Origin of the sequence: Variovorax sp. H27-G14 (assembly GCF_046156345.1) — a bacterium.
Classification (GTDB): domain Bacteria; phylum Pseudomonadota; class Gammaproteobacteria; order Burkholderiales; family Burkholderiaceae_C; genus Variovorax.
Genome location: NZ_JAYLVN010000018.1, coordinates 57,672 through 112,661 on the forward strand (window position 1 = coordinate 57,672; position 54,990 = coordinate 112,661).

Genomic DNA, 54,990 nt, shown 5'->3' on the forward strand with positions numbered 1-54,990 from the left:
TTTTCGGCGAACTCGCGCTCAAGCCGCGCGGGCTGGTGCTGGTGACGGGCCCCACGGGCTCGGGCAAGTCGACCACGCTGGCGGCCATGGTGAACTACCTCAACGAAAACGAGTACGGCCACATCCTCACGGTGGAAGACCCGATCGAGTTCGTGCACGAGTCCAAGAAGTGCCTGATCAATCAGCGTGAAGTGGGGCCGATGACGCTGTCGTTCTCCAACGCGCTGCGCTCGGCACTGCGCGAAGACCCCGACGCCATTCTGGTGGGCGAACTGCGTGACCTCGAAACCATTCGCCTGGCCATGACCGCGGCCGAAACGGGCCACCTGGTGTTCGGCACGCTGCACACCTCGTCGGCCGCCAAGACCATCGACCGGATCATCGACGTGTTCCCGGGCGAAGAAAAGGAAATGATCCGCGCCATGCTGTCGGAGTCATTGCAGGCCGTGATCTCGCAGACGCTGTGCAAGACCAAGGACGGCCAGGGCCGCGTGGCGGCGCACGAGATCATGCTGGGCACGCCGGCCATCCGCAACCTGATCCGCGAGGCCAAGGTGGCGCAGATGTACTCCACCATCCAGACCGGCCAGGGCCAGGGCATGCAGACGCTCGACCAGAACCTCACGGAGCTGGTGCGGCGCAACACCATTTCTTCCGCGGAAGCCCGCGGCAAGGCGAAGATTCCCGAAAATTTCCCTGGCTGACCCCCCAAGCCCTCCGGAGCACCGACATCATGGAACGCGATCAAGCCAGCCAGTTCATCAACGACCTGCTCAAGCTCATGGTGAGCCGCAGCGGCAGCGACCTGTTCATCACGGCCGACTTTCCGCCCGCCATCAAGGTCGACGGCAAGGTCACCAAGGTGTCGCAGCAGGCGCTGGGCGCACAGCACACGCTGGCGCTCACCCGCTCGGTCATGAACGACCGCCAGACGGCCGATTTCGAGCGCACCAAGGAGTGCAACTTCGCCATTTCGCCCACCGGCATCGGCCGCTTCCGGGTGAACGCGTTCGTGCAGCAGGGCAAGGTCGGCATGGTGCTGCGGACCATTCCCGCCAAGCTGCCGACCATCGACGGCCTGGGCATGCCGCAGGTGCTGAAGGACGTGGCCATGACCAAGCGCGGCCTCACCATCATGGTGGGCGCCACGGGCTCGGGCAAGTCGACCACGCTGGCGGCCATGATCGACTGGCGCAACGAAAACTCCTTCGGTCACATCGTGACGGTGGAAGACCCGGTCGAGTTCGTGCACCCGCACAAGAACTGCGTGATCACGCAGCGTGAAGTGGGCATCGACACCGACAGCTGGGAGGCGGCGCTGAAGAACACGCTGCGCCAGGCGCCCGACGTGATTCTGATGGGCGAAATTCGCGACCGCGAAACCATGGAGCACGCCGTGGCCTTCGCCGAGACCGGCCACCTGTGCATGGCCACGCTGCACGCCAACAGCGCCAACCAGGCACTGGACCGGATCATCAACTTCTTCCCCGAAGAACGCCGCGCCCAGCTGCTGATGGACCTGTCGCTGAACCTGCGCTCGCTGGTGTCGCAGCGCCTGGTGCCCACCGAAGACGGCCAGGGCCGCGTGGCCGCGGTGGAAGTGCTGCTGAACACGCCGCTGATTTCCGACCTCATCTTCAAGGGCGAGGTGGGCGAGATCAAGGAGATCATGAAGAAGAGCCGCAACCTGGGCATGCAGACCTTCGACCAGGCGCTGTTCGACCTGTTCGAGAGCCACGCAATCACGCTGGACGAAGCCATCCGCAACGCGGACTCGGCCAACGACCTGCGGCTGCAGATCAAGCTGAACAGCCAGCGCGCGCGCAGCAGCGACCTGGCGGCGGGCACGGAGCACTTCGCGATCATCTGAGCGCGCGGGGCACCGCCCCTGCGCTTCAGTCGATCGTGCGCTGCCACGCGGCGAACACGCCCGCCACCAGCGCAATCACGGCCATTGCCGTGAACCCGTCCAGCGAGGCCATGAAGGTGGCCTGCTGTTCGAGCGTGCGGTAGAGCGTGGCCAGCGCCATGGCATGCGCCTCGCCGGCCGCATGGCCCACCGCCACAAAGCCACGGGTCAGCGCATCGAGCGCCTGCATGAAGCTGGCATTGGCCGGGTTGGCCGACTCGCTCAGGCGCACCTCGTGCAGCGCCAGGCGGTGCTGCTGCAGCGCAATCACCGACGAGGTGGCGAACGAAATTGCGAGCTGGCGCACCAGGTTCTTCAGGCGGTAGCCGTGCGCGAACTCCTCGGCCGCAAAGGGCTTGAAGGTGAGGTTGGCCACGGGCAGCACCACGAACAGCATCAGCAGCCCGCGCAGCAACAGCGCAGGCAGCAAGGCCTCGCGCCCGGCCTGCGGCGTGAGCCGCGACAGCCACCACGCGGCCAGCGCCGCCACACCAAAGCCGGTAACGATGAGCCACTTCTTGCGCGCCAGCCTCCCTGAATATTTGAGGTAGACGAACACCAGCAACCCGGTGGCCAGCGACACCCCGCCCGTGAAGTAGCCGGAGTCGCCCACGGTGAAGCCGAGCCCGCCCTCCATCAGCCGCGGCAGCAGGTAGCTGAAGCCCGTCGACAGGTAGTAATAAACGACGTACAGCGCCAGCCCCACGCGAAACGACGCATTGCGCAACGCATGCAGCCGCACCAGCGGCGCGGGATGCCGCCACTGCTGCCAGCCGAACCAGGCCAGCCCCGCCACGCCGGTGAGCGTGAGGCCGATGAGCGCGGGCGAGCCGGTGAACAGCTCGAAGTGCGAGCGCGTCAGCACCACCTGCAGCGCGGCCTGCGCCAGCGCGAACACCACGTAGGCAATGTAGTGCGGCTCGGTGCGCTCGTGCACCGGCACGTCGCCGATGTCGGGCAGCGTCCACAGCACCAGCAGGCCGATGAGCGCGGCCACCGGCGCGGTGCTGGCAAAGAGCCAGCGCCAGTCGAAATGCGTGACAAGAAACGCGCCCGCAATCGGCGCCAGCGCGCCACCGAAGACGATCAGCACCATGAACGCCTTCAGCGCCTTGGCGCGGCGCGCAGGTGCGATGCCGATCTGAATCAGGATGCGGCAGGCGCCCAGCATCGGACCAACGAAGTAGCCCTGCACGGCACGCGCCAGGGTCAGTTGCACCGCGCTGTCGCACAGCGCCGCGCCCACCCCACCCACTGCGAAGGCGAACATGCAGATGGCCAGGTAGCGCCGGTAGCCCAGCCGCTCGATCCACGCATGCTGATGAAGAATGCCGAGCACCGCGCCCAGCGCATAGGCGCTGGAGGCCCACACCGGTTCGTCGGGCGAGGCGTTGACGCCGCCGGCGATGTAGCTGGCGAAGAAGGCGAACAGCGCGTTGTCGAAATAGTCGATGGCCGTGACCAGCCCGATGGCCCAGGGCAGCAGCGCCACCGCGGCACTGCCGCGCGAAGGCCACGCCAGGGCGTTGGAGTTCATGGCGCCGGGCGCTCCTTGCGGCGTTGCGCCAGCGCGTCTTCCACCGGCTCGCCGGCCAGGCGGCGCTCGACGTAGTCGAGGTCGCGCCGCAACTGCGCCTGCAGCGCGCCCGCCTCCTTCAGTTCGCGCCGGACCTGGGCCACGCGCGCGTCGAGCGTGGCCAGCTGCTCGGTGAGGGTTTCGCGCAAGGTCTTGAGCGAGGCGTTCGACAGCCGCGGACGGCCCCCTTCCGCGGGCGCCTCCATCGGCTGCTGCAGCATCGTGGTGATGGCCGTGAGCGAGAAGCCCAGCGAGCGCATGCGCAGCACGCGCGCCAGCTTGTCCAGGTCGGCCTGCTCGTACAGGCGGTAACCGCCTTCGCTGCGCACCGGCACCACGATGCCCAGTTCTTCGTAGTACTTGAGCGTGCGCGGGGTGACGTCCAGGCGGGCCGCGGCATCGCGCACGGTGATGGCGCTGGAGGGAGATGCAGTGGCAGAGGTGGCTGTCATGACGGCCCATCGTATCCAAACCTGTACGTTCACGTACAGGTTGAGGCGATCGCACCTGCGGCGGAATGGCTTTAAGCTGTCGCCCCATGAGCAGCATCAACCCCCGCACCTACGAATCCGTCCCCGCGCAGACCGTGGCCTTTCTCGGCCTGGGCGTGATGGGCGGCCCCATGGCCGGTCACCTGGCCAAGGCCGGCCACACCGTCACGGTCTATAACCGCACGCCCGCCAAGGCGCAGGCCTGGGCCACCGAATTCGGCGCCCCCGGCCGCCATGCCCCCACGCCGCGCGAAGCGGCGGCCGGCGCCGACATCGTGTTCTGCTGCGTCGGCAACGACGACGACCTGCGCAGCGTGGTGCTGGGCGACGACGGCGCCTTCGCCGGCATGAAGCCGGGCGCGACCTTCGTCGACCACACCACCGCCTCGGCCGACGTGGCGCGCGAACTGTCGAAGGCGGCGCAGGCGCTGGGCCTGCACTTCATCGACGCGCCGGTCTCGGGCGGCCAGGCCGGCGCGCAGAACGGCGCCCTCACCGTCATGTGCGGCGGCGACGCGGCCGTGTTCGAGCGCATCAAGCCGGTGGCCATGGCGTTTGCGCGCGCGGTCACGCTGCTGGGCGAAAGCGGCGCCGGCCAGCTGGCCAAGATGGTCAACCAGATCGCCATTGCGGGCCTGGTGCAGGGCCTGTCGGAGGCCATTGCCTTCGGCCAGCGCGCCGGGCTCGACATGGAGGCCGTGCTGGGCGTCATCAGCAAGGGCGCGGCCCAGAGCTGGCAGATGGAAAACCGCGGCAAGACCATGATCGCGGGCAAGTTCGACTACGGCTTTGCGGTCGACTGGATGCGCAAGGACCTGGGCCTGGTGCTCGACGAGGCCAAGCGCAACGGCGCGCGCGTGCCGGTGACGGCGCTGGTCGACCAGTTCTATGCCGACGTGCAACAGGCCGGCGGCAAGCGCTGGGACACCTCCAGCCTGATCACCCGCCTCAAATGAAAAAAGCCCGCTCAGCGGGCTTTTTCAATTCAGCGTTTCTTTCGCTTCAGCGCTGGTTCAGCGGATCGGCGAAGTCGTTGCGCCGCTCGCGGGCAGCGGCTCCATCGGCGGCAGCGGCACACGCGAAGAGGATGAAGACGACGGTGTCGAAGGCGACGCAGACGTCACCGGTGCCGGGCCCTGGCCGCCGCGCTGCGCCGCGGCCTGGTTCGCCGCCTGGCTGGCCGCCAGGTCGGCTTCCGACACCACCTCGACCACGCGCACCACCTTCACCACGCCGGTCACGCCACGCGTGATCTCGCTCGCGCGGTCGGTCTCGCGCCGGGTGGCGATGCCCATCAGGTAGACCACGCCGCGCTCGGTCACCACCTTGAACGAGTTGGCGAAGATGTCCTTCGCGTCGAGCAGCGAGGCCTTCACCTTGCCGGTGACGTACAGGTCGGTCGAGCGGTCCTGGAAGGTGCTCGACGCGCCCACGGTCAGCTCGTTCACCACCGAGCGCACGTTCACGATGCGGCTCACTTCGTCTTCCACGCGGCGGCGGTCGGCATCGCTGCCCACGGCGCCGGTCAGCAGCACCTGGCGGTTGTAGCTGGTGACGCTCACGTACATGTTGTCGTTGGCGATGTCGCGCACGCGGGCGGCGGCGCGCAGCTCGATGCCCTGGTCGTCCAGCTGGGCGCCCGAGCTGCGGCGGTCGGTCGCCACCATGCCCACGCCCACCACCGCCGCGCCGCCCACGACGAGCGGCACGCAGGCGGAAAGGCCGCCTACCAGTGCGGCACCCAGGGTGAGTGCGAGGGCAAGGCGTTGGGTCGACGTCGTCGTCATGGTCTTGAAGGTCATGAGGAAACTTCCTGTTCTCCGAGTAACTGGGCATCCACGCCGTCGCACAGGCAATGCAGCGCGATCTGGTGGATTTCGTGAATGCGCGCCGCACGCTCGTGCGGCACGTTGATCTGCACATCGGTTTCGCGCAGCGCGCGGCCAATGGCACCGCCCGAGCCGCTGTGGCCCGCGCCGGGTGCCGAAGGCGGCCCCGACACCGCGTTGCCCAGCAGCGCCACCACGGTCATGTCGCGCTCGTGCGCGGCCGCCACCGCGCTCAGCACCGCCGCCGATTGCCCGCTGGCGCTGAGCGCCAGCAGTACGTCGCCGGCCTGGCCGAGCGCGCGCACCTGGCGGGCGAAGCGGTCGGCATCCATGGCGCCGGCGCCGTCGGCCGAGGGGTCGGTAGGGTCGCCGGGCAGCGCGATGGCGCCCAGCTCTGGCCGTTCGCGTTCGAAGCGGCCCACGAACTGCGCTGCAAACTGCGCCGCCAGCAGGCCCGACACGCCGGAACCGCAGGCCAGCACTTTGCCGCCGCTGGTCACACAGGCCAGAAGGGCCTGCATCGCTTGAGAGATGGGTTTGCTGAGGACCGGTCCGGTCTGGTATTTGAGGTCGGCACTGTCAATGAAGTGCTGCTGAATCCGTTGCTCGAGCATGGGGCGCGATGATAACTGGGGGTTGTGAAACAAGACGTGTAAGTGGTGGAGCCGAGGGCCGAGGCTTCGGTTCCCCCACGCGGGGAATCAGGTCGCGTCAGGGCGACTTTCAGGCGACTTCAGGCGGCATCGAATGCGCCCTGAAGCCAGGTGATTTTCTCCTCCACCAGCACCACGTCGAAACGGCACGGTGGCACCGTGCGCAGCCGGCTCAGGTAATGCTGCGCGGCAAACACGATGCGACGCTGCTTCAGCGTGGTGATGCTGCCGCCCGCGCCGCCGTGCGTGGCGGTGCTGCGCTGGCGGACCTCGACGAACACCAGGGTGCCTTCCGGCGAATGGCGCGGGTCGCGCATGATCAGGTCGATCTCGCCGCCGCCGCGCCCGGGCGTCCGATAATTGCGCGCGACCAGCATCAGGCCGGCGTCCTGCAGGTGGTCGAGCGCGGCGTCTTCCGCCGCATCGCCGCGATGCTTCGTGGTCTTTGTGGTTGGGTTGGTCTTCATGGCTCCCTGCCTGCAATCTTCTTGTTCGTTCTGTCGGAGAAACCTCTTGGCTTCACTCGCCCCTGCTTCTTTCGGCGCCGCCCTTGCGGCCGCGCACGACGCCGCGGGTGCACAGCATTATCCGCAGGGCACCCTCTACGTCGTCGCCACGCCGATCGGCAACCTGGCGGACATCACGCTGCGCGCCCTGCATGTGCTGCAGCTGGTGGACGCCATCGCCTGCGAGGACACGCGCCACACGCAGACCCTGCTGCGCGCCTACGGCATCGACCGCCCCGGCTCGCGGCTGCTGGCCGTGCACCAGCACAACGAGGCGGAGGCCGCGCAGGCCGTGGTGGCGCGGCTCGCGCAAGGCGAGCGCATCGCCTACGTGAGCGACGCCGGCACACCCGGCGTGAGCGACCCGGGCGCGCGCTTGGCCGCGGCCGTGCGCGCGGCCGGCCAGCGCGTGCTGCCGCTGCCGGGCGCAAGCGCCGTCACCACGCTGGTCGGCGCGGCTGGCCTGGTGGCCGATGGCGGCGACGGCAACGCCAGCAGCGCCTTCGTCTTCGCGGGCTTTTTGCCGAGCAAGGCCGGCGAGCGCGACACCGCCGTGCAGGCCCTGTTGCAGGAGCCGCGCGCTGTCGTGCTGCTGGAGGCACCGCACCGCATCGAAGCCCTGGCACGCGCGCTGGCCGCGCTGGGCGAGCGCCGCGTCACCGTGGGCCGCGAGCTCACCAAGCAGTTCGAGGAAATCGCCACCGTGGCGGCCAGCGCCCTGCCCGCATGGTTCAGCGCCGACCGCGACCGCACGCGCGGCGAATTCGCGCTCGCGCTGCACCCCGTGGCGGTGAGCGGCGACGACGGCGCCGAAGGCGAGCGCGTGCTGCGTCTGCTGCTCGCCGAGCTGCCGGTGAAAACCGCGGTGAAGCTGGCCGCGGAGATCAGCGGCGCGCCGCGCAACACGCTGTATGAAACCGCGCTGCGCATCCGCAACGGCGCGGGGGACGAAAAAGAAGAAGAAGAAGAAAGCTAGCCCGACAAGAATTCGGGCGGCACAGCGTCGGTCAACCACACGCCGTTTTCCGCACGATGAAAGGCGTGGCCCAGCGCATGCATGCGGCCCGCGTGCACCTGCAGCACATGCGCCTTGCCATGGCGCTGCCCGACCTGCACGGCGGTTGCCTCGTCGGCGGACAGGTGCACATGCTGGCGTGAGCCCGGCTTCAACCCCTGCGCGCGAATCGCATCGAGAAAGCGCGTGGCCGTTCCATGAAAGAGCACCGCCGGCGGCGCAACCGCCTCGAAGCTGCGGCTGACCTGCGGTGTCGAATGGCCTTGCATCGCGCGAATCCGCTGCCCGTCGGCCGAGAGCTCGTAGCGCTTCTTGCTGCCTGAATCGATGGCGTGCAAGACATCCGCCCGGGCCAGGTCGCGCCCCGCGGCCGCCGCGCCCGCCACCAGCGCATCGATGCTTGCCCACCCCTGCGTGTCGAGCCGCAACCCGACCGACTCCGGCGCGTGCCGCAGCACATAGGCGATGAACTTGCTCGTGTCTTCGGGGGTCATGTCGTCTTCCAGTGATCGGCGTGCGTCAGCAGCGCATTCCACAGGCGCTGCACATGCGTGGCCGGTGGCCGGTCGGCCGCATGGAACAGGTGGTAGTCGAGCGGCGGATAGCCCAGCAGCGGCACCGCCACCAGCCCCTTGGGCATGCGGCAGCAGGCATTGACAACAGTGAGCCCGAAGCCCAGTTGGGCAAAGCGCAGCATCAGCTCCCAGCCATTGGCTTCGAGCGACGGCTGCCACGGCACCGACTCGGCCTGCAGAAGCCGCCCGAGCAGTTCGCGGTGCGGCCGGCCCGCGGGCGGCACTATCAGTTGCGCGCCCTTCAGGTCCCGCAGACGCACCGACTTGCGCGACGCCAGCGCATGCGCGCGCGGCACCACCAGCACCTGTCCCACCACCGTAAGGCGCACCGCATGCAGGTCCGCCGGCACGGTGCCCAACGGCGCAATGCCCAGTTGCGCCTGGCCCGCGCGCACCGCCTGCATCGCCTCGTCGCGGTTGCGTGTGAGCAGCTGCAGGTGCGGCGATGCGCCCGGCCCCGAGAACTGCGACAGCGCCTTGCCCAGCAAATAGAGGTACGCTCCCTCGCCCGCCGCCAGCGTGACGGCGGGCTGGTCTTGCCCATCGGCCAGCCCTTTCACGAAGCGCTGGTTGAGCATGAGCAACTCGCGCGCATGCCGCGCCACCTGCTCGCCCGCGCGCGTGAGCTGGAGCGCGCTGCCCACGCGCACATACGGCTTGGTACCGAGCTGCTCCGACAGCTTGCGCACCTTGGCGTGCAAAGCCGGCTGGCTGATGTGCAGCAGGCGCGCGGACTCGCTGAAGTTCAGCGTGTCGGCGAACACGGCGAATGACTGCAGTGCGTCGAGGTTGGTGCGTGGAATGTGCGGAACGTGTGGGCTGTCCATCTATCCATTTTATGGATAGCACCTTCAATATCAGTAGTTCCTGATGATGGGCTTCGTTTCTACGATTCGTCTGCATTCACACACAGAGGAACAAGAAATGAAAAACAAGCAAACCATCTCCCGGCTGGGCATCGACATCGGCCGCGTGCTCATCGCAGCCGAAGGCGCCAACGGCGCGGACACCGCCTTCATCGACGGCTCGCTGCAGAACGCGCTCGACACCCCGCCTTACGAAGGCATGTTCGACGCCGTCGCGCCGCTGGTCGACCGGTTCGAAGGCCGCGTGTGGCTGGTGTCGAAATGCGGGCCCAGCGTGCAGGCCAAGAGCCGTGCGTGGCTTCGGCATCACCGCTTTTTCGAGCGCACCGGCATCGCACCCGACAACCTGCGCTTCTGCCTGCAGCGGCCACAGAAGGCCGACCACTGCCGGCAACTGCACATCACGCACTTCATCGACGACCGCACCGATGTGCTGCACCACCTCGAAGGCGTTGTTGCCAACCGCTACCTGTTCGGCCCGCAGCGCAAGCCGGTGACGGTGCAGGGGCTGGTGCTGCTGCCCGCGTGGAAAGATGCGGCGGCGCTCATTGACTGACGAGGCAGCGCGCCTAACCGTCCAGCTCCGCGTAGCGCCTGAAGATGCCGTCTTCGTTGAACGCGATGCGGCGCGGGCTCTGCAGGTAGTCGTGCACGCGCTGGCGGCGCTTGATGTTGTCGTGCAGCTTTTCGACCGCTGGCGTGGCGGCCAGTGCCCGCGCGGTGGCTTTAGGAAAGGCGTAGTGCAGCCCGTCGATCAGCTGGAACAGCGACAGGTCCGCATAGGTCAGCGTGTCGCCCACCAGATGCAGGCTGCCCGCGGGGTTGCGCTGCAGCACGCGCTCGAACCAGTTCAGGAACTTGGGAATGCGCTCGTCGCGGAAGGCCTTGGCGCGCTGCTCGGCGGCATCGCGCTGGTCTTCGTAGTAGGCGCCTGACGAGATGGGGTGGTGCGTGTCGTGCGCCTCGGCCACCGCGTCGGCAATGGTCAGTTGCAGTTGGTGCGTCCACAGCCCGTCGGACTCGCCCACGCCCGCCAGGCCGAGGCGCGGGCCGAGGTACAGCAAGATTGCGGCGGTTTGCCCGACCACGATGTCGCCGTCCACCAGAAACGGCGGTGCGAAGGCGGGGCGTGCGTTGTTGGGGTCGTCCAGCCGCTCGCCCAGCGCGGACTCGCCGCCGCCCTTCGCGCCGGGCAGGCGCGCCACATCGACATAGTCGGCGCCGGCCGCCTCGAGTGCGAGCCGCACGAATTCGCCGCGGCCCTGGATGGTGGGCCAGTAATGGAGTTGGTATGGCATGCGGCATGGTGTCAGGCCAGGCGCGGCACCGCAACCGGCCGGGCGCAAGAGCCGAACTCCGCCTACGTACGCCGTCAGCGCAGCACCATGCCCGCGAGCACCAACACCAGCAGCGCGATGTAGCCCCAGGTGTGCACGCGGTCCGGCATGCGGCCGATGAGCGGCGCCGCCACGCGCACGCCCACCAGCGAGCCCGCGACCAGCGCGGCGAACGCGGGCACGTCGACATAGCCGATGTGCCAGCCCTGCAGCGCCGAGGTCGAGCGCCACGCCAGCGCCATGTAGGTGGCCGTGCCGGCCCATGCGATGGGCAGCGACAGCGGGTTGGCCATGGCGGTGGCGCTCGTCATGTCGATGCCGCGGCGGCGCATCAACGGCACCGTCATCACGCTGCCGCCCACCCCTAGAAAGGCCGCGACCAGCCCGATGACAAAGCTGCCGACCGTGGCAACGGCGCGCGACAGCGGCCGCGCCACGGCCACCGTGTCACGCGTCATGAAGCCGGGGCGGAACAGGCAATCGAGGATCGTCAGGCCCAGGTAGGCAATGAAGGCCCAGCGCACCCACTCGCCGCTGGCGGCCACGGCCAGCGCGGCCCCCACCACCGCGCCAATGCCGATGAAGCCCAGCAGCGGCCGCACTATCGCCCAGTCGAGCGTGCCGGCGCGCTGATGGCGCCGCGTGGCCAGCGATGCGCTGACGATCATCACGCAGGTGGAGGTGGCCACCGCGATGTGCATGGCCGACTGGCCGATGGCGCTGTCCGCGCCGTGCGCCAGCACCAGGGCGCGGTACAGCAAAGGCACCACGACAAAGCCGCCACCGAAACCGAACAGCACGGTGGTGACGCCCGCCAGGCCACCGAAAAGCGCAAGCACAAGATAGATCGACACGAAGACACTCCAGCAGGCGTTGAAACAAAGAGAAGGCCTTGAAGATAGGCCGCCATAGCCTGGCTCGCTTGCGCATGTTCGACAATGATGTTTTCATTTCGGCCAACCCCGCCACGGGCTGCTTCGCGATGCGCAACATCTCCATCGACACCGTCGACGCCATCGACCGCCCGGTGCTGGCCATCGGCACCGACTACCCGCCGGGCCACCTGCTGCCCACGCACAGCCACCGCCGCGCGCAGTTTCTGTACGGCGCCACGGGCGTGATGGAGGTCGGCTGCGACGACGGCGCCTGGGTGGTGCCGCCGCAGCGCGGCGTATGGATTCCGGCCGGCAAGCCGCACCGGGTGCGCATGCTCGGCGTGAGCACGCGCAGCCTCTACATCGCGCCGCGCGCCGTGCCGCGCCAGGGCGACCAGTGCCAGGTGCTGAACGTGTCGCCGCTGCTGCGCCAGCTGTTGATGGAGGCGGTCGATCTGCCCGCCATCTACGACAAACAGGGCCGCGACGGCGTGCTCATGCGCCTGGTGCTGCACGAACTGGCGCGCGCAGAGGTGCTGCCGCTGCACGTGCCGCTGCCGCGCGACGCGGCGCTGGCCACCCTGTGCGTGAACTTTCTGCGCCAGCCCGACGTGCACGCGGCGCCGTCCGCGTGGGCTGCAAAGCTGAACGTGAGCGAGCGCACCTTCAACCGGCGCTTCAGCCTGGAGGCCGGCATGTCCTTCGGCAAGTGGCGCCAGCGGGCTTGCGTGCTGGTGGCGCTGTCGCGGCTGGCCGTGGGCGAGCCGGTGACCGCGGTGGCGCTGGACATGGGGTACGACAGCCCGGGTGCGTTTTCGACGATGTTCCGCAAAGCGCTGGGGCGGCCGCCTTCGCATTTCGGGATGGCGTAGCGCTGGGGTGCTGCGCCATCCCTTTTCTTCTTCTTTTTTGGCTAACTGCGAGCGAGGCGTACCGGCCCGTTCGCCGTCCAGCCGTAGCCGCTGAGCGGCTTCGGTTTGCGGTCGGCGCGAGGTTGCTGTGCCGTTGGTTGCAAGGCACCGCGCAGGGACTGGACCGTGGCGCCGGCGGCGTCGATTCGGCGCTGCAGCTCCTCGTTGACGAGGCGCATCAAGGCGCCGAGTTCGGAGCGCGTCGGGTGCATTTCTTCGGTATCGCTCACCCGCTGCGGGAGCACGAGCTTTTCGATGCATGCGTAGGCGCAGTGCACGTTGCGGATGCTCTCGATGTCGTCGTCTGCTTGCAGGGCGAGGGATTCGGGAGATTCAGACGACGAGGGAGCGGGCGCGGATGCGCTTGAGGAATCAGCCATGAGTGGCCTCCAAGTGATTGCGGTTTTCAAAAACCGCCGCACCCGAGACCAATCGGAGGCGGCAGCTCGACGGGTTGGTCTACCGGGCAACCACTTGCGTGAAACCGGCCGGGCTCGCGCCCGCCCGTCGAGCCGCCAAAACTGGAGGCACGAACGACAAAGCCGCAGACCCTGCGGGGAAACTGCGGCTTACGTCGCAGTGATTGCACGGGAGACCAATCCCGGTCACGCTTTCGATGTGACGGGCGCAGTATATCGAGGGGTGAATCGCGGCGAAGGTGACGCCCAGGTTGTAGACCTGCGTCTGGTAGCCCTTGCCGTCCGCGGCAGTTGTCAAGGATTGCTTGACAACTGCCGACGCTTCGAGCTCTTCGTCCCAGAGGATGAGGTCATGCAGCAGGGGAGCCAGCAGACGCTTCAACCAGTGAAGCAATCTGCCCCTTTTGGAAAACATGCTCCCGCATATCGAACCGCAAACAAAAAATCCGGAAGAGCTTTCACTCTTCCGGATTCATATATTTGGTCCCGCCGCCAGGAATCGAACCTGGATCTCAGCCTTCGGAGGGCCGAATTCTATCCGTTGAAATACAGCGAGGAATGGGGTTCCGGTGCAGACCGGAGCCGGTGATTATGGCCTATCAGGCGGCCAGTGTTTCGGCTTCGTGCTCGACCGGGCCGCCCGGCCGCGCGCGGTCGAACCCGAGCCCCGCCAGGTACACCCTGAAAGTGCGCCGCCCCGTGGCCACCAGTTCGAAGGCCTCCGGGTCGAGCAGCCAGTTCTGAATGAGCCCGCTGATCAGCGCGTGCAGCCCCTGCGCCGCCACGTAGCCGGGCACGGGCAGCTTGAGGTGGCCGCGCCGCGCGGCCAGCCGCAGGGCTTTTTCGAAATCGGCCACGCAGGCGTTGCGCGCGTCCAGGTGGCGCTGCTGCACCGAGGCCATGTCGTGCGTGTACTCGACCTTGTGGGTCGCCACGTCGAACACGCGGCGCACCTGCGGGTCGGTGGTCATGAGGGTCAGGGCGTGAACCATGCCCTCTTCGATCTCGGCCAGCGGGTCGTCGCTGCCAACGGCGGCCTTCGGGCCGGCCTCCAGCGGCAGGATGACGCGCTCCATCATCGCGTTGAAGAGATCGGCCTTGTCCTTGAAGTGCCAGTAGATGGCACCCCGCGTCGCACCGGCCTGCTGCGCAATCTGCTGCAGCGTGGTCTGCGAAACACCTTGCGCCTGAAACAGCAGCTCCGCGGCATCGAGCAACCGATTCCGCGTAGCCAGTGCCTCTTCCTTCGTACGACGTGCCACCAAGTCTCCTGATTTGTAAAGCGAACGCCCTTTCAGTATCGTGGGGCGATTGCGTGGCTGTCACTATACATCCATGAATGTATGTAAACTACCGGGCTTCCCCGATGGCCCACCTGTCTGTGCTGGTTTGCGGTTTGTGCCGTGAACGCGCCATCTCCCGTCTTCGCTTCAAAGGAATCGCATGCCTCTCCTGCATGTCTCGCGTCAATCGTCCTTTTCGCCGCGTCTCGCGACCGTGGCTGCCGCCGTCGTGCTCCTGGTCCTTGCGGGCTGCGGCAAGAGCGATGCGCCCGCTGCTGGCGGTGCCCCCGGTGGCGCCCGTCCCGCTCCTGAAGTGGGCGTGGTGGTGGCAGCGCCGACCGACGTCGGCCTGGTGACCGAGCTGCCCGGGCGCCTCGAAGCCTCCCGCGTCGCCCAGGTCCGCGCCCGCGCGGCCGGCATCTTGCTGAAGCGCGAATTCCGCGAAGGCAGCGACGTGAAGGCCGGCCAGTTGCTGTTCCGCATCGACCCCGCGCCGCTGGTGGCCGCTTCGCAGAACGCCCAGGCCACGCTGGCCCGCGCTGAAGCCAATGCCGTGCAGGCCAAGGCCCTGGCCGACCGCTACAAGCCGCTGGTCGAGGCCAACGCAGTTAGCAAGCAGGAATACTCGGTCGCGCTGGCTTCGCAGAAGACGGCCGAAGCCGACGTGGCCGCCGGCCGCGCCGCAGTGACAACCGCCAAGATCAACCTCGGCTATGCCGACGTGACCTCGCCAATTGCGGGCCGCATCGGCCGCGCGCTGGTGACCGAAGGCGCGCTGGTGGGCCAGGGCGACGCCACCGAGCTGGCCGTGGTGCAGCAGATCAACCCGGTGTACGTGAACTTCACGCAGTCGGCCACCGAGGTGCTCAAGCTGCGCCGCGCCGTGGCGGACGGCCAGTACAAGCGCGCCGGCGGCGGCGAGGCCGCCAGCATCCGCGTGGTGCTGGAAGACGGCTCCGACTACCCGCTGGAAGGCAAGCTGCTGTTCACCGACCTCACGGTGGACGCCACCACGGGCCAGATCACGCTGCGCGCCGAAGTGCCCAACCCCAAGGGCGAGCTGTTGCCCGGTCTTTATGTGCGCGTGAAGCTGGAGCAGGCCCAGGCCACCAACGCGATCACGCTGCCGCAGCAGGCCGTGACCCGCACGCAGCAGGGCGACACCGTCTCGGTGGTGAGCGCCGACGGCAAGATCAGCCAGCGCAACGTGAAGATCAGCGCCGCCAAGGACAACCAGTGGGTGGTGCTGGACGGCCTGAAGGCCGGCGAGCAGGTGATGGTCGACGGCTTCCAGAAGCTGCAGATGATGCCGCCGGGCACGCCCGTGAAGGCGGTGCCCTGGAAGAAGCCGGACCCTAGCGCCGCACCGGCACCCGCTGCTGCAGCCTCGGGTGCAGCACCTGCTACCGCCGCCTCGGCTCCGGCAGCCGGTGGCCAAGCCTCGGCTCCGGCCGACAAGAAGTAAGTCAGGAGCGCGCCCGCATGGCCAAATTCTTTATCGACCGCCCGATCTTTGCCTGGGTGATCGCACTGTTCGTCCTGGTGATGGGCAGTGTCGCAATCACGCAGCTGCCGATCTCGCAGTACCCGCCGGTGGCACCTCCGGCCATCGTGATCAACGCCGCCTACCCCGGCGCGTCGGCCCAGACGCTCGAGGACAGCGTGCTGTCCGTCATCGAACGCGAAATGAACGGCTCGCCAGGGCTGATCTACATGGAATCGGTGGCGCAAGCCGACGGCACCGGCACCATCACCATCAGCTTCGAGCAGGGCACCGACCCCGACCTCGCGCAGGTGGACGTGCAGAACCGGCTGTCGCGCGCAACCCCGCGCCTGCCGGCCACGGTAACGCAGCAGGGCGTGCGCGTGGACAAGTCGCGCAACAACTTCCTGCTGTTCACGATCCTCTCGTCCGACAACCCCGCCTACGACCCGGTGGCGCTGGGCGACTACGCCTCGCGCAACATCGTTCCTGAACTGCAGCGCATTCCCGGCGTGGGCCAGGCGCAGCTGTTCGGCACCGAGAACGCGATGCGCATCTGGATCGACCCGGCCAAGCTGCAGGGCTTCAACCTGGCGGTGTCCGACGTCAACAACGCCATCAAGGCGCAGAACGCGCAAGTGGCCTCCGGCACCATCGGCGACCTGCCGAACGTGCCCGGCCAGGCCATTGCCGCCACCGTGGTGGTGAACGGCCAACTGGCCAACGTCGACCAGTTCAAGGAAATCGTGCTGCGCGCCAACACCGACGGCTCGACCGTGCGGCTGAAGGACGTGGCCCGGGTTGAGCTTGGCGGCCAGGCCTATGCCACGTCGGCACGCCTGAACGGCCAGCCGGCCGTGGGCGTGGGCGTTCAGCAGACGCCTTCGGGCAATGCGCTGCAAACCGCCAAGGCGGTGCGCGCCAAGATGGACGAGCTCTCCAAGTACTTTCCGCAGGGCGTGAAGTGGGCCATTCCGTACGACAGCTCGCGCTTCGTGAGCATCTCGATCACCGAAGTGGTCAAGACGCTGCTGGAAGCCGTGGCGCTGGTGTTCGTGGTGATGTTCATCTTTCTGCAGAACTGGCGCTACACGATCATTCCGACCATCGTGGTGCCGGTGGCGCTGCTGGGCACCTTTGCCACGCTGCTGGCGCTGGGCTTCTCGATCAACGTGCTGACCATGTTCGGCATGGTGCTGGTGATCGGCATCGTGGTGGACGATGCCATCGTGGTGGTGGAAAACGTCGAGCGCATCATGAGCGAAGAGGGGCTGTCGCCGCTCGAAGCCACGCGCAAGGCCATGAAGCAGATCTCGGGCGCCATCATCGGCGTGACCGTGGTGCTGATCTCGGTGTTCGTGCCGCTGGCGTTCTTTGCAGGCTCCACCGGCAACATCTACCGCCAGTTCTCGGCGGTGATGGTGGCGTCGATCGCGTTCTCCGCGTTCATGGCGCTGTCGCTCACGCCGGCGCTATGCGCCACGCTGCTCAAGCCGGTGGAAGCCGGCCACCACCACGAGAAGCGCGGCTTCTTCGGCTGGTTCAACCGGGTGTTCACGCGCACGGCCAAGGGCTATGAAAGCGTGGTTTCGCGCCTGCTGCGCCGCGCGGCGCGCTACCTGATCATCTACGTGGCAATCATCGGCGCGGTGGTGGTGGCCTACATGCGCCTGCCCAGCTCGTTCCTGCCGCAGGAAGACCAGGGCAACATCATCGTGAACGTGCAACTGCCGCCAGGCGCCACGCAGGAGCGTGCGCTGTCGGTCATGCAGCAGGTCGAAGGCTTCATCCTGAAGCAGCCTGAAGTGCAGAGCATGGTGGGCGTGATGGGCTTCAGCTTCTCGGGCCAGGGCCAGAACGCAGGCCTTGCCTTCGTGACGCTGAAGGACTGGGACGAACGCAAGGACCCGGCGCACTCCGCCAGCGCGCTGGCCGGCCGTGCCTTTGGTGCGCTGTCGGGCATTCGCGATGCCTTCATCTACCCGCTGAGCCCGCCGCCCATTCCTGAACTGGGCAACGCCACCGGCTTCAGCTTCCGCCTGCAGGACCGCGCCGGCGCGGGCCACGAGGCGCTGGTGAACGCACGCAACCAGCTGCTGGGCATGGCCGGGCAGAGCAAGATCCTGGCGCAGGTTCGCCCTGACGGCCTGGAAGACGCGCCGCAGCTGCAGATCGACATCGACCGCGACAAGGCCAACGCATTGGGCGTGACCTTCGACTCGATCAACTCGACGCTGTCGACCGCGCTGGGCTCCAGCTACGTGAACGACTTTCCGAACCGCGGCCGCCTGCAGCGCGTGGTGGTGCAGGCCGATGCGCCGGCCCGCATGCAACCCGACGACCTGCTCAAGCTGAACGCCAGCAACGGCCAGGGCCTGCCGGTGCCGCTCGCGGCATTCGCCACCACCAAGTGGGTGAAGGGCGCAACGCAAACGGTGCGCTACAACGGCTACCCGGCGATCCGCATCAGCGGCGACGCGGCACCCGGCTTCAGCACGGGCGCGGCGATGGCCGAGATGGAAAAGCTCGCCACGCAGTTGCCCGCAGGCTTCGGCTTCGAATGGACCGGCCAGTCGCGGGAAGAAAAGCTCGCGGGCTCTCAGTCGATCATTCTTTACGGCTTCGCGATTCTGGCGGTGTTCCTCTGCCTGGCCGCGCTGTACGAGAGCTGGACGATTCCGCTCGCGGTGGTCATGGTGGTGCCGCTGGGCGTCATCGGGGTGCTGCTGGCGACCATGCTGCGGTCGTACTCGAACGACGTGTACTTCCAGGTGGGCCTGATCACCATCATCGGCCTGTCCGCGAAGAACGCGATTCTGATCATCGAGTTTGCGAAGGACCTGCAGGCGCAGGGCAAGGGCGTCGTGGAAGCGGCGCTCACCGCAGCCCACCTGCGATTCCGGCCCATCATCATGACCTCGCTGGCCTTCGGGCTGGGCGTGCTGCCGCTGTTCCTCGCCTCCGGCGCGGGTTCGGCCAGCCAGCGTGCCATCGGCACCGGCGTGATCGGCGGCATGATCACCGGCACCGTGCTCGCCGTGTTCTTCGTACCCATCTTCTTCGTGGTGGTGCGCACCCTGTTCAAGGGCAGCCCACGACAACGCGAGGCCGACCAGCGGCACGCCGCCTCCGCCGGCATCGTGGAGGAACCCAAGCATGACTAAGAAACTGATTCCCACGGCACTGGCAGCGGCCATGCTGCTGGCCGGCTGCTCGCTGATTCCAACGTACGAGCGCCCCGCCGCGCCGGTGCCCACCACCTACCCGGGCGACCCGTCGCAACCGGCCGGCCAGGCCGCGGCCAACCTGCCCTGGCAGAACTTCTTCACCGACGCTCGCCTGGCGGGCCTGATTCAGACCGCGCTGGTCAACAACCGCGACCTGCACGTGTCGGTGCTCAACATCGAGCAGGCGCGCGCGCAGTTCCAGATCGAGCGCTCGGCGCTGTTCCCGGCGCTGGGCGTCACGGGGTCGGGCTCGCGCTCGAGCCCCAATGCCTACCGGGCGATCGACCCGAGCCAGGGCAGCGTGTCGTCGCAGTACAGCGTCAACCTGGGCTTCACGGCCTGGGAGCTGGACTTTTTCGGCCGCATCCGCGCGCTGAAAGACCAGGCGCTGTCGCAGTACCTGGCCACCGACGAAACCCGCAAGGCGGTGCAGATCAGCCTGATTGCCTCGGTCGCCAACGGCTGGCTCACGCTGCTGGCCGACGACGAGCTGCTCGAGATCACGCGCCAGACGCTGGCCACGCGCGACGAGTCGGTGCGCCTGACCAAGCTGCGCTTCGACAACGGCGTGTCGTCGGAGCTGGACTTTCAGGCCGCCAACTCGCTGCTGGAAACCGCACGCGCCTCGTATGCGCAGCAACTGCGCACGCGCCAGCAGGACGAGAACGCACTGGCACTGCTGTTGGGAGCACCGGTGCCCGCAGAGGCCACTGCCGGTGGCACCAAGGGCCTGGACGGCATCAGCCCGATGCCCGACGTGCCCGCCGGCCTGCCGTCGGACCTGCTGGCCGAACGCCCGGACATTCGCTCGGCCGAGCAGCAGCTGATTGCGGCCAACGCCAACATTGGCGCGGCGCGCGCCAACTTCTTCCCGCGCGTGTCGCTCACCAGCAGCATCGGCACCGCGAGCACGGAGTTCTCGGGCCTGTTCGACCGCGGCTCCAAGGCCTGGTCGTTCGCACCGTCGATCACGCTGCCGATCTTCAATGCCGGCGCCAACATCGCCACGCTCGACTCGGCCAAGGCCGGGCGCGAGATTGCGGTGGCGCAGTACGAGAAGTCGATTCAGACGGCGTTCCGCGAAGTGGCCGACGCGCTCGCGGGCCGCGCCACGCTGGGTGAGCAGGTGCGCGCGCAGCGTGCGCAGGCCGACGCGGAAGGCGTGCGCTTCAAGCTGTCGGACCTGCGCTACCGCAACGGCATTGCCAGCGCGCTCGATCTGCTGGACGCGCAGCGCTCGCTGTTCACGGCCCAGCAATCGGCCGTGACCACGCGGCTGCTGCAGCTGCAGAACCAGGTCACGCTGTACAAGACGCTGGGTGGCGGCTGGGCCACGACCGACAAGGGCGACCAAGGCAACAACAAGGCCGACAACAAGGGTTGATGCGATTGCGCGTCCTCTAAGGGTAGGCCCCTTCCCCCTTCAGGCGGGGGGTCTCTCTATAATCGCCGGTTGGTTAGGACACGCCCCCCGACGAGCCCCCGATATTGAGGACGCCAATGAGCGCAGACCCGCATTACCAGGCCACAGAAGAAGCCCACACCGGGCCCATCAAGAACCCGAAGCAACTGCTGCTCGCGGTATTTTTCTCCTTCATCGCACCGATTCTGATCATCGTGGGGCTTGTGGCCTACGTGGTCTCGGGCACCAAGCCCGCCGGCATTGCCGAGGGCGACAACATGGCGCTCTACGGCGTGACGAAGGAAGCGCGCGACCGCGAAGTGGCCGAGCGCCTGAAGAAGGTGGGTGCCATCGAGATCCGCGACGTCAACCGTCCGCTGGCCACCGGTGACGCCGTGTTCAAGGCCCAGTGCGCCACCTGCCACGGCGCGCCGGGCATCCCCGGTGCCCCGCACTTCCAGGACGCAGCCGCCTGGGGCCCGCGCATCGGCCAGGGCTATGCCACCCTTCTCGAACATGCCCTGAAGGGCAAGGGCGCCATGCCTGCCCAGGGCGGCGGCGACTTCGAAGACCTCGAAGTGGGCCGTGCCGTGGTCTACATGGCCAACGCCGGCGGCGCCAAGTTCCCCGTGCCGGACCGCCCTGCGGCCGCAGCCCCTGCTGAAGGCGCTTCGGGTGCGGCACCCGCGGCCGACGGTGCGGCTTCAGCGGCTTCCGCTGCCGCACCAGCGGCTCCAGCAGCCAGCGCACCCGCCAACTGATCGTTCAACCGAGCGCTTCCCCGCGCACGTAGAAAAGCCGGCCCAGCGCCGGCTTTTTCAATGGGCGCTCGCCGCGCGAACTCAGGGCGTCGATGAAGTCGATGAAGTCGACGGCACCGCAGCCGCTTCACCATGCCGCTGCGCCGGGCTCAGCACATGCCCGAAGCGCCCCGGCAACTCGCTGGCCTGCACGGCCTCCGGCGTCCACAGGCCGCGCTCGATGGCCTCCGCCGCAATGCCCACGTCCTGCGTGTGCACCAGGCCCAGTCCGATGGGCGAGGCCAGGTAGAGCCGGCCTTCCTCGTCGAGCAGGCAGCCCGACACCTCGACCGCCCTGCCGGTGTGCGACGTCACGGTGAAGCCGTCGCCCTCCTCCGCCACGCGCCACACCTGCGGCGCGGCCTCCAGCTCCACGTACACGCGCTGCGGGCCGTTCTGAAAGAACCACTGCCCCTCGTCGTCGTGTTCGTAGTTGCGGTGAATGAAGTCGATCAGCTTGTCGTGCCGCAGCAGCGAGCCCTTGGCCGTGCGGAACGGCCCTTCGGCCTGCGTGCGGTCGTCGCGCATGTACCAGTTGCCGCGCGCGTCGAGGCCGAGCCAGCCGTAGCAGTGCGGCACGTTGGGCCACTTGGCCAATGCTTGTTTGACGATGTCGTCCATGGCGTCATTCTCTTCCCGGCGGCAAGCCCGCGGCGTCAGCCAATGTGCCGCCGTGCAGGCGCAGCCACTGGCCCACCTGCTGCGGCATGCCGCGCACATGCCCCGGCGGCGGGCCCATCGGAAAACCCACATGCCCGCCGTGCGCCGGCTTCCACAGCGTGACATGCGCGCCCACCTCGCCGGCCCCGGGCAGGCTGCGCGCGGGAATGAACGGGTCGTTGCGCGCGTTCACGATCAGCGCGGGCACGCGGATCGACGCCAGGTGCGGTTTGGCCGAGCCGCGCGACCAGTAGTCCTGCACATCGCGAAAGCCATGCAGCGGCGCGGTGAAGACGTTGTCGAAGTCATGCAAGTTGCGCGCGGCCATCAGCCGCTCGCGGTCGAACAGGCCCGGAAACTGCGCCAGCTTGGCCAGTGCCTTGGGCTTCATGGTGTTGAGGAACATGCGCGTGTACACGAGCTTGTTGAAGCCGCGCCCAATGGCCTCGCCGCCGGCCGCCAGGTCGAGCGGCGCGCAGACCGAGGCCACGGCGCGCACCACGCCCGCCGCCGTTTCTCCGGCTTCTGAGGCCCATCGCATGAGTGCATTGCCGCCCAGCGACACGCCTGCGGCCAGCACCGGGCCGCCGCCCTTTTGCGCATGCTGGTCGCGCATGCGCGTCAGGATCCAGCCGATCTCCTCGAAGTCGCCCGAGTGGTAGGCGCGCGGCGCCAGGTTCAGCTCGCCGCTGCAGCCGCGAAAGTGCGGCACCGCAAAGGCCATGCCCTGCGACGCGGCGAAGGTGGCGAAGGCCTCGGCGTAGTGGCTGCGCGACGAGCCCTCCAGGCCGTGGAACAGCACGAGCAAGGGAGCGGGCGTGGAAGCAGATGCATCGGCAGGCGCATCGACGAAGTCGACGTCGATGAAGTCCCCGTCCGGCGTGGGCCAGCGCTCGCGCCGGTACACCGGGGCCGCGCCGTCGAAGCGCCGCGCGTACAGCGCGGCCCAGATGGTCTGCAGGTTGCCGCCGGGCAGCCAGCGTGGCGCGGCGTAGTGCAGCAAGGGCTGCGGCAAAGAGGCCAGGGCCGAGGCAGCGGAAGAAGAAGATGAAACGAGCGAGGGCATCAATGCAGCGTCTGGGGCGGGTCGTTGGCCTCGTCGGGCTCGCGCGCGGTGCCGGGGCTGGCATGGTGCGCCACCAGGCGCCAGCCCTGCGCGGTCTTGTGATAGACGTTGGTGGCCAGCACGAAGGCATGGCGCGGGCCTTCGGCGGTGAGCACTTCGATGCGCTCCAGCACGTTGTGCACCGCGCTGGCAAGCGACTCGATCTTGCGCACCCGCGCCGGCGTGGCGTGGATGGCGCCGTTGCCGAACATCTGCTCGAAGGCCGAACGAATGGCCACCGTGCCCACCAGCCGCGGGCCGCCGGGGTGCACGCAGAACACCTCGTCCTCGTCGGCCCAGCAGGCCATCAGCGCATCGATGTCGCCGCGTTGCAGCGCTTCATAAAAGGCCGCCTCGACGTCATCGGCGGTGCCGCCGATGGCCGCGGCGGCGCGGAGTGGGGTCTTGGGCATGGCGTGATTCTGCCGCGCGGACCGTGACGGCGGCACTGCACCGCTTTGGTCCGGCCCGCACCGTGCCGCTGCACTTTTTGCCGGCCGACTGCGCCACTTTGGACCAATTGGTCAAAACATGAATGCCAATTCTTCATAAGTCATTGATTAAAAACAACTTATTCAACTGGCACGGCGCATGCAAGGCGTTCTGCAATCACGCAACAGGAGCCTTTCCATGAACGTCGGCATCTTCATTCCCATCGGCAACAACGGCTGGCTGCTTTCCGAAAACGCACCGCAGTACAAGCCCAGCTTCGAGCTCAACAAGCAGATCACGCTGAAGGCCGAGCGCTACGGCGTGGACTTTGCGCTGTCCATGATCAAGCTGCGCGGCTTCGGCGGCAAGACCGAGTTCTGGGACCACAACCTGGAGTCGTTCACGCTCATGGCCGGCCTGGCCGCCGTCACCAGCAAGATCAAGCTGTTTGCCACGGCCGCCTCGCTGGTGATGCCGCCTGCCATCGTGGCGCGCATGTCCTCGACCATCGACTCCATCTCCAACGGCCGCTTCGGCCTGAACCTGGTCACCGGCTGGCAGCGCCCCGAGTACTCGCAAATGGGCATGTGGCCCGGCGACCAGTTCTTCGGCACGCGCTACGCCTACCTGAGCGAATACATCCAGGTGCTGCGCGACCTGTGGGGCACGGGCCAGTCGGACTTCAAGGGCGACCACTTCCAGATGGACGACTGCCGCCTGAGCCCGCAGCCGCAGGCCGACATGAAAGTGATCTGCGCCGGCCAGAGCGACGCGGGCATGGAGTTCTCGGCCAGGTACGCCGACTACAACTTCTGCTTCGGCAAGGGCGTGAACACGCCCAAGGCCTTCGCGCCCGCGGCCGAAAAACTCATCGAGGCCACCGTCAAGACCGGCCGCCACGTCACCACCTACGTGCTGATGATGGTGATTGCCGACGAGACCGACGAGGCCGCGCGCGCCAAGTGGGAGCACTACAAGGCCGGCGCCGACCACGAAGCCATTGCATGGCTGGGCCAGCAGGGCGCGGCCGACACCAAGTCGGGCGCCGACACCAACGTGCGCCAGATGGCCGACCCGACCTCGGCGGTGAACATCAACATGGGCACGCTCGTAGGCTCGTATGCCAGCGTGGCACGCATGCTGGACGAAGTGGCCGAGGTGCCCGGCACCGAAGGCGTGCTGCTGACCTTCGACGACTTCTTGCAGGGCGTGGAAGCCTTCGGCGAGCGCATTCAGCCGCTCATGAAGAGCCGTGCGCATGTGGAGAGCCCCGTGCCTTCGCAGGTCGAGCCCGAACGCCTCGCGGCCTGAAGAGGAGAGCCCACGTGACCGCATCCACTCCCACCCCCGCTCCCACCCCCGCACGCAACACCACCCTCACCTCGACCACGCCGGTGGGCGCACCGCGCCTGCCCGGCGCGCCCGCACCGCTGGTGCTGCCCGCGCGCCCCGAGCCGCTCGCGCTGCACGCCACCGACTCCGCGCTGATCGTCGTCGACATGCAGAACGCCTACGCCTCGCTCGGCGGCTACGTCGACTCGGCCGGCTTCGACATCTCGGGCGCGCAGGGCACCATTGCCGGCATCGTGCGTGCCATTGCGGCGGCGCGCGCGGCCGGCATGCTGGTCGTGTTCCTGCAGAACGGCTGGGACGCTTCTTACGTGGAAGCCGGCGGCCCCGGCTCGCCGAACTGGCACAAGTCGAACGCGCTGAAAACCATGCGCGCCAAGCCACAGCTGCAAGGCCAGTTCCTCGCCAAGGGCGGCTGGGACTACGAACTCATCCAAGAAATGAAGCCGCAGCCCGGCGACATCGTCGTGCCGAAGACGCGCTACAGCGGCTTCTTCAACAGCACGCTGGACAGCACGCTGCGCGCGCGCAGCATTCGCCACCTGGTGTTCACCGGCATTGCGACCAACGTGTGCGTGGAGTCGACGCTGCGCGACGCGTTCCACCTCGAGTACTTCGCGGTGATGCTGGAAGACGCCACGCACGAGCTCGGCGGCGCCGCGATCCAGAAGGCCTCGGTCTACAACGTGGAGACCTTCTTCGGATGGGTCTCCACGGTGGACCAGTTCTGCCAAACCTTCGCGCCTGAACACACGTCAGCCACCACGCAACCCACACCGGCCGGCATTGCAGACGCGGCCATCGCCTGATTCTTTCCAAGGAGCCTTCTTCATGCCCAAGCAAGCCATCATTCCTCCCGGCACCGGTGTTCCGCTCGCACCCTACGTTCCTGGCGCGCTCGCCGACGGCGTGCTCTACGTGTCGGGCACGCTGCCCTTCGACAAGGACAACAACGTGGTGCACGTGGGCGACGCCGCCGCGCAGGCGCGCCATGTGCTCACCACCATCCAGGGCGTGGTCGAGGCCGCCGGCGGCACCATGGACGACGTGACCTTCAACCAGATCATGATCAAGGACTGGGTCGACTACGCGAAGATCAACACGGTGTATGCCGAGTTCTTTCCCGGCACCAAGCCCGCGCGCTTCTGCATCCAGTGCGGCCTGGTGAAGCCCGATGCGCTGATCGAGATTGCCTCGATCGCGCACGTCGGCAAGAAGGGCTGAGCCGCATGAGCTCGCTGCACTACGAAGTGCATGGGCCGTCCGATGCGGCGTCCTCCGTGCTTCTGTCGTCGGGCCTTGGCGGCTCGGCCGGGTTCTGGCAACCGCAGCTGGGCGCGCTCATCGCCGCGGGGCACCGCGTGATCGCGTACGACCAGCGTGGCACGGGGCGCAGCCCGGCCGCGTTGCCCGAGGCGTACACGATCGCCGACATGGCGCAAGACGTGCGCGATGTCCTCGACGCCACCAACACCTCGCGTTGCCACTTCGCGGGCCATGCGCTCGGCGGGCTCGTGGGGCTGCAGCTGGCGCTCGACACGCCCGCGCGCATCGCGAGCCTGGTGCTCGTCAACGCATGGTCCAAGCCCAACGCGCATTCGGCGCGCTGCTTCGATGCGCGGCTCGCACTGCTCGGCGCCGTGGGCCCGCGTGCGTACGTGGAAGCCCAACCGATCTTTCTGTACCCCGCCGCATGGTGCGCCGCGCATGCCAAGCGGGTGGCCGACGAGGTCGATCACGCCTTCGCGCATTTTCCCGGCGAAGCCAACATGCGCGCGCGCATTGCGGCGCTGCGCGCCTTCGACATCGATGCACGCCTGCCCGACATTGCCGCCCCCACGCTGGTGGCCGCCGCCAAGGACGACGTGCTCGTGCCCTGGACCTGCTCGCTGCGCCTGGCCGACGGCTTGCCCAACGCCACGCTCAACCTCATGGCGCACGGCGGCCACGCCCACAGCGTGACCGAAGCCGATGCGTTCAACAGCACGCTGCTGGCCTTTCTTTCGCGGGTCAGTGCGCCTGACCTTTCCGCCATAACCGTATGACCGCATGACCACGCCTTCCACCCTCGACGACGCCGCGCTGTCGCTGCTCTTCACCGCCGCGCGCAGCCACAACGGCTGGACCGACCAACCCGTCTCCGACGCCCAGCTGCAGCAGATCTACACGCTGGCCAGCCTCGGCCCGACCTCGGCCAACTGCTCGCCCGCGCGCTTCGTGTTCGTGCGCACGCCCGAAGGCAAGGAGCGCCTGGCGCCCGCGCTGTCCAAGGGCAACCTCGACAAGACGATGAGCGCGCCCGTCACCGTCATCGCCGCGTGGGACCGCAAGTTCTACGACAAGCTGCCCACGCTGTTTCCGCATGCCGACGCGCGCAGCTGGTTCACCGGCAGCCCCGAGGCCGCGCACGAAACCGCCTTTCGCAACGCCAGCCTGCAAGCCGGCTACCTGCTGCTGGCCGCGCGCGCGGTGGGCCTGGACGCGGGGCCGATGTCCGGCTTCGACAAGGCGAAGGTCGACACCGCCTTTTTCGACGGCACCGACTGGACCGTCAACTTCCTCATCAACCTCGGCCACGGCGACGCGTCGAAGGTGTTCGGGCGCCTGCCGCGCCTGCCCTTCGACGAAGCCTGCGTGCTGGCCTGAAGGAGCTGCAACATGCTGAACGCCATGGCCTCCCACCCTGCTGCACCGAGCCCGAACGCGATGCCGGCCGAATGCCCCGAACTCCCCGGGCTTCACAAGGCCGACTACCGCAATGCGATGGCGCGCCTGGGCGCCGCGGTGAACATCATCACCACCGACGGCCCCGCCGGCCGCGCCGGCTTCACCGCCTCCGCCGTGTGCAGCGTGACCGACGAGCCACCTACCTTGCTCGTGTGCCTGAACCGGTCGGCGTCGGTGTATCCGGCATTCAAGGCGAACGGCGTGCTGTGCGTGAACGTGCTGGCGGCGGGGCACCAGTCGCTGTCGGCATTGTTCGGCGGCAAGACGCCGATGGACGAGCGCTTTGCGGCAGGCCAATGGACCCGCAAGACGACCGGCTCGCCGATGCTCGACGACGCTGCGGTGTCGTTCGACTGTCGCGTGATGCACGCGACCAGCGCGGGCACGCACGATGTGCTGTTCTGCGAAGCGGTGTCGATCGCCATTGGTGGTGCGGCGCAGGGGTTGATCTACTTCGACCGCCGGTACCACGAGATTGCGGTGCCGCCGCAGCATTGATTTCGGTTTGCCCCCTCTTGTCCCCTCTCCCCTTGGGGAGAGGGTTAGGGTGAGGGTGCAGCGGCCCTTGCAAAGACTGCGGCGGCTTCAACGCCGCTGCCCTCACCCCAGCCCTCTCCCCAAGGGGAGAGGGGGCAAGACAGGGGGCAAGGTTCAGCGCGGCGTAATGCCCTGCAGCACGATGCGCTGCACGTTCTCCACGGTGCGCTCGAAGAACGCCTCGTCGTCCAGCGTGTGCCCCGACAGCGCCTGCACCTGCACGCCAAAATCCGCATAGTGCTGCGTGATCGCCCACAGCGCGTAGATCAAATGCTGCGGATCGACCGGCGCCAGCTTGCCCGCCGCCACCCACGCGGCAATCACCTCCGACTTGCGCTCCACCAGCGTGCGCAGTTCGCGGTCGAGTTCGTCGCGAAGCAGCGGCGCGCCCTGGATCATTTCAAGACAGAACAGCCGCGACGCATCGGGCCGGTCGCGCGAGATCACCAGCTTGCGGCGGATGTAGTCGCCAATGGCTTGGCTCGGGTCCTGCTCGGCGCTGAAGCCGCGCAGCGGTTCGAGCCACAGCGCGAGCAAATCGCGCAGCACATTGACGTAAAGCTCTTCCTTGTTCGCGAAGTAATAGAGCAGGTTGCTCTTGGACACATCGGCGCGCGCCGCCACCTGGTCGATCGACGTGCCGTGCAGGCCGAAGCGCGAGAACAACCCCAGCGCCGCACCCAGGATGGCGCTGCGCTTGTCCTCGATCTGGCGCAAGCGTCGGCTCACCGCGGACGCACTGCGCACCACGGGCTTGGCACGCTTGCGCGCGGGGCTCTCTTTGCTGGCCGGTGCGGCCAGCGCCTTGGTCTTCGGCATCTTCCCTCGCTCTCTCTGTCTTGGTTTATCTGCTGCGCACCACTGTAAGGCCGCGGTGCATCGCCTTGCGTCGCAACGGCCTTCCAGGGCCTGCCAGAAGGCCTTTGCACGCACCATGCCGGCGCGGCAATTGCGATTTGTCCATTTGGTCCAACTGGCACAGACGTTGCATGGCGAAAGGCATGCCAAGCAAGAGGAATTCGCCATGACCCTGCTGTCCGTTCCCATCATCGATCTCGCGCCCTACTTCGCCGGCACGGCCGAAGGCAAGGCGAAGGTTGCAAGGAAAGTCGATGAAGCCTGCCGCAGCATCGGCTTTCTGGTCATCACCCACCACGGCATTGCGCCCGAGCTGATCTCGGGCGTGTCGTCGCTCTCGCGCACCTTCTTCGACATGCCGCTGGGCGAGAAGCGCAAGGTCGATCGGCCGCGCGAAGATGCGGTGCGCGGCTACAGCGCGGTGGGTGAAGAGGGTCTGTCGTACAGCCTCGAGGAGGCGGCCCCAGGCGACCTGAAGGAGTCGTTCTCCATCGGTCCGTCGAACGTGCCGAACGACGACTACCACCGCGGCCCTGCGGCGGGCCCGCACTTCGAGCCCAACAGCTGGCCGCCCATCGAAGGTTTTCGCGAAGCGTACGAGGGTTACTTCAGTGCCATGAGCGATCTTTCGCGCTCGCTCATGCGCATCTTCGCGCTTGGCCTTGCGCTGCCCGAGACTTTTTTCGACGACAAGATCGACGAGCACATCAGCATGTTTCGCGTGCTGAGTTATCCGCCGCAGCGTGAGCAGCCGTTGCCGGGCCAGTTGCGTGCGGGCGCGCACAGCGACTACGGCAGCCTGACCATCGTGTTGCCCGACGACAAGGGTCTGCAGGTGTTCAACAAGGCCGGTCAGTGGGTCGATGTGCCGCAGGTCGAGGGTGGGTTGGTGGTGAACATTGCCGACCTGATGATGCAGTGGACCAACGACCAGTGGGTGTCCACGTTGCACCGTGTCGTCAACCCGCCGTTCGAGGTGGCGAGCACCAACCGGCGTCAGTCGCTGGTGTTCTTCCATCAGCCCAATTACGACGCGATGGTGGAGTGCCTGCCCAGTTGTCTTGCGCCGGGCGAGGTGGCCAAGTACGCACCGATTTCTTCGGGTGACCATCTGACTTCCAAGTTCGTCAAGCAGACGACCTTTGGCGGGACCAAGGCGACTGTCTAGATGGCGCGCTTCGTCTTTTGCGCTGGGAGCTGTTCAGGGCGCGCACACGAGGGTGGGGTACCTTGCTCCGCGAATGTCCCCCGGGCTTCGCCCTCCTCCTTTATTTCGCTGCGCAAGGCACCCCACCCTCGTGTGCGTTATGCGGAGCAGTCTTTGATCGTGCGATCACCCAGGGCGTGCCCAGGTGCACAGGGCGTCGGGTGCTCCCCGCAGCGAAATAAAGGAGGAGCGAAGCGGGGGACATTCGCGGAGGGGAGCACCCGGCGGCCTGTGCACGCGCCCTGAACGACAGCGTCAAGAACAACGCAGCCCTGAAACAACAACGCAGCAGGCCCACTGACATGCCCCACCTCTCCTACGTCAACGTCTTCGCGAAAGACGTCGTCGCCCTCAGCGGCTTCTACCAGCGCGTGTTCGGCTTCCCCGAAATCGAAGCCATCCGCTCACCCATTTTTCGCGGCCTGGACACTGGCAAATCGAGCCTCGGGTTCAACGCACTCGACGCCTACGAACTGCTGCACCTCGCAGAGTTTTCCGACACACGCGGCATCAAGTTTTTGCTGAACATCGACGTCGACAGCCAGGCCGACGTCGACCGCATGGTGCCCGTCGCACTCGAGGCCGGCGCCACCCTCGTCAAGGCGCCGTACGTCACCTACTACAACTGGTACCAGTCGGTGCTGCTCGACCCCGAAGGCAACGTGTTTCGCATCAACTTCATGATGTGACGCGCACTGCTCTCGCCCTGCTTTCAAGTCTCTCCCGTCCCTTCCCCTTCAAGCATCTCCACCAAAGGTAGTTCCATGCAGTTGCGCACCCTCACTCCCGGCCTGGGCCTCGCGATGACCGTCGCAGCCGGCGGCGCGTTCCTCACCACGCTGCCCGCCACGGCCGCCGACGGCTTCACGCTCAAGGACAAACCCAAGATCGCGATGCTCTACTTCGGCCCGAAGAACGACGGCGGCTGGACACAGGCCTTCGACGAAGCCCGCGTGAAGATCGAGAAAGAAATCGGCCAGAAGATCCAGTTCGTCGAGAACGTGCCCGAAGACGCCTCGGCCATCAAGCCCGCGGCAGAGAAGTTCATTCAGCGCGGCGCCAACATCATCATCGGCACCGCCTTCGGCTACTCCGACAGCTTCAAGGACCTGGCCGCCAAGTACCCCGACGTGGCGTTCCTCAACGGCTCCGGCACCACCAACGGCAGCAACCTCGAATCGTTCTACGGCCGCACCTACGAGAGCCAGTACCTCTGCGGCATGGCCGCCGGCGCGGCGTCCAAGACCGGCAAGCTCGGCTTCGTCGCGGCCAACCCCTTCGGCGTGGTGAACTGGACCATCAACGCCTTCGCGCTCGGCGCGCAGAAGATGAACCCCAACGCCACGGTCAACGTGATCTACACCGGCGCATGGAACGACCCCATCAAGGAACGCGCCGCCGCCGCCGCACTGATCGACCAGGGCGCCGACGTCATCGGCCAGCACGTGGACAGCCCCACGCCGCAGATCGTGGCGCAGGAGCGCGGCGTGTACGGCACCGGCCACCACCGCGACCTGCGCCAGTTCGCGCCCAAGGCCACGCTGTGCTCGTCGGTGTGGGTGTGGGACAGGTTCCTCACGCCGGAACTGAAGAAGGTGATGGCGGGCGGCTGGAAGCCCGCGCCATACGGCGCCTTCATCGAGATGAAGGACGGCGGCACCGACATCGCGGGCTTCGGCCCCGCGGTGCCCAAGGACAAGGCCGCGGCCATCACCGCCGAGCGCGACGCCATCCTCAAGGGCAAGCAGGTGTACGCCGGCCCGCTGGCCGACCGCGACGGCAAGGAGCGCGTGGCCAAGGGCGCCGTGCTGTCCGATGCCGACCTGTGGAAGATGGACTGGTTCGTCAAGGGCGTGGTCACGCAGAAGTAGCCAGTCGGAGCCCGAACACGCCATGCCCAACGCGCTCGAACTCACCGGCATCCGCAAGTCCTTCGACGGCTTTGCGGCTCTGACCGACGCCCACTTTTCCGCACGCTGGGGCGAGGTGCATGCGCTGCTGGGCGAGAACGGCGCGGGCAAGTCCTCGCTGATGAACATTGCGGCCGGGCTCTATGCACCGGAGGCCGGACAGCTGCTGGTGGACGACAACGCCGTGCGCTTTGCCGGGCCGCGCGATGCAGCGAAGCACCGCATCGGCATGGTCCACCAGCACTTCAAGCTGGTGCGGCCGTTCACGGTGGCGCAGAACATCTTGCTCACCGCGCCGGCGCCGGCCGAGTTTCAAAGCCACGGCGAGCGGCTGCGCGAGATGGCGCGCGACATCCGCAACAAGGCGTCGGAGCTGGGCTTCGACATCGACCCCTCGAAGCGTGTCGATGCGCTGTCGATTGCCGAGCAGCAACGCGTTGAAATTCTCAAGGTGCTGCTTGCGGGCGCGCGCATTCTCATCCTCGACGAACCCACGGCCGTGCTCACCGACCAGGAGGCCGCGCGCCTGCTGCAGACCGTGCAGGGGCTGGCGCGCGCCGGTGCCGCCGTGGTGCTGGTCACGCACAAGATGGCCGATGTAAAAACCTATGCCGACCGCGTGACAGTGATGCGCGGCGGGCGCACGGTGGCCACGCTGCAGCCGGCGGAAACGTCGGTCGCGCAGTTGGTGAAACTCACCGTGGGCGAATCGATTGCCAGCGAAAGCTTCAAGCCCTCGGGCGTGCCGCGCGGTGCGGTGCGCCTGTCGGTGCGCGGGCTGCGCACACCGGCGTCGCCCGAAGGCCGGCGCGTACTCGACGGTGTCGACCTGGAGCTGCACGCCGGCGAAATCTACGGCCTGGCCGGCGTCGGTGGCAACGGGCAAGGCGAACTGGCAGGCGCCATCATGGGCCTGCCGGGCGAAGCCACCGAAGGCGAGATCCGGCTCGAAGGCCATGGCGACCTGAAGACCATGGCTGCATCGGCGCGCCGCGGCGCCGGCATTGCCGCCATTCCGGCCGACCGCTACGGGCTTGCGCTGGCGGGTGGCCTGTCGGTGGCGGAGAACTACGCCATCGGCCGCGTGCACACCGGCCGCTACGGCCCCGTGTGGCGCTTGCGCCGGGGCCGCATCCAGAGCGACACGCAGGAGGCCGTGCGCGCCTTCGACGTGCAGGGCGTGCGCTCGGTCGCGCAGAAGGCGGCGTTGCTGTCGGGCGGCAATGCGCAAAAGCTGGTGCTGGCGCGCGAGTTCGGCAAGTCGCCCACGCTGGTGCTTGCGCACAGCCCGAGCCGCGGGCTCGACGTGCGCGCCAGCGCCGAGGTGCATGCGCGCCTGCGTGCCGCGCGCGACGCCGGCGCCGCGGTGCTGCTGATCAGCGAAGACCTCGACGAAGTGCTGCAACTGGCCGACCGCGTGGGCGTGATGACGCGCGGACGCATTGCCGGCGAATTCGCACAGCCCGCCGACCGGCAGGCCATTGGCCAGGCGATGGTCGACCATGGCTGAAGCAACCCTCTCGGCCGACATGGCACACACACCCAAGACCTCTTCCGCACTTCAAGAAGCGCCGCGCGCGGTGCAGCCGCTGGCACGCCGCCGCTACGCGCTGGAGATTCGCCAGCACATGGCGTGGCGCTGGCAGGCGCTGATCCTCGCGGCGGCGCTGCTCATCGGCTTTGCGATTTCGGCCGCGATTCTGGTGGCGGCGGGCGTGCCGGCCGACGAGCTGGCCAACGAGTTCGTCACGCAGACCTTCTTCGACGGCCAGAACTTTCGCGCGGTGCTGTTCCAGGCCGCGCCGATGATTCTGGTCGGCCTGGCCGGCGCCATCGCGTTCCGTGCGCGCTTCTGGAACCTGGGCCTCGAAGGCCAGATGGTGTGGGGCGCCATTGGCGCGACGGCCATCTCGATGTGGCAGATCGGCCCGGAGAACCTGCGCCTGCCGCTGATGTTCGTGGCCGCCGTCGCATGCGGGCTGCTGTGGGTGCTGGGGCCGGCATGGCTCAAGCTGAAGCTTGGCGTGAACGAGATCATCTCCACGCTGATGCTCAACTACATGGCGGCCAACTTTCTGCTGCACCTGGTGTACGGCAGCTGGAAGGACTCGAAGGACAACTTTCCGTACTCGCCGCAATTCCGCGCCTTCGAGCGCCTGCCCGAGCTGGGCGCCGGCGTGGGCAGCGCGATTCTTCTGGCCGGCGTGGTGGCGTTGCTGGCGTGGTGGCTGGTGAGCGTGAGCCGCGCGGGCCTGTACCTGCGCTTTGTCGACGCCAACCCGCGCGTGGCGCATGCCAACGGTGTGCCGGTGCGGCGCACCATCTATGGCGCCGTGTTGCTGTCGGGCGCGATGGCCGGGCTCGCGGGCTTCGCGGTGGTGGCGGGGCAGGAAGGCCGGCTCACGCAGGCCTTCTATCAGGGCTACGGCTTCTCGGGCATCCTCATTGCATTTCTCGCGCGCAACAACCCGCTTGCGGCCACGGTGGTGGCGTTGCTGGTGGCGGCGCTGTTCGTGACCGGGCGCAGCCTGCAGGTGTTCTACCAGGTGCCGTTCTCGATGGTGCAGCTCATACAGGCCATCATCGTGGTGTGCGTCGCGTCGAGCGACTTCTTCATTCGCCACCGGCTGCGCCGCGTGGGCGGGGAGGCTGCTTGATGAGCGGTGGTGTCATTCTCAACTGGCTGGCGAGCACGCCGGACTTCGCGGTGCCTTATGCGCTGGCGGCGCTCGGCCTGATCATCAGCGAGCGCGCGGGCGTGCTCTCGCTCGGCGCAGAAGGGCTGATGCTGGTCGGCGCGCTGGCGGGCATCGGCGCGCAGATTGCCATCGGACAACCGGCGGTGTCGCTGGTGCTGGCGATGCTGGCGGCCAGCGTGGTGTCGATGCTGTTCGCGGTGATGGTGATCTGGCTGCGCGTGAACCAGGTGATTGCGGGGCTCGCGCTGGTGTTCTTCTGCCAGGGGCTCACCTCGCTGGTTGGCTCCATGGCCGACTGGACCAACCATGCCACCGAGGGCATCGGCGGCATGGCGCTGTGGCCGCTGTCGATGCTGCCGGGCGTGGGCAAGCTCTTTGCGCAGAACGCGATGGTGTGGCTCACGCTGCCGATCTTCGGCGCGGTGGCGTGGTTCTTTGCGCGCACCTCCACCGGCCTGCGGCTGCGCGCCGTGGGCGAGAACCCGCAGGCAGCCGATGCCGCGGGCATCAACGTGACCGCGTGGCGCTTTGCGGCGGTCCTGGCGGGCTCGGCCCTGGTGGGGCTGGCGGGTGCGTACATCTCGGTGGTGAGCACCAAGCTGTGGATCGCGGGCATGACCGGCGGGCGCGGCTGGATTGCCGTGGGCCTGGTGATCTTTGCGCGCTGGTCGCCATGGAAGGCGCTGGTGGGCGCGGTGCTGTTCGGTTGCATCGAGGCCCTCATTCCCCAACTGGCCGCCGCCGGCGTGCAGCTGCCGCAGTACTTCGTGATGATGACGCCGTACGCGGTCACGCTGGGCGTGATGGTGTGGGTGGCGCTGTCGCGGCGCGGCGCCGACGAAGAGCCCGGCGCGCTGGGCCAACCCTATGTGAGAGAAGAACGCCGATGAAAGCCTGGGTCTACAACGAGGAGCGCGAGCTCGACGCGGCGCAGTTCGCCGACTACCTGAACCCGGCCACCACCGCTGTCGTTTCCATCGACATGCACCGCGGCCATCTCGACGACAGCCCCGACTGCCCCTGCCCCGCGCCGCGTGCGCGCGATGTGGTGGCGCCCATCGACGGCTTTCACGACGAAGTTCGCGCGCTGGGCGTGCGCATCGTGCACATCAAGTCGGTGCTGCGCCCGGGCGGGGAAGACGACATTCGCGGCATTCCCGCGGCATGGCGGCGCACCTTTCCGCTGCACGTGGGCGCCATTCCGAATGCGGACGCGCACGCCATCGAAGGCTCCAGATGGACCGAGTGGGTCACGCGCGTGGAGCCCGGCGACATGCGGGTGGACAGCAAGCGCCGCCTGTCGGCCTTCTACCCGACCGACCTGGACTTTCTGCTGCGCAACCAGCGCATCGAAACGGTGGTGCTCAACGGCGGCTTCACCGACTGCTGCGTGCTCAACACCGCCTTTGACGCCAACAACCACAACTACCGCGTGATCGTGCTGCGCGACCTGGTGCGCGGCACCGACCCGCACCTGGAAGGCGCGGCACTCGCGATGGTGTCGCTGCACCTGGGGCTGGTGGTCGATTCGGCGGAACTGCTGCGCCAGTGGCGCGCCTGAATCACTGAGCCGGCACGCCGAGCCAGCGCGCGGCCACGCCCTGCATGTCGCCCTGCGCTGCCTGCCACACCAGCTCGGGCGCGGCCACGTGCACGCCCGGTGGCGCGATGCGCAGCGCCAGGTCGACCAGCTCGGCCACCTTCGACGCGCGCACGGGTTGCTCGCTGCTCGGCACCATGAAGCGCAAGACCGACAGCATCCACGCGGCCAGCCGCTCCAGGGGGTTGGCGAACTTCGCGTTCACCGGCTTGCGCGCCGAGCGCACAAGAATCACGCGCTCGAAGCCGCAGGCCACCACGGCCTGCTCATCGAGGCTCGCAAGGCCGTGCTTCAGCGCATCGGGCAGCCGGCCCTGGTCGTGCGGCTGCACGATGGCCAGCGTCTGTACGCCGCAGGCGCGCAGCCAGCGTGCGAGCGCGGGCAGCTCGGCGGGGTCTGGCGCCCACAGCGCGCGTTCGCGGTCGTGGTACATGCGCGGCGGGTCGAAGGCCACGATGGCGGTGTGCGCGGAGGTTACGGGCCACTGCGCGATCGGCTGCGGCGGGCTCAGGTAGGTTTCCACGCCGCGCAGCCCGTCGCGAATGGGCTCGCGCGCCAGCACGCGGGTGTGGGCATGGCGGTGGCTGCCCGCCAGCCGGCGCAGCAGCTCGGCCCCCAGGGCACCGGTTGCCCCGGCAATCAGCAGCGTGCCGAAGGCGTCGGAAGCCACGGGCAACACCGCGAGGTTGGCGGCTTGCAGGGCGTGGAGGGGGTCGATGGCCATGGGGGCTTCTATGCTAACTTCCGCCTCTTCTGCGGAGGTAATGCAAATGATGAAGATGAAGCGCTGGTTCCTGATTCTTGCGGCAATGGTGTCGCTGAGCGGCTGCGGCTACAACCAATTTCAGTCCCTCGACGAGGCCAGCAAGTCGGCCTGGAGCGAGGTGCTCAACCAGTACCAGCGCCGCGCAGACCTGGTGCCCAACATCGTGGCCACCGTGAAGGGCGAGGCCAGCTTCGAGCAGGACACGCTCACCAAGGTGATCGAGGCGCGCGCCAAGGCCACCTCCATCACGGTGACGCCCGAGACGCTGAACAACCCCGAGGCCTTCCAGAAGTTCCAGCAGGCGCAGGGCGAGCTGTCTTCTGCGCTGTCGCGGCTCATGGCAGTGTCGGAGCGCTACCCCGACCTGAAGGCCAACGCGGCCTTTCGCGACCTGCGCGTGACGCTGGAAGGCACCGAGAACCGCATCACCGTGGCGCGCAACCGCTACATCGAGAGCGTGCAGGAGTACAACGTGCTCGCGCGCAGCTTCCCGAGCAACATCACGGCCAAGATCTTCAGCTACGCGCCCAAGCCCAACTTCACGGTGCAGAACGAGGCGCAGATTTCCGCTCCGCCCACCGTCGACTTCAGCGCACCCAAGAAGTAAGGCCGCAACAGATGGCCGTTGTTGCCGCATTGCTGCGCCGCGCCCTGGGCGCGTTGGTTATCACCGCGCTGGGTTGGGTGGCACTGCCCGCGCTGGCCCAGCAGGGCCTGCTGCCGGTGCCCGCGCTCACCGCGCGCGTGATCGACCAGACCCAGACCCTGGACAGCGCGCAGCGCAGCGGCCTGGAGGCCAAGCTTGCCGCGTTCGAGCAGCGCAAGGGTTCGCAGATCGTGGTGCTGATGGTGCCCACCACCGCGCCCGAGGACATTGCAAGCTACACGCAGCGCGTGGGCGACGCCTGGAAGATCGGGCGCAAGGGCGTGGGCGACGGCCTGCTGGTGGTGGTGGCCAAGAACGACCGCGCCATGCGCATCGCCACGGCCAAGGCGCTCGAAGGCGCGGTGCCCGACCTGGCGGCCAGCCGCATCATCGACGAGGAGATGAAGCCGCGCTTTCGCAACAACGACTTTGCGGGCGGGCTGAACGCGGCGCTCGACCGGCTCATCGGGCTGGTCGACGGCGAGCCGCTGCCAGAGCCTTCGCGCGCCAGCAATGGCGCCAGCGGTGGCAGCAGTGACGACGAAGGGATCTTCGGTTTTCTGCAGCACTTTGGCGTGTTCCTGTTCGTGGGCGTGTTCGTCGGCGCGCCGATCGTGCGCGCCATGCTCGGCAAGAAGCTGGGCACCGTGGTGGTGGGTGGTGGCGTGGGGGTGATCGTGTTTTTCATCACGGCCAGCATCGCCATCGCGGTGATCGCAGGCCTGGTCGCGCTCGTGCTCACGCTGTTCGCCGCCGCCGGGCTGCCCGGGGGCGGCGGTGGCCGTGGGGGTGGTGGCGGGTTCGGCTCTGGCGGCGGTGGTGGCTGGAGCAGTGGCGGTGGCGGTGGCGGTGGCGGTGGCGGCGGCGGTGGTGGCGGTTTCAGCTCCGGCGGTGGTGGCAATTTCGGCGGCGGCGGCGCCTCGGGCAACTGGTGAACACGATGGCAACCGACGCAACCCTGTTCTCCCGGCTCGGGCGTATCTGGCGCCATCGCTGGATCGACGAAGCCGAAGTGCGCCGCGCGCTGCCTGAGGCCGTGATGCAGCGCCTCACGGGCCGCGTGGCCGCGAGCGAGCGACGCCACAGCGGCGAAGTCCGCATCTGCGTGGAGGCCGGCCTGCCGATGTCGTACCTGTGGCGCCACGCCTCGGCCCGCGAGCGCGCCGTGATGCTGTTCGGCAAGCTGCGCGTGTGGGACACGGCGCACAACAACGGCGTGCTCATCTATCTGCTGCTGGCCGAGCATGCGATCGAGATCGTGGCGGACCGGGGCATCCACTCGCAGGTCGACAGTGCGGAGTGGGCGGCGATGGCGCAGCGCATGAGCGCGGCGTTTCGCGAAGGGCGCTTCGAGGACGGGCTGACGCAGGCGCTGGAGGAAATTTCGGCACTGCTGGTGGAACACTTTCCGCTGGGCGAAGCGGACGCCGACGTGAACGAGCTGCCCGACGAGCCCGTGGTGCTCTGACCCTGCCTTGTGCCTTGCTCCCTCCCCTCCCGGGGGAGGGCTGGGGTGGGGGCAAGCGGCGTATCCACCGGGCGCTCTGCATGCCCCCCTCCCAGCCTCCCCCCGGAAGGGGGAGGAGCGAAGACCGGATCACACAGCACCCGGCTTCTGCCTTGCTCCCTCCCCTCCCGGGGGAGGGCTGGGGTGGGGGCAAGCGGCGTATCCATCGGGCGCTCTGCGTGCCCCCATCCCAGCCTTCCCCCAAAGGGGGAAGGAGCAAATCCCTCAGTCCGATGCAGGCAGCGCCCACACGGCCGCGCCGCCCACGGCATAGAACCGCCGCCCCGGCGCCGCCTCCATCAACCACCCGCCGGTGAATTCACCAAAGGCCGGCAGCACCGCCTGCCCCGGCTCGCTCACGAAGCACGGCAGCCTCACCCTGTCACGGCCAGGCCCGTAGAGCCTGCAGGCCGGATGCAAATGCCCCGCCAGCACGAAATGCGTGGCGTGCGCCTGCGGGTGATGACAGCAGGCGAACGGCCCGAGCAGGTGCGGCTCGTCGACCACCTCGATGCCCAGCGCCGTCGGCGGGTCGCCCGCGCGGCTGTCGTGGTTGCCGCGCACCAGCGTCATCGCGATGCCCGCGTGGCGCGCCCGCCAGTCCGCCACGGTGGGCAGCACCGTGCGCGCCTGCGCGGCATGCAGAAAGTCGCCGAGAAACACGATGCGCCGCGGCGCCAGCCGCGCGATGAGCGCATCGAGCCGCGCCAGGTTCTCCTGCGTGGTGCCACCCGGCACCGGCTGGCCCAGCGCGCGGTAGGTCGCGGCCTTGCCCAGGTGCAAGTCGGCCACGAACAGCACCTGCTCGGCGGGCCACCACAGCGCGCGCTCGGGCAGCAGTTGCAGCAATTCACCCGCCCAATGGACCGGCAAGGACGAAGCGAAAGTTTCTGGTTGCATCACGGGCTCGAAGTGTCGCAAAAGACGCCAGCAACCGCGGCCGGCTTGCAATTGGCCCCGACAGCCCCTATTTTTTGTCGATGACCGAATCGCCCCCGCTGCACGTCGTCTGCCCGCATTGCCACACCACCAACCGCGTGCGCGCGGCACAGCTGGCCAGTGCGCCCGACTGCGGCAGCTGTCACCGCCCCCTGTTCACCGGCCATTCCACCGCGCTGCCCGACGAAGCCACCTTCGACAAGCACATTGCGCGCAACGAGATTCCGGTGCTGGTCGACTTCTGGGCGCCCTGGTGCGGCCCGTGCCGCCAGATGGCGCCGGGCTACGAGCAGGCCGCAGCCCAGCTCGAGCCCCATGTGCGGCTGGCCAAGGTCGACACCGAGGCGGTGCAGGCCCTGGGTGCGCGCTTCAACATCCGCAGCATCCCGACGCTGGCGCTGTTCCGCAATGGCCGCGAGGTGGCGCGCCAGGCCGGCGCGATGGGCGCGGCGGACATCGTGCGGTGGGTGAAGGCGCACGGCGCGGGCTGAGCGCCGCTTCACAGTGGCGGCAAGGGCCGTGACGGCTTGCGCCGATCACGCCTTCCTTCCCGCTTCGGTGCCGGCGGCTTGCCCGTCCCCTCTTGCCCGAAAACCAGCGTGCTCTTCACACGCTCCACGCCCCCGGCCGTGACCACGCCGCCCGCGGCTTTCTCCAGCTGCTCGACCATGCGCGCGATGCGGTCGGCCACGCTCTCGTTCGACAGCTTCTCGCGGAACAGCTCGACCATCAGCGGAAACGAGAACGGCGTAGGCCGCGCGAGCGGCTTCAGCACCAGCTGCTGCGTGGCCATGCGCACGAGGCTTTCGCGCAGGCGGCCGATTTCCAGCTCCTGCGCCAGCAGCTCCTGCTCGGCCTGCTGCAGCAGCTTGTTGTCGGGGTCGTACTTGCGAAACACCTCCCAGAACAGCGACGACGAGGCCTGCAGTTGCTTGCTGCTGCGCTTCTCGCCCGGGTAGCCCTGAAAGATCAGCCCCGACACGCGCGCAATTTCCCGAAAGCGCCGCTGCGCGAGTTCACCCGCGTTGAGCGACGCCAGCACCTCGTGCAGCAACACTGCATGCGCCTGCGCGCCCTCGCCTTGCGGCAGACGCAGCACCTGCGGCAGCAGCGTGGGCCAGTCGACATCGGTCGCGCTCAGCAGCTCGAAGCCGTAGTCGTTCACGGCAATAGAGAAAGTACGCGCCTCGTGCTGCGCGACGCGCCACGCCAGCAGGCTCGCAAGCCCCAGGTGCACATGCCGCCCCGCGAACGGATACAGGAACAGGTGCGAGCCCTCGCGCGTAGTCAGCGTCTCGGCCAGCAGCGTCTGCGGCGTGGGCAAGGCCGACCACTGCTGTTGAATTTCGAGCAGCGGCCGCACGCAGCGCAGCTCGGGCGAGTCGTAGCGGCCTTCGTCCGCCAGCGCCAGCTGCTGCACCACTGCGTCGGCCAGCGTGTTCGACAAGGGCATGCGACCGCCGTTCCAGCGCGGCACCGCCGCGCGCTTGCCGCTGGCGCGCCGCACCCAGGCGGTCATGTCGTGGATGCGCACCAGCTCCAGCAGGCGGCCGCCGAACAAAAAACAGTCGCCGGGCTTCATGCGCGCGACAAAGCCTTCTTCCACGCTGCCGATCTTCGCGCCGGCCAGGTACTGCACCGCCATGCTGGCGTCGCTCACGATGGTGCCGATGTTCATGCGGTGCCGCCGCGCGAGCCGCGCATCGGGCACGCGCCACACGCCCTCGGCGTCGGGCACGGCGCGCCTGTAGTCGGGGTAGGCCGCGAGCGAGGCGCCGCCCTGCGACACGAAGTCGAGGCACCACTGCCAGCTCTCGCGCGAGAGGTTTTGGTAAGCCGCCGTGGCGCGCACTTCGGCGTACAGGTCGTCGGGCACGAAGCCGCCGCCCAGCCCCACCGTCACCAGGTGCTGCACCAGCACGTCGAGCGGCTGGTCGGGCGAATGGCGTGCCTCGATATGGCCGGCCGCAATTGCCGAGCGCGCGGCCGCGCCCTCGACCATCTCGATGCTGTGCGTGGGCACGAGCGTGATGCGCGACGGCCGACCTGGTGCGTGGCCCGAACGGCCCGCGCGCTGCAGCAGCCGCGCCACGCCCTTGGGCGAGCCGATCTGCAGCACGCGCTCGACGGGCAGAAAGTCTACGCCCAGGTCCAGGCTCGACGTGCACACCACCGCCTTCAGCTCGCCGCTCTTCAAACCCTGCTCGACCCATGCGCGCACCTCCCGGTCGAGCGAGCCGTGGTGCAGCGCGATGGTGCCGGCCCACTCGGGTTTGGCTTCGAGCAGCGCCTGGTACCAGATCTCCGACTGCGAGCGGGTGTTGGTGAACACCAGCGTGGTCTTGCTGCCGGCGATTTCCTCGATCACCTGCGGCAGCATCGTGAGGCCGAGGTGCCCGCCCCACGGAAAGCGCTCGGCGCGGCCGGGCAGCAGCGAGTCGATGACGAGTTTCTTGGGCACCTGGCCCTGTACCAGCACGCCGTTTTCATGGCCCAGCAGGGCGTGCATGGCCTCGCGCAGGTTGCCCAGCGTGGCCGACATCCCCCAGACCGCGATGCCCGGGTTCCAGCGCCTGAGCCGTGCCAGCGCGAGCTGCACCTGCACGCCGCGTTTGTTGCCCAGCAGCTCGTGCCATTCGTCGACGACCGTCATGCGCACATGGCCGAGCACCTCGCGCGCATCGGCGCGCGCGAGCAGCAGCGACAGGCTCTCGGGCGTGGTGACGAGCACGGTGGGCAGGCGCTGGTTCTGCGCACTGCGTTCGGCCGAAGATGTGTCGCCGCTGCGCGCACCGGCGCTCCACGGGTGCACCTCGGCGCCCAGGGCTTCGAGCGGCTGGTGCAGCGCGCGCAGGGTGTCGGCCGCCAGGGCGCGCATGGGTGTGATCCACAGCACGGTGAGCGGCGGGGCCGCGGGGCGCGCCGTTTCTTTTCGGGCTCGCGATAAGGCCAGCAGCGCGGCGAGCCACACGGCGTAGGTCTTGCCCGCGCCGGTGGTGGCGTGCAGCAGGCCGGACTTGCCTTCGGCGACGGCCTTCCACACTTCGCGCTGAAATTTGAAGGGCTTCCAGGCGCGCGAGGTGAACCAGGCGTCGAGCGCGGCTTTGACGGCCTTCGCGTTGCTCCTTCCCCTTCCGGGGGAAGGCTGGGATGGGGGCACGCGGCCTTCAACGCCGCGCGGTTTCAGAGGCCGCTTGCCCCCACCCCGGCCCTCCCCCGGGAGGGGAGGGAGCAATGCGGGGTCCGACTTTGCAGTCATGTCGGCAGCAGCGCAGCCAGCGTCTGCAAGGTGTCCGCCTCCGCCACCGGCTTGTCCTCGCGCCACCGCAGCATGCGCGGGAACCGCACCGCGATGCCGCTCTTGTGGCGCGTGCTGCGCGCGATGCCTTCGAAGCCCAGCTCGAACACCAGCGTCGGCTTCACGCTCTTCACCGGCCCGAAGCTCTCGAGCGTGGTCTTGCGGATGACCGCGTCCACGCGCCCCATCTCCACATCGGTCAGGCCCGAGTAGGCCTTGGCGAAGGGCACCAGCTTGCGGTCTTCCTGCTCGGGCGGGCCGTCCCACACGGCGAAGGTGTAGTCGCTGTAAAGGCTGGCGCGTCGGCCGTGGCCGCGCTGCGCGTAGATCAGCACCGCGTCGATGCTCAGCGGCTCGATCTTCCACTTCCACCACACGCCCACGTCCTTGGTGCGGCCCACGCCGTACTGCGCGTCGCGGCGCTTGAGCATCATGCCCTCCACGCCCATGCTGCGCGCCGCTTCGCGCTGCCGCGCCAGGTCGTTCCAGTCAGCACCCGTGAGCATCGGGCTGGGCAGCAGCGACGGGTGCTGCATGCGCGCGACAAGTTCGTCGAGCAGCACGCGGCGCTGCGACTGCGGCAGCGCGCGCAGGTCGCGGCCTTCCCATTCGAGCAGGTCGTAAGCCAGCAGCACCACCGGAATTTCGCGCAACAGTTTGGGCCCCAGCGTCTTGCGGCCGATGCGCCGCTGCAGCTCGGCAAAGGGCTGCACGCGGCCTTCACCCTGGCCCTCAGCCTCGGGCAAGGCCTCCTCCCTGCGCCACACCGCGATCTCGCCGTCGAGCACGGTGCCGTCGGGCAGGGCCTCGCCCAGCACCGCGAGTTCGGGGAAGCGGTCGGTCACCAGCTCTTCGCCGCGCGACCACACCCACACCACGCCCGCGCGCTTCACCAGTTGCGCGCGGATGCCGTCCCACTTCCACTCGACTACCCAGTCGGCCGGCGGCCCCAGCACCGCATCGAACTGCGCGAGCGGCAGGTTGAATGGATGCGCGAGAAAGAACGGATACGGCTGCCCGCTGGTCTTTTGCACCTGCTCCGCACTCGACTCGGGCGCGATCAGCGTGAGGTAGTCGCCCTGCTGCGGCCGCGCGCCGATGTGGGTGTAGCCCATGAGCCGTTGCGCGACGCGCTTGGCGTCGATGGCGCCCACGGCAGCCAGCGCCTGCGTGACCTGCAGCTTCGACACGCCCACGCGAAACGCACCGGTGATGAGCTTGAAGTACACCAGCCGCTCTTCGGCCGCGAGCTGGCGCCACTGCGCGCGCAAGGTGTCGGCGAGCTGATCTGGCGCGGTCTTGGCGGTGTCGCGCAGCGGCAGCAGGTGCTGCTCGACCCAGACCGCAAGGCCGAGCGCGTGCGTCTCGCTGGGCGGCGGCAACAGCAGCGCGATGGTCTCCGCAAGGTCGCCCACGGCGTCGTAGCTTTCGTCGAACAGCCACTCTGGCAGGCCGGCCGATTCCTGCGCGAGCAGGCGCAGCAGCTTGGTGGGCACGAGCTGGCGCGGCTTGCCACCCGCCAGGAAGTAGACGGCCCATGCGGCATCGGCGGGGTCGGCCTCGCGCAGGTAGCGCTGCAGCGCGGCCTGCTTCGCGAGGTTGGAGGTGCTCGCGTCCAGCTCGCGGTACAGCGCGGCAAAGGCCTTCATGTGTCGGCTCCTTCCCCAGTTGGCTCCGCTGGGGGAAGGCTGGGATGCGGGCCGGCGGCGTCTGCATCGGACGGTGACTTGGCAGCCTCCTGGTCGTCTTCATCCCCGTACTCGGTCTTGAAGCCCTGCGCGTCCAGCCCGTTCTCCGTGAGCCACCGCACCATCACCTGCACGCTGCCATGCGTGACGAACACGCGCTCGGCCCCCGTGCCGGCAATCGCCTGCTGCAGGCCCGGCCAGTCCGCGTGGTCGGACATGACGAAGCCACGGTCCACGCCCCTGCGCCGGCGCGTGCCGCGCAGCTGCATCCAGCCGCTCGCGAACGCATCGGCGTAGTTGCCGAAGCGCTTCATCCACGGCGTACCCTGCGCTGACGGCGGCGCCAGCACCAGCGCGTGTTTCAGCATGGCCGCGTTCACACCCTCGTCGCTCACGCGAAAGGTCGGCGGCAGCGCCACGCCCGCGGCGCGGTACACCGCATTGAGCGGCTCCACCGCCCCGTGCACCACGATCGGCCCGATGCTCGCGTCCACCCCGTGCAGGATGCGCTGCGCCTTGCCGAAGGCATAACAAAACAGCACCGACGCGCGTCCCGCTTCGGCATTGGCGCGCCACCAGGCGTCGATCTGCGCGCACAGCACGGCCTGCGTCGGCCAGCGGTAGATCGGCAGGCCGAAGGTCGACTCGGTGATGAAGGTGTCGCAGGGCACCGGCTCGAAGGGCGGGCAGGTGCCGTCGGGCTCGGTCTTGTAGTCGCCGGACGCCACCCACACCCGCCCGCCATGCGCGAGCCGCACCTGCGCCGAGCCCAGCACATGGCCGGCCGGGTGCAGAGACACGCGCACGCCGTGGTGCTCGATGGCTTCGCCGTACGGCAGCGTCTGCAGGTTGATGTCCTGCCCGAGCCGCGTGCGCAGCGTACCGGCGCTGTCGGTGTGGGCCAGGTAGTGCGCATGCCCCACGCGTGCATGGTCGGAGTGCGCGTGCGTGATGACCGCGCGGCCCACCGGCCGCCAGGGGTCGATGTAGAAATCGCCGGGCGGGCAGTACAGCCCTTCGGGCCGGGCGACGACGAGATCTTCTTGCAGTGCGGGCATGGCACGCCATCGTAGGCGCAGCCCGGTGGCCGTGGCGCCGCGTGGCAGCCGCGAGGCGCTGTCGTCCGGCGCCTACTCCGCAGGCTCTTTCAGTGGGCTATATCAGCGGGCTAAATCGGCGGGCTATTTTTTCGGCCGGTTGCTCATCATCTCGAGCATGTTCATCTTCATGCCGTTCGACATGACCATGTCGCCGGGCTTCTGGTCGGCCTTGCAGGGGCCGATCCATTTGGCCTCCATGACGCTGGTGCCTTCGGCGCGCCCCATCAGCGGCGGGTTGTAGGTCGACTGGCTCTCCATGCGGTAGGCCGAGCCGAAGTCCCCGCTGAGCACCGCGTGCGAGGTGGCGGTGGTGTTGCCGATCTTGCAGACCGAGTCCATCACCAGCCTGGCGCCGTCGGCGCGCAGCTCTTGCCGGGAACACATGTCCTTGCCCATGCCCTGGCCCATGTCGCGCATTGCCTTGTCGCTGGCCGCGTCGATGCACTGCTGCATGGTGTGCGCGCCGGCCGGACTTTTTCCGGTGCCCTCCCCGGTCTGAATTTCCCAGAGGCCGGGCTTGCGCGCCGGAAAGTCGAGCGCGAACGCGGGGCATGCAATGGCGCCGGCCCCAAGGCAGGCCACGGCAATGGACAGGCGAATCTTCATGGCGGGCTCCGCATCGGTGAACAGCAATGCTCGGGTTGTACCGCGGGCACCGGCGCGGTTCCATACCGCAATCGGCCTACGCCGGGACTTACGCCGGCCCTTACGCCCGAACTTCCGCCCGAACTTATGCCGGCCGTGCCAGCGCCGTCGCGCGCGCGGGTGCCCGCTGCCGCGTGGCAATACCGAGCGCCACACCCAGCGCGAAGCCGCCCATCACGTCGATCAGCACATGCTGGCGCACCGCCATCGTCGAGTAGACGATGCCCACGGCCCACGCCACGTTGACGATGCGCAGCCACGCGGGCGCACCCACCGCGCGCAACTGGCGTGCGAGCGCCACGCATGCGAACACCGAGAACGACACGTGCAGCGACGGAAAGGCATTGCCGGCCGAATCGACCATCTTCAGAAACTGCGGCGACGTGCCCGGCATGGTGTCGACTGCAAAGTTGGGAATGGCCGTGGGCATGAACCAGAACACCAGCAGCGCCAGCACCGTCATGGCCGCGCAGCCGAAGGAGAAGCGCCACAGCTCGGGCTTGTCCTTGGCCAGCAGCACCGGCAAGGCGATGTAGCCCCAGAGCGAAAGATAGACCGGCAGCAGCGCCGGCCAGAAGGCGATGCGGTGGTCGATGGCGGTGAGCGGCAGCACCCAGGCCTGGCCCGCGTTCTTCATGATCCAGAAGTACAGCGGAAAGAAGCCGATGGTGGCGACCAGGTTGCCGGCCAGCTTCAGCGGGAACAGCGTGATGCAGCGGTGCCAGAGGGCGCTCAGCCAGTGCTGCGTCGTTGAGGTGGAAGCGCTTTTCGCGTCTGGTGTGGCTGGATGAATGGGCGTCATGGCGGCATGGGCAGCGCGCCGCGCGCTACCAGGGCGTCCACTTTAATTCGCTTTGCGCCGACGCCACCGTGCGCTCGATGAAGCGCACGCCGCGCGCACCGTCTTCCACACGCGGGTAGTCCGCAGCCAGCGGATCGGCCGGCTGGCCCGCGCCCCGCGCGCGAATGTCGGCCGCCACGCCCGCATACACATTGGCAAAGGCCTCGATGAACCCTTCAGGGTGCCCCGCCGGCAGCCGGCTCGCGCGTTGCGCGGATTCGCACAGCCACGGCGCGCCGCGCGTCAGCACGCGCTTGGGGCCGTCGTGCGGCAGGTGCATCAACAGGCTCGGCTGCTCCTGGTGCCATTCGAGCGTGCCCAGCGTGCCCGACACGCGCAGGCGCAGGTCATTCTCCAGCCCGGTGTTGATCTGCGATGCAACCAGCACGCCGCGCGCGCCGCCCTTGAAGCGCAGCAGCAGGCTGGCGTCGTCGTCGAGCACGCGGCCCGGCACCAGCGCGCCCAGGTCGGCGCAGAGGCTCTCGATGCCCAGCCCGGTGACGGTGGCCACAAGGTTTTCGGCATGCGAGCCGATGTCGCCGATGGCGCCGGCCGCGCCGCTGCGCGCGGGGTCGGTGCGCCAGTCGGCCTGCTTGTTGCTGCCGCCTTCCACATGGCTCGCAAGCCAGCCCTGGTTGTATTCGACGACGACCTTGCGGATGTCGCCGAGCTGGCCCGAGCGCACCATCTCGCGCGCCTGCCGCACCATGGGGTAGCCGGTGTAGTTGTAGGTGACGCCGAACACGGTGCCTTGCTTGCGCACCGTGGCGACCAGCGCATCGGCCTGCGCGCGCGTGTGCACCAGCGGCTTGTCGCACACCACATTGAAGCCCGCTTCAGCGAAAGCCTGTGCCACCGGAAAGTGCACGTGGTTGGGCGTGACGATCGACACGAAGTCGATGCGCTCTTGCGCCGGGCGCTTCAGCTCGTCGGCCAGCAACGCCTGCCAGTCGCCATGGTTGCGCTCGTCTGCCAGGCCAAGGTCGCGGCCCGAGGCGCGCGCCTTGTCCGGGCTCGACGAGAGTGCACCGGCGACCAGCGCAATCCGGCCGTCGAGCGCCATGGCCTTGCGGTGCACAGCACCGATGAAGGCGTCGCGGCCGCCGCCGACCATGGCGTAGCGCAATGGGCGAAGAGGTGTGTCGGTCATCAGTCGTCTCGGTGTTTCTGAATCTGTTCCCTCTCCCCTCGGGGAGAGAGCCAGGGTGAGGGATTGGGCCTTTGCGAGCGCATTGCCTTTGCCGGCGCCGCCGCCCTCACCCCGACCCTCTCCCCAGGGGGAGAGGGAGTGAAGCGATCGGCCATGAGGCCGATGGCATTCAGAAGGGCGAATTCGGGTGGTAGAAATCCTTGGCGTTTTCCTTGGTGATCAGCACCGAAGGAATGATCGTCGTCGCCGGCAGCTTCTCGCCCTTCAGGCGCGCTTCGGCCGTGAGCTTGATCGCGTCGTAGATGAACTTGGGCGAGTAGCTCACGTCGGCGCCAATGCGCTTGTCCTTGCCGTCCATGATGGTCTTGACCATGTCCTTGGCGCCCGCGCCGCCAAACACGATCTTGATGTCGTCGCGCTTGGCCTGCGCAATGGCCTTGAGCACGCCCACGGCCATGTCGTCGTCGGCGGCCCAGATGGCGTCGATCTGCTTGAAGCGCGTGAGGTAGTCCTGCGTGACCTTGAAGGCGTCGTCGCGGTTCCAGTTGGCGTACTTGGCGTCGAGCAGCTTGATGTCGGGGCTGCCCTTGAGCACGGCGTTGAAGGCGTCCATGCGCTCGTTGTCCAGCGTGGTGGCGATGCCGCGCAGCGCGACCACGTTGCCCTTGCCGCCGAGCGTCTTCACGATGTACTCGGCCGGGATCTTGCCGAAGGCGGTGTTGTCGCCGGCCACGTAGGCGTCTTGTGCGCTGGTGTCGGTCAGGCCGCGGTCGACCACGGTGACGTAGGCGCCCTTGGCCTTGACCTGCGCGACCGGCTTGGTCAGCGCGGCCGATTCGAACGGAAACACGACCAGCGCGTTGATCTTGGTGACCGTCGACAGGTCCTGCAGCTGGTTGGCCTGCTCGGGCGCGTTGGCTGCGGTCTTGATCGTGATCTTCAGGTCCTTGTGTTCCTTCTCCAGGTCCTTCTTCGCCTGGTTGGCCCAGTAGTTGATGCCGCCCATGAAGCTGTGCGTGGCCGCGGGAATCGAAACGCCGAGGTTGACCTTTTCCGCGGCAAGCGCGGGCAGGCTCGCGAATGCTGCGGCGGCAACTGCCGTGAGAGCGATGCGTCGGGTGAAAGTTGTCATGCTGGATGTCTCCTCTTGGTGGGTGGAACGGAACGAGAAAAACTAGCGCCGGCCGCGCTGCAAGAACGCGACGATGATGATCACGAAGCCCTGCACCGCAGCGTTCAGGTACACGCTGATGATGCTGGTGAGGTTCAGGATGTTGCTGATGACCGAGAGCAGGATCGCGCCCACCACGGTGCCCGTGATGCTGCCCGCGCCGCCCTTGAGCGCGGTGCCGCCAACGATCACCGCGGCAATGGCTTCGAGCTCCCACAGCAGGCCGGTGGTGGGCGAGGCCGAGCCCAGGCGCGGCACGTACAGCAGCGTGGCAATGCCCACGCACACGCCCAGCAGCACGTAGGTCATGATCTTCACGCGGTCGACGTCCACCGCCGCGTAGCGCGCCACCTGCTCGTTGGAGCCGATGGCCTGCACGTAGCGCCCGTAGGCCGTGCGGTTCAGGATGACGCCGCCGATGATCGCCACGATCACGAACACCCACACCGGCACCGGAATGCCCGCCAGGCTCGCGTAGTACACGGGTGCATAGAGGTCCGACAGGTCGTTGTCGAGCGTGAGCGCGCCGCCGTCGGCAAAGTAGGTGAGGTACGCGCGAAAGATGCCCAGCGTGCCCAGCGTCACGATGAAGGGTTCGATACGGCCCTTGGTAATGAGCAGCCCGTGCGCCAGGCCAAACACCGCGCCCAGCACGATGGCCAGCACCGCCCCCATCACCACCGCCAGCAGCGGCGAGCCCGACGCAGGCCCGGCCCAGTTGATGAACATGATCACGCTGCCGGCAATGAGCGCGGCCATCGAGCCCACCGACAGATCGATGCCGCCCGAGATGATCACGAAGCACATGCCCACTGCAATGATGCCGATGAAGGCCGTGCGCGTGAGCACGTTCATCGCGTTGTCGACGGTGGCGAAGTCACTGTTGAGCAGCGTGCCGGCAATGCACAGCAGCACCAGGCCGATGACCGGGCCGAGGCCGTGCAGGCGCTCTGTCCAGCGCGGCTTCGTTTCGCTGCGGTGCGCTGCTGCAGCCTCGGGCTGCTTGGCCTGCTCAGGCGGCGACGGGGGAGTTTGCGGTTCCAGTGGCATGAGCGATGAGCTCCTCTTCGGTCAGATGATTCGCGTCGAGCGTGGCAACCAGCTTGCCTGCGCGCATCACCGCAACGCGGTGGCACAGGCCGATGAGCTCCATCAGCTCCGACGAGACGACGATCACCGCGAGCCCTTCGCGGGCGAGTCGCTGGATCAAAAAATAGATGTCGCGCTTGGCGCCCACGTCCACGCCGCGCGTGGGCTCGTCGAGCACCACCACCTTGGGGCGAGGCTGCAGCACCTTGGCCAGCGCAAGCTTCTGCTGGTTGCCGCCCGAGAGCGAAGAGGCCTTGACGTCGAGCGAGCCGGTGCGAATGCCGTAGTCCTTCACCGCCTCGGCCAGCGCGCCGCGTTCGGCCTCGGGCTTCAGCCAGGGCTGCGCATAGCGTTCGAGCGCCATGAGCGTGAGGTTCTGGCGCAGGCCGAAGTCCACATGCAGGCCCTTGCCCTTGCGGTCTTCGCTGAGGTACGTGAGGCCGTGCTTGGCGGCGTCGCGCGGGTTGCGCCAGCCTTTGTTGTGGGGCACGGGCTGGCCGAGCATTTCCACGGAGCCGCTCGCGGGACGCAGGCCCAGGAGGCCTTCGAACAGCTCGGTGCGGCCCGCCCCGACCAGGCCCGCGAAGCCGAGGATCTCGCCGGGGCGCACCTCGAAGCTCGCGCTCTGCGCCCAGCCGGGCACGCTGAAATCGCGCACGCGCATGGCGGGCGCATCGGTGTCCACGACGAGGTCACGCGGCGGATACAGGTCGGCCAGCTCGCGGCCCACCATGAGGTTGGCCATCTGCTGTCGCGTGACGTCGGCGGTGGGCGAGCGCGCAACGAAGCGGCCGTCGCGCATCACGATGACCTCGTCGGTCACCTGCGCCACCTCGTCGAGCTTGTGCGAGATGTAGACGATGGTCACGCCGTCGGAGCGCAGTTGCGCGATGAGCTTGAACAGGCGGTCGGTCTCGCCCGGCGTGAGCGTGGCGGTGGGCTCGTCCATGATGAGCAGGCGCGCACGGCGGGCAATGGCCTTGGCAATTTCTACGAGCTGCTTCTCGGCGACGATGAGCTTGCGCACCTTGGTGCGCGCATCGACCTGCAGGCCGACCGCGGCCAGCGCTGCGGCGGCGTCGCGCTCCATCGAGGCATCGTCGAGCAGCCAGCCTTTTTTCTTCTCGTGGCCCAGGAAGATGTTCTGCGCCACGCTCAGGTCTTCCGCCAGGTTGAACTCCTGGTGGATCAGCACGATGCCCAGCGCCTCGGCATCGCGCGAGCTGGTGAACTGCTGCGGCTGGCCGTTGATGCGCAGCGCGCCGCCGGTGAGCGCCTCGTAGCCCGCAAGGATCTTCATCAGCGTGGACTTGCCCGCGCCGTTCTCGCCGAGCAGGCCGTACACGCGGCCAGGCGCCAGCGCAAAGCTCACGCCGTGCAGCACCTGCACCGGGCCGAAGGCTTTCACCACGCCGTCGAACTCGACGGCGACGCTGCCCTTGGGGTTGTCTGCTGCACTCATGGCGCCACTCCGCGAACTTTCAGGGTCTCGTGCATCGCGAGCACGCCGGCGCCGACCAGGCCGCCCTGCGTGCCCAGCGGCGTGTACTGAATCTCCAGGTGCCGCGTGGAAAGCGCCAGCGAGCGCTGGTACACGCTTTGGCGCACGGCGGCCAGAAACAGCGGCCCGATGCGCGTGATGCCGCCGCCGATGAACACATGCGACGGATTGAAGAAGTTGACGACCGACGCGAGCATCTGGCCGATCAGGCCGCCCGCGCGCTGGATGATCGCGTTGGCCGCCGTGTCGCCGCCGCGGCTGGCCTGGCCCACGTCGACGGCGTCGATGTGCCCGTGCAACCGCAGGCACTCGGCCAGCGCCGTGCTCTCACCCGCTTCGGCGGCCTGCACTGCCATGCGCGTGATGGCCGGGCCGGCCGCCATCGCCTCGACGCAGCCGACGTTGCCGCAATGGCAGCGCGGGCCTTCCTGGTCGACGCAGATGTGGCCCACGTCGCCGGCCGAGCCTGCCGCGCCGCGGTACACCTCGCCGTGGCAGACGATGCCGCAGCCGATGCCGGTGCCGATCTTGATGACCAGAAAGTTGTTTAACGAGCGCTTCAGGCGCCACAGTTCGCCGAGCGCCATGAGGTTGACGTCGTTGTCGACGAACACGGGTGCGGCGTAGTCCTCGCGCAGGTAGTCGCGCACCGAGAAGCTGTCCCACGCCGGCATCAGCGGAGGGTTCACCAGCTGGCCAATTTCGAAGTTCACCGGGCCAGGCACGCCGATGCCGATGCCCAGCACGTCCTTCGCGCTGGCGCCGCAGCGCGTCAGCAGTTCGCGCATGAGGGCGCGCACGCGGGCCAGAACGACGGCCGGGCCCTGGCGCACATCGGCGGGTTCGTCGTGCTGGGCAAGCACGGTGAGGTCGGGGCGCAGCACGGCAACATCGAGGCTGGTGGCACCGATGTCGATGCCCACGAGCACACCGAGTGCGGCATGCAGCTGGAGGTTTTCGGGGCGGCGCCCACCCGAGGAGCGTTGCAGGCCGGCTTCGGCCAGCAGGCCCTGCTCGACCAGGCCGGCAATCAGCCCGTTGGCCTTGCTCTTGGAAAAGCCGAGTTGTTCGGCCATGGCATGGCGCGAGCCGCCGGCCGACCAGAAGGTCGTTTCCAGCAAGCGCATTTCATCGGCGGTGATGCCACTCCAACGTGCCACGCGTCTTGTCTCCGGTGCTCTTGTTGTCTTCGCCGCGAATACTAGGGGCATGGCTTCAGCCAGACAAGGCTGAACTTCGACCAAATTCAGGCCAATGCCGTGCTCGTTCGTCCTGCGATCGGCCCGGACGCAAAAAAGCCGCCCGAGGGCGGCTTCTTGTTGGCAGAGCCCAAGGGCTCTTGCTTGCTTACTTCTTCTGGCGGTACTTGCGCAGGGCTGCGATCTGGGCGGCCATCACGGCCAGCTCGGATTGCGCCATGGCGATGTCGATGTCGCTCTTCGCGTTCTTCAGCGCTTCTTCAGCCGCCGCCTTGGCCTGGTTGGCCTTCTCGTCGTCGAGGTCCTTGCCGCGGATTGCGGTGTCGGACAGCACGGTGACGGAATTAGGCTGCACTTCGAGAATGCCGCCCGCCACGAAGACGAACTCTTCCTTGCCGTCGGCCGTCTCGATGCGCACCGCGCCGGGGCGGATGCGCGTGATCAGCGGGGTGTGACGCGGATAGATGCCGAGCTCGCCGGCTTCACCGGGCAGCGCGACAAACCTGGCTTCGCCCGAGAAGATCGACTCTTCCGCGCTGACCACGTCGACGTGAATGGTGTTTGCCATCTGGTTTTCCTTGGATGCTGCCGCGTGAGGTCCGCGGTCAGGCCATCTTCTTGGCTTTTTCGAACGCTTCGTCGATGCCGCCCACCATGTAGAACGCTTGTTCCGGCAGGTGGTCGGCTTCGCCGTTCACGATCATCTTGAAACCACGGATGGTTTCGGCCAGCGGCACGTACTTGCCGGGCGAGCCGGTGAACACTTGCGCCACGAAGAACGGCTGCGACAGAAAACGCTGGATCTTGCGAGCGCGCGCCACGGCGAGCTTGTCGTCGGGAGCCAGTTCGTCCATGCCCAGAATCGCGATGATGTCGCGCAGTTCCTTGTAGCGCTGCAGGATGCCCTGCACGGCGCGGGCCACGTTGTAGTGCTCTTCGCCGACCACGTTCGGGTCGAGCTGACGCGAGGTCGAGTCCAGCGGGTCCACGGCGGGGTAGATGCCCAGCGAAGCGATGTCACGCGACAGCACCACGGTGGAGTCCAGGTGGGCGAAGGTGGTGGCAGGCGACGGGTCGGTCAAGTCATCCGCTGGCACGTACACGGCCTGGATCGAAGTGATGGAGCCGACCTTGGTCGAGGTGATGCGCTCTTGCAGACGGCCCATTTCTTCGGCCAGCGTGGGCTGGTAGCCCACGGCGGAAGGCAT

56 protein-coding genes and 1 tRNA gene (2 of these 57 running past the window's edge) are annotated in these 54,990 nt (G+C 67.9%); 27 read left to right on the plus strand and 30 right to left on the minus strand.

Going from position 1 to position 54,990, the window contains the following annotated elements:
* Positions 1–704, plus strand: partial view of a type IV pilus twitching motility protein PilT gene (locus VLK31_RS28895; protein WP_409171924.1) — the 3' portion only. The gene continues 340 nt to the left of window position 1, outside the view; the window shows 704 of its 1,044 coding nt (coding positions 341–1,044); the start codon falls outside the window, past its left edge; it ends in the stop codon at positions 702–704.
* 29 nt (positions 705–733) lie between these two features.
* A complete protein-coding gene (locus tag VLK31_RS28900; protein ID WP_409171925.1) occupies positions 734–1,870 on the plus strand; it encodes a PilT/PilU family type 4a pilus ATPase in 1,137 nt (378 codons plus the stop codon).
* Positions 1,871–1,895: 25 nt separating this feature from the next.
* Here VLK31_RS28900 and VLK31_RS28905 read toward each other — a convergent pair whose 3' ends face one another.
* The gene (locus tag VLK31_RS28905; protein WP_409171926.1) at positions 1,896–3,446 is read right to left on the minus strand and encodes an MFS transporter; all 1,551 of its coding nucleotides are present in this window, start codon (positions 3,444–3,446) and stop codon (positions 1,896–1,898) included.
* Positions 3,443–3,937: a MerR family transcriptional regulator gene (locus tag VLK31_RS28910; protein ID WP_409171927.1), complete on the minus strand. Its 495-nt coding sequence runs from the start codon at positions 3,935–3,937 to the stop codon at positions 3,443–3,445. The genes VLK31_RS28905 and VLK31_RS28910 overlap by 4 nt, the downstream gene beginning before the upstream one ends.
* Positions 3,938–4,023: 86 nt before the next feature.
* On the opposite strand from VLK31_RS28910, the gene VLK31_RS28915 reads away from it, so the two are divergent.
* A complete protein-coding gene (locus VLK31_RS28915) occupies positions 4,024–4,932 on the plus strand; it encodes an NAD(P)-dependent oxidoreductase (protein ID WP_409171928.1) in 909 nt (302 codons plus the stop codon).
* 57 nt (positions 4,933–4,989) lie between these two features.
* Here the strand turns inward: VLK31_RS28915 and VLK31_RS28920 are convergent, their stop codons facing one another.
* From VLK31_RS28920 to VLK31_RS28930, 3 genes are all read right to left on the minus strand, one after another.
* Positions 4,990–5,778: a BON domain-containing protein gene (locus tag VLK31_RS28920; RefSeq protein WP_409171929.1), complete on the minus strand. Its 789-nt coding sequence runs from the start codon at positions 5,776–5,778 to the stop codon at positions 4,990–4,992.
* The gene (locus tag VLK31_RS28925) at positions 5,775–6,419 is read right to left on the minus strand and encodes an SIS domain-containing protein (protein ID WP_409171930.1); all 645 of its coding nucleotides are present in this window, start codon (positions 6,417–6,419) and stop codon (positions 5,775–5,777) included. Before VLK31_RS28925 ends, VLK31_RS28920 begins: the two co-directional genes overlap by 4 nt.
* 119 nt (positions 6,420–6,538) lie before the next feature.
* Positions 6,539–6,925, minus strand: a complete 387-nt coding sequence (locus VLK31_RS28930) for a YraN family protein (RefSeq protein ID WP_409171931.1) — start codon at positions 6,923–6,925, stop codon at positions 6,539–6,541.
* A 46-nt stretch (positions 6,926–6,971) separates the two neighbouring features.
* Here VLK31_RS28930 and rsmI point away from each other — a divergent pair, with 46 nt between their 5' ends.
* Entirely contained in the window at positions 6,972–7,940 is a 969-nt protein-coding gene (gene rsmI / locus VLK31_RS28935) for a 16S rRNA (cytidine(1402)-2'-O)-methyltransferase (RefSeq protein WP_409171932.1), read from the plus strand.
* On the opposite strand, the gene VLK31_RS28940 is transcribed toward rsmI, so the two are convergent.
* Positions 7,937–8,473, minus strand: coding sequence for an RNA 2'-phosphotransferase (locus VLK31_RS28940; protein WP_409171933.1), 537 nt, complete (start codon positions 8,471–8,473; stop codon positions 7,937–7,939). The two genes, rsmI and VLK31_RS28940, sit on opposite strands and share 4 nt — an antisense overlap.
* Positions 8,470–9,381, minus strand: coding sequence for a LysR family transcriptional regulator (locus tag VLK31_RS28945; RefSeq protein ID WP_409171934.1), 912 nt, complete (start codon positions 9,379–9,381; stop codon positions 8,470–8,472). The genes VLK31_RS28940 and VLK31_RS28945 overlap by 4 nt, the downstream gene beginning before the upstream one ends.
* 97 nt (positions 9,382–9,478) lie before the next feature.
* Here VLK31_RS28945 and VLK31_RS28950 point away from each other — a divergent pair, with 97 nt between their 5' ends.
* Entirely contained in the window at positions 9,479–9,976 is a 498-nt protein-coding gene (locus VLK31_RS28950; protein ID WP_409171935.1) for a hypothetical protein, read from the plus strand.
* A 13-nt stretch (positions 9,977–9,989) separates the two neighbouring features.
* Here the strand turns inward: VLK31_RS28950 and VLK31_RS28955 are convergent, their stop codons facing one another.
* Both VLK31_RS28955 and VLK31_RS28960 read right to left on the minus strand, forming a co-directional pair.
* Complete coding sequence (locus VLK31_RS28955) at positions 9,990–10,718, minus strand: glutathione S-transferase (RefSeq protein ID WP_409171936.1); 729 nt, start codon at positions 10,716–10,718, stop codon at positions 9,990–9,992.
* A 74-nt stretch (positions 10,719–10,792) separates the two neighbouring features.
* Complete coding sequence (locus tag VLK31_RS28960; protein WP_409171937.1) at positions 10,793–11,611, minus strand: sulfite exporter TauE/SafE family protein; 819 nt, start codon at positions 11,609–11,611, stop codon at positions 10,793–10,795.
* Positions 11,612–11,739: 128 nt separating this feature from the next.
* On the opposite strand from VLK31_RS28960, the gene VLK31_RS28965 reads away from it, so the two are divergent.
* The gene (locus tag VLK31_RS28965) at positions 11,740–12,504 is read left to right on the plus strand and encodes an AraC family transcriptional regulator (RefSeq protein ID WP_409172001.1); all 765 of its coding nucleotides are present in this window, start codon (positions 11,740–11,742) and stop codon (positions 12,502–12,504) included.
* 41 nt (positions 12,505–12,545) lie between these two features.
* Here the strand turns inward: VLK31_RS28965 and VLK31_RS28970 are convergent, their stop codons facing one another.
* The 3 genes from VLK31_RS28970 to VLK31_RS28980 form a co-directional block, all read right to left on the minus strand.
* Positions 12,546–12,923: a hypothetical protein gene (locus VLK31_RS28970; protein WP_409171938.1), complete on the minus strand. Its 378-nt coding sequence runs from the start codon at positions 12,921–12,923 to the stop codon at positions 12,546–12,548.
* A 520-nt stretch (positions 12,924–13,443) separates the two neighbouring features.
* Positions 13,444–13,518, minus strand: a tRNA-Arg gene (locus tag VLK31_RS28975).
* 43 nt (positions 13,519–13,561) lie between these two features.
* A complete protein-coding gene (locus VLK31_RS28980; RefSeq protein WP_409171939.1) occupies positions 13,562–14,227 on the minus strand; it encodes a TetR family transcriptional regulator in 666 nt (221 codons plus the stop codon).
* A 178-nt stretch (positions 14,228–14,405) separates the two neighbouring features.
* Between VLK31_RS28980 and VLK31_RS28985 the strand changes: the two genes are divergently transcribed.
* From VLK31_RS28985 to VLK31_RS29000, 4 genes are all read left to right on the plus strand, one after another.
* Positions 14,406–15,710 carry an efflux RND transporter periplasmic adaptor subunit gene (locus VLK31_RS28985; RefSeq protein WP_409171940.1) on the plus strand — a complete coding sequence of 435 codons (1,305 nt, stop codon included), beginning with the start codon at positions 14,406–14,408 and terminating at the stop codon, positions 15,708–15,710.
* A 17-nt stretch (positions 15,711–15,727) separates the two neighbouring features.
* Entirely contained in the window at positions 15,728–18,892 is a 3,165-nt protein-coding gene (locus VLK31_RS28990) for an efflux RND transporter permease subunit (RefSeq protein WP_409171941.1), read from the plus strand.
* On the plus strand, positions 18,885–20,339 hold the full coding sequence (locus VLK31_RS28995) for an efflux transporter outer membrane subunit (protein WP_409171942.1): 1,455 nt from the start codon (positions 18,885–18,887) through the stop codon (positions 20,337–20,339). Before VLK31_RS28990 ends, VLK31_RS28995 begins: the two co-directional genes overlap by 8 nt.
* A 116-nt stretch (positions 20,340–20,455) precedes the next feature.
* Positions 20,456–21,118, plus strand: coding sequence for a c-type cytochrome (locus tag VLK31_RS29000; RefSeq protein WP_409171943.1), 663 nt, complete (start codon positions 20,456–20,458; stop codon positions 21,116–21,118).
* A gap of 81 nt (positions 21,119–21,199) precedes the next feature.
* Here VLK31_RS29000 and VLK31_RS29005 read toward each other — a convergent pair whose 3' ends face one another.
* The 3 genes from VLK31_RS29005 to VLK31_RS29015 are packed head-to-tail and all read right to left on the minus strand — an operon-like array spanning position 21,200 to position 23,335.
* Positions 21,200–21,778, minus strand: coding sequence for a DUF2946 family protein (locus VLK31_RS29005; protein ID WP_409171944.1), 579 nt, complete (start codon positions 21,776–21,778; stop codon positions 21,200–21,202).
* 4 nt (positions 21,779–21,782) lie between these two features.
* Entirely contained in the window at positions 21,783–22,883 is a 1,101-nt protein-coding gene (locus tag VLK31_RS29010) for a YheT family hydrolase (protein ID WP_409171945.1), read from the minus strand.
* On the minus strand, positions 22,883–23,335 hold the full coding sequence (locus VLK31_RS29015; protein ID WP_409171946.1) for a YybH family protein: 453 nt from the start codon (positions 23,333–23,335) through the stop codon (positions 22,883–22,885). Before VLK31_RS29015 ends, VLK31_RS29010 begins: the two co-directional genes overlap by 1 nt.
* A 217-nt stretch (positions 23,336–23,552) precedes the next feature.
* On the opposite strand from VLK31_RS29015, the gene rutA reads away from it, so the two are divergent.
* The 6 genes from rutA to rutF are packed head-to-tail and all read left to right on the plus strand — an operon-like array spanning position 23,553 to position 27,929.
* On the plus strand, positions 23,553–24,665 hold the full coding sequence (rutA, locus tag VLK31_RS29020) for a pyrimidine utilization protein A (RefSeq protein WP_409171947.1): 1,113 nt from the start codon (positions 23,553–23,555) through the stop codon (positions 24,663–24,665).
* A gap of 14 nt (positions 24,666–24,679) precedes the next feature.
* On the plus strand, positions 24,680–25,513 hold the full coding sequence (gene rutB, locus VLK31_RS29025; protein WP_409171948.1) for a pyrimidine utilization protein B: 834 nt from the start codon (positions 24,680–24,682) through the stop codon (positions 25,511–25,513).
* A gap of 22 nt (positions 25,514–25,535) precedes the next feature.
* On the plus strand, positions 25,536–25,928 hold the full coding sequence (gene rutC, locus VLK31_RS29030; protein ID WP_409171949.1) for a pyrimidine utilization protein C: 393 nt from the start codon (positions 25,536–25,538) through the stop codon (positions 25,926–25,928).
* Positions 25,929–25,933: 5 nt separating this feature from the next.
* Positions 25,934–26,749, plus strand: a complete 816-nt coding sequence (gene rutD / locus VLK31_RS29035; protein WP_409171950.1) for a pyrimidine utilization protein D — start codon at positions 25,934–25,936, stop codon at positions 26,747–26,749.
* A 4-nt stretch (positions 26,750–26,753) separates the two neighbouring features.
* Positions 26,754–27,350 (plus strand): malonic semialdehyde reductase, encoded by a 597-nt coding sequence (locus VLK31_RS29040; RefSeq protein WP_409171951.1) that lies wholly within the window; start codon positions 26,754–26,756, stop codon positions 27,348–27,350.
* 12 nt (positions 27,351–27,362) lie between these two features.
* Positions 27,363–27,929: an NADH-dependent FMN reductase RutF gene (gene rutF, locus VLK31_RS29045; protein ID WP_409171952.1), complete on the plus strand. Its 567-nt coding sequence runs from the start codon at positions 27,363–27,365 to the stop codon at positions 27,927–27,929.
* A gap of 153 nt (positions 27,930–28,082) precedes the next feature.
* Here the strand turns inward: rutF and rutR are convergent, their stop codons facing one another.
* Positions 28,083–28,787 (minus strand): HTH-type transcriptional regulator RutR, encoded by a 705-nt coding sequence (gene rutR, locus VLK31_RS29050; RefSeq protein WP_409171953.1) that lies wholly within the window; start codon positions 28,785–28,787, stop codon positions 28,083–28,085.
* Positions 28,788–28,992: 205 nt separating this feature from the next.
* On the opposite strand from rutR, the gene VLK31_RS29055 reads away from it, so the two are divergent.
* From VLK31_RS29055 to VLK31_RS29085, 7 genes are all read left to right on the plus strand, one after another.
* Entirely contained in the window at positions 28,993–29,994 is a 1,002-nt protein-coding gene (locus VLK31_RS29055) for an isopenicillin N synthase family dioxygenase (protein WP_409171954.1), read from the plus strand.
* 341 nt (positions 29,995–30,335) lie between these two features.
* Entirely contained in the window at positions 30,336–30,722 is a 387-nt protein-coding gene (locus tag VLK31_RS29060; RefSeq protein ID WP_409171955.1) for a VOC family protein, read from the plus strand.
* A 75-nt stretch (positions 30,723–30,797) separates the two neighbouring features.
* A complete protein-coding gene (locus VLK31_RS29065; RefSeq protein WP_409171956.1) occupies positions 30,798–31,904 on the plus strand; it encodes a BMP family ABC transporter substrate-binding protein in 1,107 nt (368 codons plus the stop codon).
* 22 nt (positions 31,905–31,926) lie between these two features.
* Complete coding sequence (locus VLK31_RS29070) at positions 31,927–33,453, plus strand: ABC transporter ATP-binding protein (protein WP_409171957.1); 1,527 nt, start codon at positions 31,927–31,929, stop codon at positions 33,451–33,453.
* Positions 33,446–34,600 carry an ABC transporter permease gene (locus tag VLK31_RS29075; protein WP_409171958.1) on the plus strand — a complete coding sequence of 385 codons (1,155 nt, stop codon included), beginning with the start codon at positions 33,446–33,448 and terminating at the stop codon, positions 34,598–34,600. The genes VLK31_RS29070 and VLK31_RS29075 overlap by 8 nt, the downstream gene beginning before the upstream one ends.
* Positions 34,600–35,532: an ABC transporter permease gene (locus VLK31_RS29080; protein ID WP_409171959.1), complete on the plus strand. Its 933-nt coding sequence runs from the start codon at positions 34,600–34,602 to the stop codon at positions 35,530–35,532. The genes VLK31_RS29075 and VLK31_RS29080 overlap by 1 nt, the downstream gene beginning before the upstream one ends.
* Complete coding sequence (locus tag VLK31_RS29085; protein WP_409171960.1) at positions 35,529–36,203, plus strand: cysteine hydrolase family protein; 675 nt, start codon at positions 35,529–35,531, stop codon at positions 36,201–36,203. The genes VLK31_RS29080 and VLK31_RS29085 overlap by 4 nt, the downstream gene beginning before the upstream one ends.
* Before the next feature lies 1 nt (position 36,204).
* Here the strand turns inward: VLK31_RS29085 and VLK31_RS29090 are convergent, their stop codons facing one another.
* On the minus strand, positions 36,205–36,966 hold the full coding sequence (locus VLK31_RS29090; RefSeq protein WP_409171961.1) for a hypothetical protein: 762 nt from the start codon (positions 36,964–36,966) through the stop codon (positions 36,205–36,207).
* A gap of 49 nt (positions 36,967–37,015) precedes the next feature.
* On the opposite strand from VLK31_RS29090, the gene VLK31_RS29095 reads away from it, so the two are divergent.
* Genes VLK31_RS29095 through VLK31_RS29105 form a run of 3 tightly spaced genes read left to right on the plus strand, consistent with a single transcriptional unit; the run spans position 37,016 to position 39,122 of the window.
* A complete protein-coding gene (locus VLK31_RS29095) occupies positions 37,016–37,615 on the plus strand; it encodes a LemA family protein (protein ID WP_409172002.1) in 600 nt (199 codons plus the stop codon).
* Between the two features lie 11 nt (positions 37,616–37,626).
* The gene (locus VLK31_RS29100) at positions 37,627–38,589 is read left to right on the plus strand and encodes a TPM domain-containing protein (RefSeq protein WP_409171962.1); all 963 of its coding nucleotides are present in this window, start codon (positions 37,627–37,629) and stop codon (positions 38,587–38,589) included.
* A 5-nt stretch (positions 38,590–38,594) separates the two neighbouring features.
* Positions 38,595–39,122 carry a TPM domain-containing protein gene (locus VLK31_RS29105; RefSeq protein ID WP_409171963.1) on the plus strand — a complete coding sequence of 176 codons (528 nt, stop codon included), beginning with the start codon at positions 38,595–38,597 and terminating at the stop codon, positions 39,120–39,122.
* Positions 39,123–39,386: 264 nt separating this feature from the next.
* Here VLK31_RS29105 and pdeM read toward each other — a convergent pair whose 3' ends face one another.
* Complete coding sequence (pdeM, locus tag VLK31_RS29110; RefSeq protein ID WP_409171964.1) at positions 39,387–40,061, minus strand: ligase-associated DNA damage response endonuclease PdeM; 675 nt, start codon at positions 40,059–40,061, stop codon at positions 39,387–39,389.
* A gap of 80 nt (positions 40,062–40,141) precedes the next feature.
* Between pdeM and trxC the strand changes: the two genes are divergently transcribed.
* Positions 40,142–40,591, plus strand: a complete 450-nt coding sequence (trxC, locus tag VLK31_RS29115) for a thioredoxin TrxC (protein ID WP_409171965.1) — start codon at positions 40,142–40,144, stop codon at positions 40,589–40,591.
* An 8-nt stretch (positions 40,592–40,599) separates the two neighbouring features.
* Here trxC and VLK31_RS29120 read toward each other — a convergent pair whose 3' ends face one another.
* The 12 genes from VLK31_RS29120 to atpD form a co-directional block, all read right to left on the minus strand.
* Positions 40,600–43,359: a ligase-associated DNA damage response DEXH box helicase gene (locus VLK31_RS29120; protein ID WP_409171966.1), complete on the minus strand. Its 2,760-nt coding sequence runs from the start codon at positions 43,357–43,359 to the stop codon at positions 40,600–40,602.
* Positions 43,356–45,047, minus strand: a complete 1,692-nt coding sequence (locus VLK31_RS29125; protein WP_409171967.1) for an ATP-dependent DNA ligase — start codon at positions 45,045–45,047, stop codon at positions 43,356–43,358. Before VLK31_RS29125 ends, VLK31_RS29120 begins: the two co-directional genes overlap by 4 nt.
* Positions 45,044–46,144: a ligase-associated DNA damage response exonuclease gene (locus VLK31_RS29130; RefSeq protein ID WP_409171968.1), complete on the minus strand. Its 1,101-nt coding sequence runs from the start codon at positions 46,142–46,144 to the stop codon at positions 45,044–45,046. Before VLK31_RS29130 ends, VLK31_RS29125 begins: the two co-directional genes overlap by 4 nt.
* 123 nt (positions 46,145–46,267) lie before the next feature.
* The gene (locus tag VLK31_RS29135; protein WP_409171969.1) at positions 46,268–46,792 is read right to left on the minus strand and encodes a DUF3617 domain-containing protein; all 525 of its coding nucleotides are present in this window, start codon (positions 46,790–46,792) and stop codon (positions 46,268–46,270) included.
* A 124-nt stretch (positions 46,793–46,916) separates the two neighbouring features.
* Positions 46,917–47,633, minus strand: coding sequence for a phosphatase PAP2 family protein (locus tag VLK31_RS29140; RefSeq protein ID WP_409171970.1), 717 nt, complete (start codon positions 47,631–47,633; stop codon positions 46,917–46,919).
* 25 nt (positions 47,634–47,658) lie between these two features.
* Entirely contained in the window at positions 47,659–48,822 is a 1,164-nt protein-coding gene (locus VLK31_RS29145; protein ID WP_409171971.1) for a Gfo/Idh/MocA family protein, read from the minus strand.
* A gap of 169 nt (positions 48,823–48,991) precedes the next feature.
* Positions 48,992–49,954, minus strand: coding sequence for a substrate-binding domain-containing protein (locus VLK31_RS29150; RefSeq protein WP_280811936.1), 963 nt, complete (start codon positions 49,952–49,954; stop codon positions 48,992–48,994).
* Between the two features lie 42 nt (positions 49,955–49,996).
* Positions 49,997–51,043 carry an ABC transporter permease gene (locus VLK31_RS29155; protein WP_409171972.1) on the minus strand — a complete coding sequence of 349 codons (1,047 nt, stop codon included), beginning with the start codon at positions 51,041–51,043 and terminating at the stop codon, positions 49,997–49,999.
* On the minus strand, positions 51,006–52,544 hold the full coding sequence (locus VLK31_RS29160) for a sugar ABC transporter ATP-binding protein (RefSeq protein ID WP_409171973.1): 1,539 nt from the start codon (positions 52,542–52,544) through the stop codon (positions 51,006–51,008). Before VLK31_RS29160 ends, VLK31_RS29155 begins: the two co-directional genes overlap by 38 nt.
* Complete coding sequence (locus VLK31_RS29165) at positions 52,541–53,710, minus strand: ROK family protein (protein WP_409172003.1); 1,170 nt, start codon at positions 53,708–53,710, stop codon at positions 52,541–52,543. Before VLK31_RS29165 ends, VLK31_RS29160 begins: the two co-directional genes overlap by 4 nt.
* A 220-nt stretch (positions 53,711–53,930) precedes the next feature.
* Positions 53,931–54,350 (minus strand): F0F1 ATP synthase subunit epsilon, encoded by a 420-nt coding sequence (locus VLK31_RS29170; RefSeq protein ID WP_409171974.1) that lies wholly within the window; start codon positions 54,348–54,350, stop codon positions 53,931–53,933.
* A gap of 37 nt (positions 54,351–54,387) precedes the next feature.
* Positions 54,388–54,990 carry the end of a F0F1 ATP synthase subunit beta gene (gene atpD / locus VLK31_RS29175; protein WP_409171975.1) on the minus strand. It continues 798 nt past the right edge of the window, so 603 of the gene's 1,401 nt are visible here — the last part of the coding sequence; its start codon lies off the right edge, out of view; the stop codon is at positions 54,388–54,390.

Coding starts and splice junctions, on each gene's coding strand:
- VLK31_RS28900 (WP_409171925.1), top strand. CDS start 734: ATGGAACGCGATCAAGCCAGCCAGTTCATCAACGACCTGCTCAAGCTC.
- VLK31_RS28905 (WP_409171926.1), bottom strand. CDS start 3,446: ATGAACTCCAACGCCCTGGCGTGGCCTTCGCGCGGCAGTGCCGCGGTG.
- VLK31_RS28910 (WP_409171927.1), bottom strand. CDS start 3,937: ATGACAGCCACCTCTGCCACTGCATCTCCCTCCAGCGCCATCACCGTG.
- VLK31_RS28915 (WP_409171928.1), top strand. CDS start 4,024: ATGAGCAGCATCAACCCCCGCACCTACGAATCCGTCCCCGCGCAGACC.
- VLK31_RS28920 (WP_409171929.1), bottom strand. CDS start 5,778: ATGACCTTCAAGACCATGACGACGACGTCGACCCAACGCCTTGCCCTC.
- VLK31_RS28925 (WP_409171930.1), bottom strand. CDS start 6,419: ATGCTCGAGCAACGGATTCAGCAGCACTTCATTGACAGTGCCGACCTC.
- VLK31_RS28930 (WP_409171931.1), bottom strand. CDS start 6,925: ATGAAGACCAACCCAACCACAAAGACCACGAAGCATCGCGGCGATGCG.
- VLK31_RS28940 (WP_409171933.1), bottom strand. CDS start 8,473: ATGACCCCCGAAGACACGAGCAAGTTCATCGCCTATGTGCTGCGGCAC.
- VLK31_RS28945 (WP_409171934.1), bottom strand. CDS start 9,381: ATGGACAGCCCACACGTTCCGCACATTCCACGCACCAACCTCGACGCA.
- VLK31_RS28950 (WP_409171935.1), top strand. CDS start 9,479: ATGAAAAACAAGCAAACCATCTCCCGGCTGGGCATCGACATCGGCCGC.
- VLK31_RS28955 (WP_409171936.1), bottom strand. CDS start 10,718: ATGCCATACCAACTCCATTACTGGCCCACCATCCAGGGCCGCGGCGAA.
- VLK31_RS28965 (WP_409172001.1), top strand. CDS start 11,740: ATGCGCAACATCTCCATCGACACCGTCGACGCCATCGACCGCCCGGTG.
- VLK31_RS28970 (WP_409171938.1), bottom strand. CDS start 12,923: ATGGCTGATTCCTCAAGCGCATCCGCGCCCGCTCCCTCGTCGTCTGAA.
- VLK31_RS28985 (WP_409171940.1), top strand. CDS start 14,406: ATGCCTCTCCTGCATGTCTCGCGTCAATCGTCCTTTTCGCCGCGTCTC.
- VLK31_RS28990 (WP_409171941.1), top strand. CDS start 15,728: ATGGCCAAATTCTTTATCGACCGCCCGATCTTTGCCTGGGTGATCGCA.
- VLK31_RS28995 (WP_409171942.1), top strand. CDS start 18,885: ATGACTAAGAAACTGATTCCCACGGCACTGGCAGCGGCCATGCTGCTG.
- VLK31_RS29000 (WP_409171943.1), top strand. CDS start 20,456: ATGAGCGCAGACCCGCATTACCAGGCCACAGAAGAAGCCCACACCGGG.
- VLK31_RS29005 (WP_409171944.1), bottom strand. CDS start 21,778: ATGGACGACATCGTCAAACAAGCATTGGCCAAGTGGCCCAACGTGCCG.
- VLK31_RS29010 (WP_409171945.1), bottom strand. CDS start 22,883: ATGCCCTCGCTCGTTTCATCTTCTTCTTCCGCTGCCTCGGCCCTGGCC.
- VLK31_RS29015 (WP_409171946.1), bottom strand. CDS start 23,335: ATGCCCAAGACCCCACTCCGCGCCGCCGCGGCCATCGGCGGCACCGCC.
- rutA (WP_409171947.1), top strand. CDS start 23,553: ATGAACGTCGGCATCTTCATTCCCATCGGCAACAACGGCTGGCTGCTT.
- rutC (WP_409171949.1), top strand. CDS start 25,536: ATGCCCAAGCAAGCCATCATTCCTCCCGGCACCGGTGTTCCGCTCGCA.
- rutD (WP_409171950.1), top strand. CDS start 25,934: ATGAGCTCGCTGCACTACGAAGTGCATGGGCCGTCCGATGCGGCGTCC.
- VLK31_RS29040 (WP_409171951.1), top strand. CDS start 26,754: ATGACCACGCCTTCCACCCTCGACGACGCCGCGCTGTCGCTGCTCTTC.
- rutF (WP_409171952.1), top strand. CDS start 27,363: ATGCTGAACGCCATGGCCTCCCACCCTGCTGCACCGAGCCCGAACGCG.
- rutR (WP_409171953.1), bottom strand. CDS start 28,787: ATGCCGAAGACCAAGGCGCTGGCCGCACCGGCCAGCAAAGAGAGCCCC.
- VLK31_RS29055 (WP_409171954.1), top strand. CDS start 28,993: ATGACCCTGCTGTCCGTTCCCATCATCGATCTCGCGCCCTACTTCGCC.
- VLK31_RS29060 (WP_409171955.1), top strand. CDS start 30,336: ATGCCCCACCTCTCCTACGTCAACGTCTTCGCGAAAGACGTCGTCGCC.
- VLK31_RS29065 (WP_409171956.1), top strand. CDS start 30,798: ATGCAGTTGCGCACCCTCACTCCCGGCCTGGGCCTCGCGATGACCGTC.
- VLK31_RS29070 (WP_409171957.1), top strand. CDS start 31,927: ATGCCCAACGCGCTCGAACTCACCGGCATCCGCAAGTCCTTCGACGGC.
- VLK31_RS29075 (WP_409171958.1), top strand. CDS start 33,446: ATGGCTGAAGCAACCCTCTCGGCCGACATGGCACACACACCCAAGACC.
- VLK31_RS29080 (WP_409171959.1), top strand. CDS start 34,600: ATGAGCGGTGGTGTCATTCTCAACTGGCTGGCGAGCACGCCGGACTTC.
- VLK31_RS29085 (WP_409171960.1), top strand. CDS start 35,529: ATGAAAGCCTGGGTCTACAACGAGGAGCGCGAGCTCGACGCGGCGCAG.
- VLK31_RS29090 (WP_409171961.1), bottom strand. CDS start 36,966: ATGGCCATCGACCCCCTCCACGCCCTGCAAGCCGCCAACCTCGCGGTG.
- VLK31_RS29095 (WP_409172002.1), top strand. CDS start 37,016: ATGAAGATGAAGCGCTGGTTCCTGATTCTTGCGGCAATGGTGTCGCTG.
- VLK31_RS29100 (WP_409171962.1), top strand. CDS start 37,627: ATGGCCGTTGTTGCCGCATTGCTGCGCCGCGCCCTGGGCGCGTTGGTT.
- VLK31_RS29105 (WP_409171963.1), top strand. CDS start 38,595: ATGGCAACCGACGCAACCCTGTTCTCCCGGCTCGGGCGTATCTGGCGC.
- pdeM (WP_409171964.1), bottom strand. CDS start 40,061: ATGCAACCAGAAACTTTCGCTTCGTCCTTGCCGGTCCATTGGGCGGGT.
- trxC (WP_409171965.1), top strand. CDS start 40,142: ATGACCGAATCGCCCCCGCTGCACGTCGTCTGCCCGCATTGCCACACC.
- VLK31_RS29120 (WP_409171966.1), bottom strand. CDS start 43,359: ATGACTGCAAAGTCGGACCCCGCATTGCTCCCTCCCCTCCCGGGGGAG.
- VLK31_RS29125 (WP_409171967.1), bottom strand. CDS start 45,047: ATGAAGGCCTTTGCCGCGCTGTACCGCGAGCTGGACGCGAGCACCTCC.
- VLK31_RS29130 (WP_409171968.1), bottom strand. CDS start 46,144: ATGCCCGCACTGCAAGAAGATCTCGTCGTCGCCCGGCCCGAAGGGCTG.
- VLK31_RS29135 (WP_409171969.1), bottom strand. CDS start 46,792: ATGAAGATTCGCCTGTCCATTGCCGTGGCCTGCCTTGGGGCCGGCGCC.
- VLK31_RS29140 (WP_409171970.1), bottom strand. CDS start 47,633: ATGACGCCCATTCATCCAGCCACACCAGACGCGAAAAGCGCTTCCACC.
- VLK31_RS29145 (WP_409171971.1), bottom strand. CDS start 48,822: ATGACCGACACACCTCTTCGCCCATTGCGCTACGCCATGGTCGGCGGC.
- VLK31_RS29150 (WP_280811936.1), bottom strand. CDS start 49,954: ATGACAACTTTCACCCGACGCATCGCTCTCACGGCAGTTGCCGCCGCA.
- VLK31_RS29155 (WP_409171972.1), bottom strand. CDS start 51,043: ATGCCACTGGAACCGCAAACTCCCCCGTCGCCGCCTGAGCAGGCCAAG.
- VLK31_RS29160 (WP_409171973.1), bottom strand. CDS start 52,544: ATGAGTGCAGCAGACAACCCCAAGGGCAGCGTCGCCGTCGAGTTCGAC.
- VLK31_RS29165 (WP_409172003.1), bottom strand. CDS start 53,710: ATGCGCTTGCTGGAAACGACCTTCTGGTCGGCCGGCGGCTCGCGCCAT.
- VLK31_RS29170 (WP_409171974.1), bottom strand. CDS start 54,350: ATGGCAAACACCATTCACGTCGACGTGGTCAGCGCGGAAGAGTCGATC.